Source organism: Spirilliplanes yamanashiensis (genome assembly GCF_016863475.1).
Classification (GTDB): domain Bacteria; phylum Actinomycetota; class Actinomycetes; order Mycobacteriales; family Micromonosporaceae; genus Spirilliplanes; species Spirilliplanes yamanashiensis.
The window spans coordinates 1-55,963 of record NZ_BOOY01000011.1 but is presented as its reverse complement, the minus strand read 5'-3'; the positions used below and the strand labels follow the sequence as shown (position 1 = coordinate 55,963).

The 55,963-nt window shown below is 74.1% G+C and carries 56 protein-coding genes and 1 pseudogene (1 of these 57 cut by a window edge); 17 read left to right on the top strand and 40 right to left on the bottom strand.

Translation table 11 applies throughout. From position 1 onward, the window contains the following. Positions 1-1,603, bottom strand: the 5' portion of a protein-coding gene (locus tag Sya03_RS09570) for a putative bifunctional diguanylate cyclase/phosphodiesterase (RefSeq protein ID WP_370872133.1). It extends 764 nt beyond the left edge of the window; the window shows 1,603 of its 2,367 coding nt (coding positions 1-1,603); the start codon lies at positions 1,601-1,603; the stop codon falls past the left edge of the window. A gap of 626 nt (positions 1,604-2,229) precedes the next feature. Between Sya03_RS09570 and moaC the strand changes: the two genes are divergently transcribed. From moaC to Sya03_RS09550, 4 genes are read left to right on the top strand one after another with little or no spacing between them, the layout of a single operon-like run. Beyond that, a complete protein-coding gene (gene moaC / locus Sya03_RS09565) occupies positions 2,230-2,721 on the top strand; it encodes a cyclic pyranopterin monophosphate synthase MoaC (RefSeq protein WP_203937861.1) in 492 nt (163 codons plus the stop codon). Next, positions 2,694-3,191, top strand: a complete 498-nt coding sequence (locus Sya03_RS09560; RefSeq protein ID WP_203937860.1) for a MogA/MoaB family molybdenum cofactor biosynthesis protein — start codon at positions 2,694-2,696, stop codon at positions 3,189-3,191. Before moaC ends, Sya03_RS09560 begins: the two co-directional genes overlap by 28 nt. Positions 3,192-3,200: 9 nt before the next feature. Beyond that, a complete protein-coding gene (locus Sya03_RS09555) occupies positions 3,201-4,400 on the top strand; it encodes a molybdopterin molybdotransferase MoeA (protein ID WP_203937859.1) in 1,200 nt (399 codons plus the stop codon). Next, the gene (locus Sya03_RS09550) at positions 4,397-4,810 is read left to right on the top strand and encodes a molybdenum cofactor biosynthesis protein MoaE (protein ID WP_203937858.1); all 414 of its coding nucleotides are present in this window, start codon (positions 4,397-4,399) and stop codon (positions 4,808-4,810) included. Before Sya03_RS09555 ends, Sya03_RS09550 begins: the two co-directional genes overlap by 4 nt. A 4-nt stretch (positions 4,811-4,814) precedes the next feature. Here the strand turns inward: Sya03_RS09550 and Sya03_RS09545 are convergent, their stop codons facing one another. From Sya03_RS09545 to Sya03_RS09535, 3 genes are all read right to left on the bottom strand, one after another. Continuing rightward, entirely contained in the window at positions 4,815-6,278 is a 1,464-nt protein-coding gene (locus Sya03_RS09545) for a glycosyltransferase 87 family protein (RefSeq protein WP_239107262.1), read from the bottom strand. A gap of 122 nt (positions 6,279-6,400) precedes the next feature. After that, positions 6,401-6,943 carry a DoxX family protein gene (locus Sya03_RS09540; RefSeq protein ID WP_203937856.1) on the bottom strand — a complete coding sequence of 181 codons (543 nt, stop codon included), beginning with the start codon at positions 6,941-6,943 and terminating at the stop codon, positions 6,401-6,403. An 8-nt stretch (positions 6,944-6,951) separates the two neighbouring features. Beyond that, the gene (locus Sya03_RS09535; protein WP_203937855.1) at positions 6,952-8,235 is read right to left on the bottom strand and encodes an RNA-guided endonuclease InsQ/TnpB family protein; all 1,284 of its coding nucleotides are present in this window, start codon (positions 8,233-8,235) and stop codon (positions 6,952-6,954) included. Positions 8,236-8,269: 34 nt separating this feature from the next. Here Sya03_RS09535 and Sya03_RS09530 point away from each other — a divergent pair, with 34 nt between their 5' ends. Further along, the gene (locus tag Sya03_RS09530) at positions 8,270-8,803 is read left to right on the top strand and encodes a GNAT family N-acetyltransferase (protein ID WP_203937854.1); all 534 of its coding nucleotides are present in this window, start codon (positions 8,270-8,272) and stop codon (positions 8,801-8,803) included. Here Sya03_RS09530 and Sya03_RS09525 read toward each other — a convergent pair. Next, entirely contained in the window at positions 8,800-9,999 is a 1,200-nt protein-coding gene (locus Sya03_RS09525) for an ATP-binding protein (RefSeq protein ID WP_203937853.1), read from the bottom strand. The genes Sya03_RS09530 and Sya03_RS09525 overlap by 4 nt on opposite strands. 103 nt (positions 10,000-10,102) lie before the next feature. Beyond that, a complete protein-coding gene (locus tag Sya03_RS09520; protein WP_203937852.1) occupies positions 10,103-10,732 on the bottom strand; it encodes an LppU/SCO3897 family protein in 630 nt (209 codons plus the stop codon). Between the two features lie 165 nt (positions 10,733-10,897). On the opposite strand from Sya03_RS09520, the gene Sya03_RS09515 reads away from it, so the two are divergent. Then, on the top strand, positions 10,898-11,494 hold the full coding sequence (locus tag Sya03_RS09515; RefSeq protein ID WP_203937851.1) for a prepilin peptidase: 597 nt from the start codon (positions 10,898-10,900) through the stop codon (positions 11,492-11,494). Here Sya03_RS09515 and Sya03_RS09510 read toward each other — a convergent pair. The 5 genes from Sya03_RS09510 to Sya03_RS09490 form a co-directional block, all read right to left on the bottom strand. Then, complete coding sequence (locus tag Sya03_RS09510; RefSeq protein ID WP_203937850.1) at positions 11,491-14,715, bottom strand: UvrD-helicase domain-containing protein; 3,225 nt, start codon at positions 14,713-14,715, stop codon at positions 11,491-11,493. The two genes, Sya03_RS09515 and Sya03_RS09510, sit on opposite strands and share 4 nt — an antisense overlap. 120 nt (positions 14,716-14,835) lie before the next feature. Beyond that, on the bottom strand, positions 14,836-16,176 hold the full coding sequence (locus Sya03_RS09505; RefSeq protein ID WP_370871921.1) for a metallophosphoesterase: 1,341 nt from the start codon (positions 16,174-16,176) through the stop codon (positions 14,836-14,838). 5 nt (positions 16,177-16,181) lie between these two features. Beyond that, a complete protein-coding gene (locus tag Sya03_RS09500; protein ID WP_203937873.1) occupies positions 16,182-16,430 on the bottom strand; it encodes a MoaD/ThiS family protein in 249 nt (82 codons plus the stop codon). Then, a complete protein-coding gene (gene moaA, locus Sya03_RS09495) occupies positions 16,427-17,443 on the bottom strand; it encodes a GTP 3',8-cyclase MoaA (RefSeq protein ID WP_203937849.1) in 1,017 nt (338 codons plus the stop codon). The genes Sya03_RS09500 and moaA overlap by 4 nt, the downstream gene beginning before the upstream one ends. Beyond that, positions 17,440-18,312, bottom strand: a complete 873-nt coding sequence (locus Sya03_RS09490) for a fructosamine kinase family protein (RefSeq protein WP_203937848.1) — start codon at positions 18,310-18,312, stop codon at positions 17,440-17,442. Before Sya03_RS09490 ends, moaA begins: the two co-directional genes overlap by 4 nt. Positions 18,313-18,367: 55 nt before the next feature. On the opposite strand from Sya03_RS09490, the gene Sya03_RS09485 reads away from it, so the two are divergent. Together Sya03_RS09485 and Sya03_RS30900 are read left to right on the top strand one after the other, a co-directional pair. Next, positions 18,368-18,871 carry a GNAT family N-acetyltransferase gene (locus Sya03_RS09485; protein WP_203937847.1) on the top strand — a complete coding sequence of 168 codons (504 nt, stop codon included), beginning with the start codon at positions 18,368-18,370 and terminating at the stop codon, positions 18,869-18,871. An 87-nt stretch (positions 18,872-18,958) separates the two neighbouring features. Continuing rightward, positions 18,959-20,329 (top strand): DUF4192 domain-containing protein, encoded by a 1,371-nt coding sequence (locus Sya03_RS30900; RefSeq protein WP_239107259.1) that lies wholly within the window; start codon positions 18,959-18,961, stop codon positions 20,327-20,329. Here the strand turns inward: Sya03_RS30900 and fdhD are convergent. Then, positions 20,316-21,146: a formate dehydrogenase accessory sulfurtransferase FdhD gene (gene fdhD, locus Sya03_RS09475; protein WP_203937846.1), complete on the bottom strand. Its 831-nt coding sequence runs from the start codon at positions 21,144-21,146 to the stop codon at positions 20,316-20,318. The two genes, Sya03_RS30900 and fdhD, sit on opposite strands and share 14 nt — an antisense overlap. A gap of 153 nt (positions 21,147-21,299) precedes the next feature. Here fdhD and mobA point away from each other — a divergent pair, with 153 nt between their 5' ends. The 3 genes from mobA (at position 21,300) to Sya03_RS09460 (ending at position 23,515) form a co-directional block, all read left to right on the top strand. Further along, entirely contained in the window at positions 21,300-21,899 is a 600-nt protein-coding gene (gene mobA, locus Sya03_RS09470; protein ID WP_203937845.1) for a molybdenum cofactor guanylyltransferase, read from the top strand. Positions 21,900-22,132: 233 nt separating this feature from the next. Further along, positions 22,133-22,366, top strand: a complete 234-nt coding sequence (locus tag Sya03_RS09465) for a DUF6457 domain-containing protein (RefSeq protein ID WP_203937871.1) — start codon at positions 22,133-22,135, stop codon at positions 22,364-22,366. 60 nt (positions 22,367-22,426) lie between these two features. Then, positions 22,427-23,515: a T3SS (YopN, CesT) and YbjN peptide-binding chaperone 1 gene (locus Sya03_RS09460; RefSeq protein WP_203937844.1), complete on the top strand. Its 1,089-nt coding sequence runs from the start codon at positions 22,427-22,429 to the stop codon at positions 23,513-23,515. Here Sya03_RS09460 and Sya03_RS09455 read toward each other — a convergent pair. Together Sya03_RS09455 and Sya03_RS09450 are read right to left on the bottom strand one after the other, a co-directional pair. Beyond that, a complete protein-coding gene (locus Sya03_RS09455; protein WP_239107257.1) occupies positions 23,512-25,344 on the bottom strand; it encodes a beta-propeller domain-containing protein in 1,833 nt (610 codons plus the stop codon). The genes Sya03_RS09460 and Sya03_RS09455 overlap by 4 nt on opposite strands. Before the next feature lie 78 nt (positions 25,345-25,422). Continuing rightward, complete coding sequence (locus Sya03_RS09450; protein ID WP_203937842.1) at positions 25,423-25,875, bottom strand: Lrp/AsnC family transcriptional regulator; 453 nt, start codon at positions 25,873-25,875, stop codon at positions 25,423-25,425. 68 nt (positions 25,876-25,943) lie between these two features. Here Sya03_RS09450 and ddaH point away from each other — a divergent pair, with 68 nt between their 5' ends. Beyond that, positions 25,944-26,771: a dimethylargininase gene (gene ddaH / locus Sya03_RS09445; protein WP_203937841.1), complete on the top strand. Its 828-nt coding sequence runs from the start codon at positions 25,944-25,946 to the stop codon at positions 26,769-26,771. A 3-nt stretch (positions 26,772-26,774) separates the two neighbouring features. On the opposite strand, the gene Sya03_RS09440 is transcribed toward ddaH, so the two are convergent. Next, positions 26,775-27,947 (bottom strand): ABC transporter substrate-binding protein, encoded by a 1,173-nt coding sequence (locus tag Sya03_RS09440; protein ID WP_203937840.1) that lies wholly within the window; start codon positions 27,945-27,947, stop codon positions 26,775-26,777. A gap of 168 nt (positions 27,948-28,115) precedes the next feature. Here Sya03_RS09440 and Sya03_RS09435 point away from each other — a divergent pair, with 168 nt between their 5' ends. Further along, positions 28,116-28,700 carry a bacterial proteasome activator family protein gene (locus Sya03_RS09435; RefSeq protein ID WP_239107254.1) on the top strand — a complete coding sequence of 195 codons (585 nt, stop codon included), beginning with the start codon at positions 28,116-28,118 and terminating at the stop codon, positions 28,698-28,700. On the opposite strand, the gene Sya03_RS09430 is transcribed toward Sya03_RS09435, so the two are convergent. The 4 genes from Sya03_RS09430 to Sya03_RS09415 form a co-directional block, all read right to left on the bottom strand. Further along, positions 28,697-29,509 (bottom strand): HAD family hydrolase, encoded by an 813-nt coding sequence (locus tag Sya03_RS09430; RefSeq protein WP_203937838.1) that lies wholly within the window; start codon positions 29,507-29,509, stop codon positions 28,697-28,699. The genes Sya03_RS09435 and Sya03_RS09430 overlap by 4 nt on opposite strands. Next, positions 29,509-30,336, bottom strand: a complete 828-nt coding sequence (locus tag Sya03_RS09425; RefSeq protein ID WP_203937837.1) for an HAD family hydrolase — start codon at positions 30,334-30,336, stop codon at positions 29,509-29,511. The genes Sya03_RS09430 and Sya03_RS09425 overlap by 1 nt, the downstream gene beginning before the upstream one ends. Positions 30,337-30,443: 107 nt before the next feature. After that, positions 30,444-31,703, bottom strand: a complete 1,260-nt coding sequence (gene serS / locus Sya03_RS09420; protein WP_203937836.1) for a serine--tRNA ligase — start codon at positions 31,701-31,703, stop codon at positions 30,444-30,446. Between the two features lie 34 nt (positions 31,704-31,737). Then, positions 31,738-32,547, bottom strand: a complete 810-nt coding sequence (locus Sya03_RS09415) for a hypothetical protein (protein ID WP_203937835.1) — start codon at positions 32,545-32,547, stop codon at positions 31,738-31,740. Positions 32,548-32,645: 98 nt separating this feature from the next. Here Sya03_RS09415 and Sya03_RS09410 point away from each other — a divergent pair, with 98 nt between their 5' ends. The 3 genes from Sya03_RS09410 to Sya03_RS09400 are packed head-to-tail and all read left to right on the top strand — an operon-like array spanning position 32,646 to position 34,259. Beyond that, positions 32,646-33,074: an OsmC family protein gene (locus Sya03_RS09410; protein ID WP_203937834.1), complete on the top strand. Its 429-nt coding sequence runs from the start codon at positions 32,646-32,648 to the stop codon at positions 33,072-33,074. Between the two features lie 47 nt (positions 33,075-33,121). Further along, on the top strand, positions 33,122-33,475 hold the full coding sequence (locus Sya03_RS09405; RefSeq protein ID WP_203937833.1) for a metallopeptidase family protein: 354 nt from the start codon (positions 33,122-33,124) through the stop codon (positions 33,473-33,475). A 49-nt stretch (positions 33,476-33,524) separates the two neighbouring features. Then, complete coding sequence (locus Sya03_RS09400; protein ID WP_203937832.1) at positions 33,525-34,259, top strand: AIM24 family protein; 735 nt, start codon at positions 33,525-33,527, stop codon at positions 34,257-34,259. Between the two features lie 26 nt (positions 34,260-34,285). Here the strand turns inward: Sya03_RS09400 and pheA are convergent, their stop codons facing one another. From pheA to Sya03_RS09370, 6 genes are all read right to left on the bottom strand, one after another. Continuing rightward, the gene (pheA, locus tag Sya03_RS09395) at positions 34,286-35,221 is read right to left on the bottom strand and encodes a prephenate dehydratase (protein WP_203937831.1); all 936 of its coding nucleotides are present in this window, start codon (positions 35,219-35,221) and stop codon (positions 34,286-34,288) included. A 10-nt stretch (positions 35,222-35,231) separates the two neighbouring features. Next, positions 35,232-36,440 carry a pyridoxal phosphate-dependent aminotransferase gene (locus tag Sya03_RS09390; RefSeq protein ID WP_203937830.1) on the bottom strand — a complete coding sequence of 403 codons (1,209 nt, stop codon included), beginning with the start codon at positions 36,438-36,440 and terminating at the stop codon, positions 35,232-35,234. 28 nt (positions 36,441-36,468) lie between these two features. Then, positions 36,469-37,011, bottom strand: a complete 543-nt coding sequence (locus tag Sya03_RS09385) for a hypothetical protein (protein WP_203937829.1) — start codon at positions 37,009-37,011, stop codon at positions 36,469-36,471. A 56-nt stretch (positions 37,012-37,067) separates the two neighbouring features. After that, a complete protein-coding gene (locus tag Sya03_RS09380) occupies positions 37,068-37,457 on the bottom strand; it encodes an ACT domain-containing protein (RefSeq protein ID WP_203937828.1) in 390 nt (129 codons plus the stop codon). Between the two features lie 119 nt (positions 37,458-37,576). Next, the gene (locus tag Sya03_RS09375; RefSeq protein WP_203937827.1) at positions 37,577-38,035 is read right to left on the bottom strand and encodes a hypothetical protein; all 459 of its coding nucleotides are present in this window, start codon (positions 38,033-38,035) and stop codon (positions 37,577-37,579) included. A gap of 116 nt (positions 38,036-38,151) precedes the next feature. After that, positions 38,152-38,934, bottom strand: coding sequence for a hypothetical protein (locus tag Sya03_RS09370; protein WP_203937826.1), 783 nt, complete (start codon positions 38,932-38,934; stop codon positions 38,152-38,154). A 172-nt stretch (positions 38,935-39,106) separates the two neighbouring features. Here Sya03_RS09370 and Sya03_RS09365 point away from each other — a divergent pair, with 172 nt between their 5' ends. Continuing rightward, complete coding sequence (locus Sya03_RS09365; protein ID WP_203937825.1) at positions 39,107-40,318, top strand: arginine deiminase; 1,212 nt, start codon at positions 39,107-39,109, stop codon at positions 40,316-40,318. Here the strand turns inward: Sya03_RS09365 and Sya03_RS09360 are convergent. The 15 genes and pseudogenes from Sya03_RS09360 to Sya03_RS09290 form a co-directional block, all read right to left on the bottom strand. Next, entirely contained in the window at positions 40,305-41,186 is an 882-nt protein-coding gene (locus tag Sya03_RS09360) for a DUF5926 family protein (RefSeq protein ID WP_203937824.1), read from the bottom strand. The two genes, Sya03_RS09365 and Sya03_RS09360, sit on opposite strands and share 14 nt — an antisense overlap. A gap of 64 nt (positions 41,187-41,250) precedes the next feature. Continuing rightward, positions 41,251-42,699, bottom strand: a complete 1,449-nt coding sequence (locus Sya03_RS09355) for a sensor histidine kinase (protein WP_203937823.1) — start codon at positions 42,697-42,699, stop codon at positions 41,251-41,253. A 77-nt stretch (positions 42,700-42,776) separates the two neighbouring features. Beyond that, entirely contained in the window at positions 42,777-43,580 is an 804-nt protein-coding gene (locus Sya03_RS09350; protein WP_203937822.1) for a glycerophosphodiester phosphodiesterase, read from the bottom strand. Beyond that, complete coding sequence (locus Sya03_RS09345) at positions 43,580-43,915, bottom strand: rhodanese-like domain-containing protein (RefSeq protein WP_203937821.1); 336 nt, start codon at positions 43,913-43,915, stop codon at positions 43,580-43,582. Before Sya03_RS09345 ends, Sya03_RS09350 begins: the two co-directional genes overlap by 1 nt. A gap of 10 nt (positions 43,916-43,925) precedes the next feature. Beyond that, positions 43,926-44,972, bottom strand: a complete 1,047-nt coding sequence (locus Sya03_RS09340; RefSeq protein ID WP_306889891.1) for an LCP family protein — start codon at positions 44,970-44,972, stop codon at positions 43,926-43,928. 202 nt (positions 44,973-45,174) lie between these two features. After that, the gene (locus Sya03_RS09335) at positions 45,175-46,443 is read right to left on the bottom strand and encodes an LCP family protein (RefSeq protein ID WP_203937819.1); all 1,269 of its coding nucleotides are present in this window, start codon (positions 46,441-46,443) and stop codon (positions 45,175-45,177) included. 112 nt (positions 46,444-46,555) lie between these two features. Next, positions 46,556-47,509: a UDP-glucuronic acid decarboxylase family protein gene (locus tag Sya03_RS09330; RefSeq protein WP_203937818.1), complete on the bottom strand. Its 954-nt coding sequence runs from the start codon at positions 47,507-47,509 to the stop codon at positions 46,556-46,558. Between the two features lie 51 nt (positions 47,510-47,560). Next, entirely contained in the window at positions 47,561-49,231 is a 1,671-nt protein-coding gene (locus Sya03_RS09325) for a monocarboxylic acid transporter (protein WP_203937817.1), read from the bottom strand. After that, entirely contained in the window at positions 49,228-49,611 is a 384-nt protein-coding gene (locus Sya03_RS09320; RefSeq protein WP_203937816.1) for a DUF485 domain-containing protein, read from the bottom strand. Before Sya03_RS09320 ends, Sya03_RS09325 begins: the two co-directional genes overlap by 4 nt. Positions 49,612-49,772: 161 nt before the next feature. Beyond that, a pseudogene (locus Sya03_RS09315) lies at positions 49,773-50,330 on the bottom strand (flavin reductase family protein); the annotation flags it as partial. Then, positions 50,323-51,966, bottom strand: a complete 1,644-nt coding sequence (locus Sya03_RS09310) for an ABC transporter permease (protein ID WP_203937814.1) — start codon at positions 51,964-51,966, stop codon at positions 50,323-50,325. The gene Sya03_RS09310 and the pseudogene Sya03_RS09315, both read right to left, overlap by 8 nt. Continuing rightward, positions 51,957-52,712, bottom strand: coding sequence for an ABC transporter ATP-binding protein (locus Sya03_RS09305; RefSeq protein ID WP_203937813.1), 756 nt, complete (start codon positions 52,710-52,712; stop codon positions 51,957-51,959). Before Sya03_RS09305 ends, Sya03_RS09310 begins: the two co-directional genes overlap by 10 nt. Positions 52,713-52,806: 94 nt before the next feature. Continuing rightward, entirely contained in the window at positions 52,807-53,712 is a 906-nt protein-coding gene (locus Sya03_RS30895; RefSeq protein ID WP_239107252.1) for an RlpA-like double-psi beta-barrel domain-containing protein, read from the bottom strand. Between the two features lie 96 nt (positions 53,713-53,808). Continuing rightward, a complete protein-coding gene (locus Sya03_RS09295; RefSeq protein WP_203937812.1) occupies positions 53,809-55,476 on the bottom strand; it encodes a sodium/solute symporter in 1,668 nt (555 codons plus the stop codon). Then, positions 55,473-55,811, bottom strand: a complete 339-nt coding sequence (locus tag Sya03_RS09290; protein ID WP_203937811.1) for a hypothetical protein — start codon at positions 55,809-55,811, stop codon at positions 55,473-55,475. Before Sya03_RS09290 ends, Sya03_RS09295 begins: the two co-directional genes overlap by 4 nt. Between the last annotated feature and the right edge of the window lie 152 nt (positions 55,812-55,963).

Here is a 55,963-nt window from a genome sequence, read left to right as displayed (position 1 = left end):
CCGCGACCGCCTCGCCGGTGTTGAGGTCGACGATCGGCTGGAAGTCGACCGCGAAGTCGGAGTCGGCGACGGCCCGGCTGACCTCGCCGCCGAACACCAGCCGGCCCAGGTCCGCGGTGTCGTGGGCGTGCACGTACACGCTGGTCCGCACCCCGGTCCGCTTCGCCTGATACATGGCGATGTCGGCCCGCCGCAACAGCTCGTCCTGCCCGCCGGTGCCGGGCGCCAGCGCGATGCCGCCGCTGGCCTCCACGGTCAGCCGCATGCCGTCCACCTCGATGATCGGATCGAGCGCGGCGAGCAGCGCGTCCGCCCGGTGCGACGCCATCGCGGGCGCCGACAACCGGGTGAGCAGCACGGCGAACTCGTCCCCGCCCAGCCGCGCCACCATCTCGTGCTCCCGCGCCGCCCCGGCCAGCCGCCGCGCGACATGCCGCAGCACCGTGTCACCGGTGGCGTGCCCGAGCGTGTCGTTGACCTCCTTGAAGTGGTTGAGGTCGATGAGCAGCAGGGCGGTGATGCCCTCGCCGGCGCGGGCGGCGAGGACCTGCTCGACGCGGTCGAGGAGGGCGCGGCGGTTGGCGAGGCCGGTGAGGGGGTCGTGGGTGGCGGCGTGCGCGTTCTCCTCGGCGATCTGCTCGAGCCGGGCGTACGCGGTGGCGTTGCGGATGGCGGTGGACAGCGCGGACGCGAAGGTCTGCAACTTGTACTGCTCGAACTCGGTGAGCGCGACCGAGCCGCGGATGCGCAGCCGCAGCGTGCCGATGCGGTGGCTGCCGTCGTGGTCCTTCAGGTCGGCGTCGACGGTGGTGCCGTCGCGGACCGCCCCGCCGGTCGTCACACCGTCGGCCGAGCCTCGCACGACCCGGCCCGTGGCCAGCTCGATCTCCGTCTCGTCCGCGGAGAACAGGCGCGCCGCCCGGGTGACGGCGGAGGCGAGGACGGCCTCGAGGTCGACGACGTTCAGCTCGTCGGTGGCCTGCGCCAGCTCCCGCCAGGCGTCACGTTCCTGCTGGGTGCGGATCCGGTGGGTGTGCCACAGGTGGACGCAGAACACCACGGGGGGCACGAGCAGCAGGATGCTCGGGTTTCGGCCCAGCGCGATCGCCCACACGATGGCGAGCACGACGGCGAGGCGGATCGCCCGGCCCAGCATCCGCAGCCCGAGGTTGTGCAGGAACATGGCGCGGACGGACGTGCGGGACGCGAACCCGACCACCGGGAAGAACACCAGGTCGTCGACGATGCTCATCGCGAGGAAGGCGGCCGCGAGCGTGACGAGGTCGAAGGCCGGCGCGTTCAGGTCGGGGCGCAGGCCCAGGGCCAGCACGACGGCGCCGGCGGTGGTGGCCGCCAGCGAGTCCTTGGCCACGCCGAACACGGCCTTGTGCGCGGTGGTCCGCGCGGTGGCGAACCCGATGCTCACTCCGGCGACCACGCAGAGCACCACCCAGGGCGGTGGCACCAGGACCAGTCCGACCAGGACCGGCACCTCGCTCCACGACATGCCGTGCTTGTTGCCGCCGATCCGGACGTCGACCCGGACCCGGTTGGTCACGACCATCGCCAGCGCGAGGGCCAGCAGGATGAACAGCTCCGGCATGGGCCACAGGTCGGACGTGACGGCGGTCAGGACGGCGGCGGCACCGCCGGCCGACACGACGACGAGACCGATGAGCAGCCGGAGCCGCCGATCGGTCGCGTCGTCGTTGGAGCTTCTGGTTACGGTCACCCCGTCCTCTCGCCACCGAGCACGTTCAGCGTAGTGCCGGCGCTCAGGCGGTTGAAGTGCGTGGGGCGTCGGAGCTGTGGTCAGTTCCACTCGTTTCCGCGCATGGCCTTCTCCTCACGTCTCGGGTGAACCCGCTTGGGGTTTCCGCTTACGGGGGTATGTCGCGACACGAGGAACGTACGTCAAGGGCGTTCCCGTTGGTACCGTTTGCTGTCCATATGCGCAGTATGCGGCAATCCCGCGAAGGTCCATTACAAAGCGTTTTTGATTGGCAGCAGAGTGCAATCAAATGGCGCCTGCTACGTCAGGAAGTTCCGATTGGCCGAGCCTGCGGTATTCATTCCCTGACCGGTTCCCGTCGCGGGAGCCCATTCTGCCTGGTGGCGGCCGATTCTTTACCTTCGACCAAGAGATATGCCGGCACATGGCATTGCGCATTGCGGACCGCTATCCGCTTTACGCGGGCTGTGACGGGACGAGGCCCTAGACTCTCCGTCGTGCCCGACGATGCCGCCCTCACCCACGTCGACAGCGGCGGTGCCGCCCGCATGGTCGACGTCACCGCCAAGGACGTCACCGCCCGCCGGGCCGTCGCCGGCGGCCGGGTCACCACCACCGCCGAGGTCGTCGGCCTGCTGCGCCGCGACGGGCTGCCCAAGGGTGACGCGCTCGCCGTCGCGCGGCTCGCCGGGATCATGGGCGCCAAGCGGACCCCCGACATCGTCCCGCTGTGCCACCCCATCGCCCTGCACGGGGTGACGGTCGAGCTGGAGCTGGGCGAGTCCACGGTGGACATTGTCGTCACCACCCGGACCGCCGACCGCACCGGCGTCGAGATGGAGGCCCTGACCGCGGTCGCGGCCGCGGGCCTGGCGCTCATCGACATGGTCAAGGCCGTCGACCCGGCCGCGGCGATCGAGGCCGTGCGGGTGCTGCGGAAAGAGGGCGGCAAGACCGGCGAGTGGGTACGCCCCGAGGACCGGCCGTGAGGGCCCGCGTCATCGTGGCCTCGAACCGGGCCGCCGCCGGGGTGTACACCGACACCAGCGGGCCGCTGCTCGTGGCCGGGCTGCGAGAGCTGGGGTGCGAGGTGGGTGAGCCGGTCGTGGTGCCCGACGGCGAGCCGGTGGGGGCGGCGCTGCGCGCGGCCGTCGCCGACGGGATCGACGTGGTGCTGACCAGCGGCGGCACCGGCATCAGCCCGACGGACCGGACGCCCGACGAGACGCGGGCGGTGCTGTCGTACGAGGTGCCGGGCATCGCGGAGGCGATCCGGGCGCACAGCCGGGGCGCCGTGCCGGCCGCCGCGCTGAGCCGGGGGCTGGCCGGGGTGGCCGGGCGCACGCTGGTGGTCAACCTGCCCGGGTCGACGGGCGGGGCGCGCGACGGGCTGGCGGTGCTCGGGCCGCTGCTCGCGCACGCCGTGGACCAGCTCTCCGGCGGCGACCACCCCCGATAGGCTGGGGACGTGCCGCTCGACTGGGAGAAAGCCCGCAGCCTCGTCCACGAGGCGGGTCGCGCCGCCGCGCCGCCGCCCGCCCGGGTGCCGCTGGCCGGCGCCGACGGCCGCACGCTGGCCGAGCCGCTGGTCACGCTGACCGACCTGCCCGCGTTCCCGACGTCCAGCATCGACGGCTGGGCGGTGCGCGGGCCCGGGCCGTGGCGGCCGGTGGGGCGGGTGCTGGCCGGTTCGGTGGCGTCCCCACTGACCGGCGACGGCACCTGCGTGGAGATCGCCACCGGGGCCATGGTGCCCGACGGGGCGGACGCCCTGGTCCGGGTCGAGAACTCCGTCGTCGACGACGGCGGGCTGGTCAGCGGCGAGCCGAAGCCGGGTCCCGAGTGGCGGCGCACCGGCGAGGAGGCCGCCCGCGGCGAGGAGCTGCTGCCCGCCGGCACGCCCGTCGACCCGGCGGTGCTCGGGCTCGCCGCGTCCTGCGGCTACGACGAGCTGGCCGTGCGCCCGGCGGTGCGGGCCGCGCTGCTGGTGTTCGGCGACGAGCTGCTCACCAGCGGCCCGCCCGGCGGCGGCCGGGTCCGCGACGCGCTCGGCCCGCTCGTGCCCGCCTGGCTGCGGCGGTGCGGGGCCGAGGTCGGCACGGTCGTCGGGCCGGTCGAGGACACCCTCGACGCGCACGTCTCCGCCCTGCGCGCCGGGCTCGCCGCCGCCGACGTCGTCTGCACCACCGGCGGCACCATGCACGGCCCGGTCGACCACCTGCACCCCGCGCTCGCCGCGATCGGCGCCGAGTACGTGGTCAACACCGTCGCCGTCCGGCCGGGCTTCCCGATGCTGGTGGCACGGGTGCCGGGCGCGGACGGGCGCACCCGCTTCGTCGCCGGGCTGCCCGGCAACCCGCAGTCGGCGGTGATCGCGCTGGCCTCGCTGGTCGCGCCGCTGCTCGCCGGGCTGGCCGGGCGCGAGCTGCCCGCACTGTCCTCGGTGGAGCTGGCGGCCCCGATCCCCGGGCGCGGGACGTACACGCACCTGGCGCTCGCCGCGACCGACCACCGTGGACACGCGCGGCCGGTCCCGCACGTCGGGTCGGCGATGCTGCGCGGGCTGGCGCTGGCGTCCGGGTTCGCCGTCATCCGTCCCGGCACGTCCGGCGAACCGGGCGACCGGGTGCCGTTCCTGCCGCTGCCGCTCCTCCCGGGGGAACGATGATCCACGTCGCCGTCACCGACCAGCCGCTCGACCTGGCCGCCCACGAGCAGGCCGTCGCAGACGCCGCGGCGGGCGCCGTCGTGTCGTTCCAGGGCGTCGTGCGCGACCACGACCACGGCCGCGGCGTCACGCTGCTCGAGTACGAGGGCCACCCGACCGCCGAGGCGGTGCTGCGCGAGGTGGCGCAGGAGATCGCCGCCGACCCGGCCGTGCGGTCGGTCGCCGTGTCGCACCGGGTGGGCCGGCTCGCCGTCGGCGACGTCGCGCTCGTGGCGGCCGTCAGCACCGCGCACCGGGCGGAGGCGTTCGCCGCGTGCGGGCGGCTCGTCGACGAGGCCAAGGCGCGCCTGCCGATCTGGAAGCACCAGATCTTCGCCGACGGCACCGACGAGTGGGTCAACTGCCCCTGAGGGGTCAGCGGCGCGGGCGGCGCTTCTGCCGGGGCGCGATCCACGGCTTCGGGCGGAACGCCGGCTCGGCGCCCGGGCGCCACGGCAGCGCGGTGACCAGCACGATCAGCAGCAGGGCCAGCGAATTCTCCATCAGCACGCCCCACGCCCCGTCGGCGTAGTGCGACGTCTGCGGCAGGGTGTGCTGGTACGGCCACAGCGGCGAGACCACGATCAGCGCGTACACGGCGACGGCGGCGGCCGCGTGCCGGGCGCCGGTGAACCGGGGGAACCAGATCGGCGCGCGCATGCCGCCGAGCCCGGCCTGGCCGGCGGCGCCCAGGCGGCGCAGCGGCAGCCGGGCGGCGTCGCGGCGGCGCAGGGCCGCGTCGCCGAGGATGAGCACCGCGGGCAGCAGGAACACCAGGTGGTGCGTCCAGGAGACGGGACTGACCAGGTTCGCGGTGAGCCCGACCAGGGTGAACGCGGCCAGCTCGTCGCCCTCGCCGTGCGCCGCCTTGGCCCGGGTGAGCCCGACGGTGAGCAGCACCAGCGAGAACGTCAGCCAGATGAGCGTGGGCGCCTCGGTCGAGTCGAACAGGCGGGCCAGCAGGCCCGCGAGCGACTGGTTGGGCGTGGTGTCGGCGTTGCCGACGCGTTCGGTGTTCCACAGCACGTCGCCGAAGTAGGCCAGCGACGTGCCGGGCGCGAGCAGGAACGCCAGCGACGTGACCGCCGCGGCGGTGGCGATGGCGGTGCGGGCGGCCCGCCACTGCCGCGTGACCAGCAGGTAGACGATGAACAGCGCGGGCGTGAGCTTGATCGCCGCGGCGAGGCCGATGCCGACGCCCGCCCAGCCGCCGCCGCGCCAGAAGTCGCCCCACGCCCCGAAGCCGCCTCGCCACAGGAACCGGAAGCCGGGGCTGTCACGCCAGGCGGCGCCCCCGCGGGCCGCGGCGCGGGCCCGCCGCCGCAGGGCCACCAGGTCGGCGACGACCAGGCCGGTGAGCAGCAGGTTGACCTGGCCGTAGCCGAGGCTCTCGCGGACCGGCTCGGTGCACAGGGCCAGCGGCAGCGCGAACGCCACCGCCCACCGCCGCGACCAGCCGTACCGCCCGGCGATCGGGGCGAGCAGCGCCGACAGCACCAGCCACAGCGCGGCCACGCTGGCGAGCAGGTTGATCCACCCGGCGACGGTGGCGGTCAGGAACGCGATCGGCAGCATCACGATCGCCGCGAACGGCGGGTAGGTGAAGCCGAGCCCGGAGACGGGCGCCGCGTACCGGTAGAGGTCCTCGCCGTCCACCCAGTGGCGCAGGGCGCCCAGGTAGATCTTCATGTCGAAGAAGTGGTAGCCGCGGCCGAAGGCGCGCACCGCCAGCCAGCCGGCCACGAACAGCACCAGCAGCAGCCCCGCGCGCCGCACGGCGCGACGGTCGACGGCAGCCCGCACACGGTCGACGACTCCGGTGCGTGTGCGTGCCGTCATCGTCCGCATTCCTCCCCGTCAGCCTGGCCGGGTGCCACCTTAGAAGACGCGCGCACCTGCCACGACCTCAACGCCGGTGACCCTGCCAGGGACACCGGCGCCGGGGAACCGATCAACGACCGTCAGCCGGGCAGCCGGCGGGCCATCGCCGCCGACGCGGCGGCGATCTTCGCCTCGCGGCGGGCCGTCCTCACGGCCCGCTTCACGCCGCGCTGGCGGCGGTCGACGAAGTGCTCCGCCCGGTACCGCAGCCCCGGCCGGCCCTCGGTGTCGGCCGCGGCGAGCAGCAGCCCGCCGAGCAGGCCGAGATTCTTGACGAACTGGTTCTGGTGCACGGTGCGCTCCGGGCCGCTGAACTCCCAGAAGCGGTGCCCGGCGAGCGTGGTCGGCACCAGCGAGGCGGCCAGCGCCAGCGCGGCGGGCCGGGTCGCGCGGCCGGTGGCCAGCAGCAGCCCGGCGCCGAGCTGGACCGCGCCGTTGAGGCGCACCAGCGTGGCGGTGTCGGTCGGGATGCGGGGGTCGGTGCGCTCCAGCAGCGGCGTGACCCGGTCGGTGACGGGCTTGGCCCGGTCGACCATGGGGGCCGGGTTGGCGAGGGCGCGGGCGCCGCTCGCGACGAACACGGCGCTGAGGAGGGCTCGGGCTGCACTGCGGACCGGCTTCATGGTTCCGGTTATACCCGCCAAACCGTTTCCGCACCCTCCACACTGGCGTAGGTTCCGCCTCTTGACATCCTCCCCGCCCTGACGGACGAGGATCCCTCGGTCGCCCCAGGGCCTTCCTGCTTCACCGCCGGTCGCCGCCTCCGGGATGACTCCCGATGGGGTCTTGCACCGGCTCCACAGGCCGTCACCGCCAGTCCGGCGGCCAGGATGTCGCGGGCCGCATTGACGTCGCGATCGTGGGTGGCGCCGCACCGGCACGCCCACGACCGCACGGTCAGCGGCATCGTGTCGGCGACCGCCCCGCACCCGGAGCACACCTTGCTGGACGGATACCAGCGGTCGATCACGACGAGGTCCCGGCCGTACCAGCCGGCTTTGTACTCCAGCATGGTGCGCAGGTCACGCCAGGCCGCGTCACTGATGGCCCGGGCCAGGCGGTGGTTGGTGACCATCGTTCGCACGTTGAGATCCTCGATGACGAGCGTTTGGTTCTCACGCACGAGTCGAGTGGTCAGCTGGTGCAGGGCGTCGCGCCGCCGGTCGGCGATCCGGCCATGGATGCGGGCGACCCTCAGTGCGGCCTTCGCCCGGTTCCTGCTGTCGCCGCCCTTCTGCTTGCGGGCCAGTTGCCGCTGCGCCCTGGCCAGCTTCGCCCGGTCGGCCCGCTCGTGCCGGGGGTTGGCGACCTTCTCTCCGGTCGACAGGGTGGCCAGATGCTCGAGACCGACATCAATGCCGACCACACCCCCGGTGGCCGGCAGGGCGGCGATGGTGTCGTCGCAGAGCAGTGACATGAACCAGCGACCCGCGCTGTCGCGCGACACCGTCACCGTGGACGGCGTCGCACCGTCCGGCAGCGGCCTGGACCAGACGATGTCCAGCGGGCCGGCCAGCTTGGCGAGCGTCAGGGTTCCGTCGCGGTAGCGGAACGCCGACGGCGTGAACTCGGCCGACGCGCGCGACTTCTTCCTGCTCTTGAACCGCGGGTAGCGGGCCCGGCGGCTCCAGAACGCCGTGAACGCGTCCTGCAGGTGCCGCAGCGTCTGCTGCAACGGCACGCTGGAGACCTCATTGAGGAACGCCAGCGCGTCCGTCTTCTTCCACGCCGTCAGCAACGCCGACGTCGCGTTGTAGGTGACCCGCTCCTGCCGCCGATACCACGCCTCGCTCCGCGCGGCCAGGGCCAGGTTGTAAACCTTGCGCACACACCCGAACGTGCGGTTCAGCAGGTCCGCCTGCTCCGGGGTCGGATAGAAACGGAACTTGAACGCCCGTTTCACCGTCCCGGCCACCCTCACACCCTAGCGACCACGGGGAAGGATCTCGATGAAGACGTTGACCGTACGGGCCGAGCGGCCCGGCGACGCGCCGGGTGTGCGCCGCCTCCTGGCGCACGCCTTCGCGGACTCCGGCGGGGCCGAGGTCCGCCTCGTCGACGCGCTGCGGGTGCATCCCGCCTGGCTGCCGGACCTGTCCGTGGTGGCCGAGGACGACCAGGTCGTCGCGGACGGCGGCGGGCTCGTCGTCGGTCATGCCCTGCTCAGCCGCATCCTCGCGGGCGGGACGCCGGCGCTCGCGCTGGGGCCGGTGGCGGTGCTGCCGGACCGCCAGCGCCAGGGCATCGGGACGGCCGTCGTCCGGCACGCGCTGGAGCGGGCCGCGGCCGCCGACGAGTCGCTCGTGCTGGTGCTCGGCGACCCGGCGTACTACGGGCGGTTCGGGTTCCGGCCGGCGCTGCCGATGGGGCTGACCGGCGCGTGGGACGCCTTCGGCGACGCCTGGCAGGCGCTCGTGCTGCCGGGCGCCCAGGAGCCGGCCCCGGGCGAGGTGGTGCACCCCGAGCCCTGGCACGACCTCTAGGGCTGGGTGCGCAGGTACCGGCCGAAGTGCGGCACGGTGAACGCCACCGTGCCGCGTTCGCCCGAGTAGATCAGCCCCTTCTTGATGAGGGCGTCGCGGGCGGGGGAGAGGCTGGCCGGCTTGCGGGCCAGCGCGCGGGCGATGTCGGCGGTCGGCACCGCCGCGTCCATGTCGCCCGCGTCGCCGGTGTGCAGGCTCGCCATCGTGCGCATGTACTCGCGCTCGGCGGGGGTGGCGCGCTCGTAGCGGGAGCCGAAGAAGCCGACCGCCAGCTCCGCCTCCGCCTCGGGGGCGGCGACCCGCACGTCGGCGGGGGTGACGGGCGACTGCGGGGCGTGGTCCCAGGTCGCCTTGCCGTACGCCTGGACGAAGTACGGGTAGCCGCCGGACTTCTCGTACAGCAGGTCGAGGGCCTTGGGTTCGTACTCCACGTCCTCGCGGGCGGCGGGCGCGCACAGGGCGAGGTCGGCGGCGATCCGGTCGAGGCGGTCGATGCGCTGGTAGCGGAACAGCCGCTCGGAGTACGACTTGGCGGCCGACAGCACGGCGGGCAGGTGCGGCAGCCCGGCCCCGACGACGATGAGCGGGGCGCCGAGCTGCGACAGCTCGTGGCAGGCGGCGCACAGCGCGGACACGTCGGCGGGCCCGAGGTCCTGCATCTCGTCGATGAACAGGGCGATGCCGGTGCCGACGTCGGTGGCGAGCGAGGCGGCGTCGGTGAACAGCTCGACGAGGTCGATCTCGATGTCGCCGGTGTCGGCCCGCCCGGCCGCGGCGGGCACGTCGATGCCGGGCTGCCAGCGGTCGCGCAGCTTGGCCGTCTCGGTGCCGCGCAGCGCGAACGCCTTGAGCACGCCGAGCACCTCGTCGATGCGGTCGGGGTTGCGGTGCCGGGGCGCGAGCTCGCGGATGGCCATGTGCAGGGCGGCGGACAGGGGCCGGCGCAGTGACTGGTCGGGTCGCGCCTCGATCTTGCCGGTGCCCCACAGCTTGCCGATGGCCTGCGAGCGCAGCGTGTTGAGCAGGACGGTCTTGCCGACGCCGCGCAGGCCGGTGAGGACGAGGCTGCGCTCGGGGCGGCCCCGGGCGACGCGTTCGAGCACGACGTCGAAGGCGTCCAGCTCGCGGCTGCGCCCGGCCAGCTCCGGGGGCCGCTGGCCGGCGCCGGGTGCGTACGGGTTCCGTACCGGATCCACGGATAGCACCGTATCGGCGTGTCTAGCGCGATCGCTAGAACGCGGCCGCCGGTATGTTGCTCTACGACTCTCTAGCGATTTCGTAAGACAGCCCGAGAGGGCGCTACTTGCCGCGCAGGCACAGCACGAAGTCGAGCGCGTCCAGCTCGCTGTCGTAGAAGTACCAGTTCGTGTAGCCGGTCACCGCGGCGCACTTCTTCTGCGCGTCCGGCTCGCCCGTCGTCGCCCCGTCCACCCGCTTGAGCACCTCGAACGTGCCCTCGCCGCACGGCGCGATCGTCATCTGCGGCACGTCCTCGGAGCCCTCGTTGCGCACGCACTGGCCCGCCGTGACGAACCGGGCGTCCGTCTCGTCGCTGGGCGCCGCCGACGGCACCGCGCTCGACGGGGCCGGCTGCGGCTTCGCCACCGGCTCGTCCCCGCCGCCGGCGAGGAGCCACCACGCGACCCCGCCGCCGATCACCACGAGGACGCCCAGCACGACCACCAGCACCACGATCGCGGTGCCGGGGCCCCGGCGGCGCGGCGGGGCGGGCGGCGGCGTCCAGCCGGTCCCCGACTGCGAGCGGTCGAAGCCGTAGCTCGGCTCGAAGCCCGTGGCCGGCGAGCCCGGTGCGGGCGTGGCCGGCCAGGTGGGGTGCCCGCTCCACGGGTCGGCGGGCTCGGTGTACGGCTCGTCCGGATCGCGGCCCGGCTGCGGCGACGGGCCGGGATACGGTCCGCTCTGCGACATGTCCAGACCTCTCCCTGGTCGGTGCTGAGAGCCACCGTAGCGTGACGCACCGGCCGTCCCGCTCCCGGAACCGCGTCCGCCACCCGCTGTACCGCATTCGGGGGCCTCTGAAGTGTCGGTTCTCCGACCCGGCGCGGGCGGTGCACGCCGCTAGCGTCCCGGTCCGTGGTCATCATCCTGTGCTGCGCGGCGCTCGGCGCCGCCGTGGGGTCCGTCCGGTCCGGGCCGCCGCGCGTCCGGGTAGGCCCCTGGGCCGCCGTGGGCGCGGCGGCCGGCGCCGCCGCCGGGGCGGTCGCCGGGCCCGGCCCCGAGCTGCTCGCGTTCCTGGCCGTGGCGCTGCTCGGGGTGCCCCTGGCCCGCACCGACCTGGCGACGCTGCGCCTGCCCGACCCGCTGGTCGGCGCGCTGCTCGCCGCGGTCGCCGCCGCGCTGTGGGCCGCCGCCGTCCTCACCGGCGACCCGGGGCGGCTCGGCCGGGCCGCGCTCGCCGGGGCCCTCTGCCTGGCGCTGCACCTGGCCGCCGCGCTGCTGCCGGGCGCGCCGCTCGGCATGGGCGACGTGAAGCTGGCCGGGGTGCTGGGCCTGCTGCTCGGCTGGCTGGGCTGGCCCGCCGTGTGGCTCGGGCTGGCGCTGCCGCACCTGCTCAACGGCCCGGTCGCGGCCGGCCTGCTGCTCACCCGGCGCGCCGGGCGGCGCACCGCCCTGCCGTTCGGGCCGGCGCTGCTCGGCGGGTTCTTCGTGGCGGCGCTGTGGGCGCGCTAGAGCAGCCGCAGCTGCCGGTCGCGCGGCCGCGACGGCACCGTGTCGCCCATCCGCTCGAACAGCCCCGCGTCGATCGCGTCCAGGAACGGCGTCGGGCTCTGCTCCCGCTCGGAGCCGTGCCGGAAGCGGCGGGCCGCGTGGCTGACGTACAGCCGGTCCTGCGCCCGGGTCAGGCCCACGAAGAACAGCCGGCGCTCCTCGGCGACCGCCTCCTCCGCCGGGGTGGTGCCCGGCCAGCGCAGCGGCAGCAGCCCGTCCTCGCAGCCCACCAGGAACACCACGGGGAACTCGAGGCCCTTCGCGGCGTGCAGGGTCAGCAGCGTCACCGCCTCGGCGCGCGGGTCCAGCGCGTCCACCTCGGCGCCCGTGGCGATCTGCAGCAGGAAGGCGGGCAGGTCGTCGCCGCAGCGCTGGGCCAGCGGCATCAGCAGGTCCGACGCCGCCCAGACGTCCTCCGGGGTCAGGGCCGGGCCGTCGAGCGTCGGAGCCGCGTACCGCTGCGCCAGCACCTGCGCGGTCAGCCGCACCCGCGCGGCCAGCGAGCCACCCAGGCCGTCGGCGTGCCGCAGCTCGCGGGCGATCGCGCCCACGCCGGGGCGGTCGCGCAGCCGGTCGTGCGAGCGCTTCTGCACGGGCACGCCCGCCCGGAACAGCGCGTCGACGATCGCGGCGGCCTGCGCGTCCGTGCGGTACAGCACCGCCACGTCGGAGAACGACACCTGGCCGGTGACGTGCCGGCCGTCGACCCGGCCGCTGTCCAGCGAGCGGTGCGACAGGCCGCCGACCAGCTCGTCGATCGTGCGCACCACGAAGTCGGCCTCGTCGGCGGACGACGCCGCGTGGTAGCGGCCGACCAGCGGCGCCTCCGGGTCGAGCCGGGCCGGGTCGAGGCGGCGGCCGCGCACCAGCGACGACGGCGCGATCGCCTGCACCGCGGCGGCCAGGATCGGCGCCGACGAGCGGTAGTTGCGGGTCAGCCGCACCAGGCGGGCGTCCGTGAAGTCCTGCGAGAAGCGCAGGAAGTAGCCGACGTCGGCGCCGCGGAACGAGTAGATCGCCTGGTCCGGGTCGCCGATCGCGCACAGGTTGCCGTTCGGCGGGCTCAGCAGGCGCAGCAGCCGGTACTGCGCGTCGTCCACGTCCTGGTACTCGTCGACGAAGATCCACCGCCACCGGTCGCGGTAGCGCGCGACCAGCTCGGCGTCGTCCTCCAGCAGCGCCAGCGGCAGCGTGACCAGCTCGTCCAGGTCCACCAGGTCCTGCTGGCGCAGCAGCTTCGCGTACGCGGCGTCGTCGGTGCCGGCCGCCTCCCGGGCGGCGGCGCGCTCGGCGTCGTCGGCGATCCGGAACCCGGGCGCCAGCCCGGCCGCCTTCGCGTTGTCGCGCAGGATCGACAGGCCCAGCGAGTGGAACGTCGACACCGTGATGTCCTCGGCGTCCTTCGCCCCGAGCAGCCCGTCGAGGCGGTGCCGCAGCTCCTCGGCGGCGCGGCGGGTGAACGTGATCGCCAGGCAGTGCGCGGGCGGCACGAACAGCTCGGCGCACAGGTAGGCGATCCGGTGGGTCAGCGTGCGGGTCTTGCCGGTGCCCGGGCCCGCCACGATGAGCAGCGGCCCGCCCGGCGCGGACGCGGCCACCCGCTGCATCGCGTCGAGCCGGTCGAGCAGGCCGGTGCCGACCTCCTCCATGCCGGACAGCATCGGCTCGAACGGCTCGTGCGGCGACACCGGCTGCGCCAGCGGCGGGGGAGCGGACACCCGCGGCACGGTGGCGCGGCCGATCGCGGGCGGGCCCACGGCCGACGGCCCCGACGGGGCGACCCGGCGCGGCGGCGCCGCCTTGACCGGGGCCGCCTTGACCGGCTCGGACGCCGGGCGCTGCTGCGGCACCGGCAGGTCGAACAGCGCCTCCTCCTGCGGGGCGTTGCCCTTGCGGCGCAGCTCGCCCGGCTCGAAGACGGTGATGACCCCGTACTCGCCGTCGTAGCCGGGCACCCGGCGCACCTCGCCCGCCCGCAGCCGGCGCACCGCCTCGCCGAGCAGCTCGCCGCCGGCCTGCTTCACCGCGTCCAGCGGGATCGTGCGCAGGATGTCCAGCTCGGGGCCGAGCGCGGCGACGAGGTGGTTGAGCTGCCCCTCGACGGTCTTCGACTTCGGGCCGACGCCGTTGACCTCGCCGAGCAGCTCGGCCAGCTGGATGAGGTGGGTGACCCCCGGCCCCGGCCGCACGTGGCCCGCGGGCCGGTCGGCCAGGTCCTCGACCCGGCTCAGCACGCCCACGGTCAGCGGCTTGCCGCACTCCGGGCACCGGCCGCCGGCCGCCCGGGTCCGCGCGGGCTCCCAGTTCACGCCGCACGCCCGGTGGCCGTCGGCGTGGTACTTGCCCTCCTCGGGGAAGAACTCGATCGTGCCCGCCAGGCCGTCGCCGGTGCGCAGCGCGTCGCGGACGCCCGCGTAGCTCAGCTCGGCGTCGAACAGCGTCGCCTCGCGCGCCAGCGCAGCCGGGGAGTGGGCGTCCGAGTTGGACACCAGGCGATAACCGTCCAGACCGGACACCCGCCAGTTCATCTCCGGGTCCGACGACAGGCCCGTCTCCACCGCGAAGATGTGGTCGGCCAGGTCGGCGTAGCACTCCGAGATCGCGTCGAAGCCCGACTTCGAGCCCAGCGCCGAGAACCACGGCGTCCAGATGTGCGCCGGCACCAGGTAGCCGTCCGGGCTCGCCTCGAGCGTGATCTCCAGCAGGTCGCGCGAGTCCAGGCCCAGGATCGGGCGGCCGTCCGCGGTGAGGTTGCCGATCCGGCCCAGCGCCGTGGTGAACCGGGCCGCCGCCGCCAGGTCCGGCAGGTAGATCAGGTGGTGCACCTTGCGGGTGCGGTCGTCGCGCTTGTAGATCGTCGAGATCTCCACGCTGAGCATGAACCGCGCCGCCGGGGTGTCGGCCAGCCGGGCCGGCAGCCGCTCCTGCACCGCGCGCTCGGCGTCCGCGCTCAGCCGGTACAGGCCCGGCTCCGCCTCGTGCAGGTTCTCCCGCAGGTGGTCGAACCACGCGGGGTGGGTGAAGTCGCCCGTGCCCAGCAGCGCGATGCCCTTCCGGCGCGCCCACCAGGCCAGGTTCGGCAGCGTCAGGTCGCGGCTGCACGCGCGCGAATACCGGGAGTGGATGTGCAGGTCCGCCACGTACGCGTCCGAGGGCCGGGACGATGCGGAGAACGGGGGCACGCCGCATCCTGTCACGGCGACGCCCGACGATGCGCGCCGCCACGCGCACGGGTGGCCTTGCGCTCTCCCTCACACCACATGTGGGTGACGTCCGGGCGCCACCCCACAACAGCTACGGGTTCAGGGGGCGCGCAGCTCCAGCAGCGACACCTGCGGCGGGGCGCCGACGCGCACCGGCGGACCCCAGAAACCCGCGCCGTTCGTCACGTACACCGGCACGCCGTCGACCGTGCCGTACCCCGACACGACCGGCTGCTCCAGCTTGACCAGCAGGTTGAACGGCACCATCTGCCCGCCGTGGGTGTGGCCGGACACCTGCAGGTCGACGCCGTACTCCGCGGCCGACCGGGCCTGCACCGGCTGGTGCGCCATCAGCACCACCGGCCGCGACGGGTCCCGGCCGGCGAACGTCGTCGGGAAGTCCGGCCCGTCGCCGAACTCCTCGCCGCCGATGTCGTTGACGCCGGCCAGGTCGAGGGCGCCGCCGCGGACGAGCAGCTCCTCGCGCTCGTTGCGCAGCACCCGGATGCCGAGCCGCTGCACCTCCTCGATCCACGGCAGGTGCCCCGAGTAGTACTCGTGGTTGCCGGTGACGAAGAACGTGCCGTGCCGGGCCTGGATGCGCCCCAGCGGCGCGGCCGACGCGCCCAGCTCCTCCACGGTGCCGTCGACGAGGTCGCCGACGATCGCCACCACGTCCGCGTCCACCGAGTTGATCAGGTCGGTGATCCGCTGGGCGTGGTTCGCGGGCACCAGCGGCCCGAGGTGGATGTCGGACACGACGGCGATGCGGGTGCCGTCCATCGCGCGCGGCAGCTTCGCCATCGGCACCTGGAACCGGTCGAGCTGCGGCGGGCCGAGCGCGGTGCGCACCCCGTAGCCGACGGCTCCGGCGGCGGTGAGGCCGGCGAAGATCGCCGCCCCCCGCGCGAGCAGCAGCCGCCGCGAGGCGTCGTGCGCGGGGTCGGTCCCCGTCCCGGCGCCGTCGCCGGGCGGGTCGCCGGCCTTGGTGGCCACGTCGCCCTTGGTGGCCACGCCGCCGGCCGGGCCCGGCGGTTCCGCCTGCGCCGCGACCGCCTGCTGCGCCGCCGGTTCCGCCTGCACCGCGCCGTCGGCCTGCGCCGGGGTGGCGGTCACCCCCGCGGGGGTACGCCGGCGGCGGGCGCGCCACCACAGCAGGAGCGCCGCGCGCGGAACCTCCAGCACCGCCAGCACGACGAGCAGGTAGAACATCAGCGCGAGCCACAGGAAGCCCGGCCAGGCCAGCCACTGCACCGAGCCCTCGCGCACCAGGACGAGCGTGGTCGGCGCCAGCAGCGCGAGCAGCACCGCGGCGACCGCCCCGGCCCGGCGCGGCCAGCCCTCCGGCAGGGTGTCGCGGACCAGGCGCTTGTACAGGTACCAGTGGATGAGCCCGACGACGATCGCCAGCGTGGCGGCGAACCCCATGACCAACAACACCCTTCTCAGCCTCCCGCGAACGGCGGCAGCACGTCCACGGTGACGCCCGGTGCCAGCACCGCCCGGCGATCATGGCAGGCGACGCCGTCGACGAGGAAACTGGCGGCGGCCAGCACCTTGGCCAGCCCCGGGCCGTGCCGGTCGGCGAGGGCGGCGGCCAGGTCGTCGAGGCACACCCCGGCCGGCACGGTCTCGTCGGCGACGCCGGCCGCGGCGCGGGCCCCGGCGAAGTAGCGGACGGTCAGCACGGTCAGCCGCCGATGGCGGACATCGGCCGCGCGGGCTGCAGGAACGTGGGGTCGTCGATGCCGTGCCCGGCGCGCTTGCCGAGCGTGGCCGCCCGCCACCGGTCCGCCACCTCGTCGTCGGTGGCGCCGCCGCGCAGGGCCGCGCGCAGGTCGGACTCCTCCGTGGCGAACAGGCAGTTGCGCACCTGGCCGTCCGCGGTGAGCCGGGTGCGGTCGCAGCCGCCGCAGAACGGGCGGGTCACGCTGCCGATCACGCCGACCCGGGCGGGCTCGCCGGCCGCGTCGGCGTACCCGGGCACCACCCACGTCTCGGCGGGCGCCGCGCCCCGCTCCACCGGGTCCGGCCGCAGGTCGAACGGGGCCAGGGCGGCGAGGATCTCGTCCGCGGTGACCATCGACGCGCGGTCCCACCCGTGCTGGGCGTCCAGCGGCATCTGCTCGATGAAGCGCAGCTGGTAGCCGTGCTCCAGCGCGAACCGCAGCAGCGCGGGCGCCTCGTCGTCGTTCACCCCGCGCATCAGCACCGCGTTGATCTTCACCGGGGTCAGTCCGGCCGCCACCGCCCCGCGCAGCCCGGCCAGCACGTCCGCGTGCCGGTCCCGGCGGGTGAGCTGCGCGAACCGCTCCGGCGACAGGGTGTCCAGCGAGACGTTGACCCGGTCGAGGCCGGCGTCGCGCAGGGCGGGTGCCAGCCGTTCCAGGCCCAGGCCGTTCGTGGTGAGCGACAGCCGGGGCCGCGGGCGCAGCGCCGCCGCGGCCGCCACGATCGCGGTCAGGCCCGGCCGCACCAGCGGCTCACCCCCGGTGAACCGGACCTCCGTCACGCCGAGCAGCTCCACCGCCACCCGGATCAGCCGGGAGATCTCCGCGTCGGTGAGCACGTCCTGCCGCGGCAGCCACGCCAGCCCCTCGGCGGGCATGCAGTAGGTGCAGCGCAGATTGCACCGGTCGGTCAGCGACACCCGCAGGTCGGTGGCCGTGCGTCCGTACCGGTCGACGAGGCCTGCGTTGATGCTCACCCTCCCAGGCTAGCCGCGGCGGAGCGCACCGCGGCGGCCCACGACCCGCCGAACGCCGCGGCGTGCACCAGCAGCAGGTGCAGCTGGTGCAGCGGCACCCGGTCGCGCCACCCGTCGCCGAGCGGCCACACCTCGTCGTACGCGGCGACGATCCGGTCCAGGTGCGGCGCCCCGCCGAACAGGGCCAGCTGCGCCAGGTCGGTCTCCCGGTGCCCGCCGTGCGCGGCCGGGTCCACCAGCCACGCCCGGCCGTCGGCGCCCCACAGCACGTTGCCCGGCCACAGGTCGCCGTGCAGGCGCGCGGGCGGCTCGTCGTACCCCTCGATCGTCGCGACGACGCGCTCGACGGCCGCGACGTCGGCTGCGGACAGCGCCCCGGAGTCGGCGGCCGACCGCAGGTACGGCAGCAGGCGGCGCTCCGCGAACCAGGGCGCCCACGGGCCCGTGACCTGCGAGTTGTCCTGCGGCAGCGGCCCGATGAACCCCGGCCACGGCGCCCCGAACGCCGCCGCGCCGGCCCGGTGGGTGGCCGCCAGCTCGCGCCCGAACCGCTCCGCGGCCGCCGCGGTCGGCTCGCCCGCGTCGAGCCACTCCAGCGCCAGCAGCGCGGGCAGCTCGGCCACCACCTCGGGTACGGGCGCCCCGCCGGCCTCGCCCAGCCACCGCAGCCCCGCGGCCTCCGCCGCGAAGAACCCCGGCGGCGCCTCCCCGCCGCGGAACGTCTTCGCGAACAGGGAAGCGCCGTCGTCCAGGGTCAGCCGGGACGCGGCGCACACGTCGCCGCCCGGCACCGGCGTCTCCCGGATGCGCTGATGGGTCAGAAATGTCGGGAGGTGCTGCGGGTGCGCGCGAAGGTACCCGAGGTCCACGGACCTATCTTCCACTTCCGCTCACACGGGGCGCATTTGCCGTCACCATGAAGCCATGAGTCCCGTCACCGTGCGTTCGTACCGCCCGAGCGACCACAGCGCGGGGCGCCGCCTGTGGGCCGAACTCACCCGCAGCCACGCGACCATGTACGAGGCCCCCGAGTCCGCCGACGACGGCGCCGGCTTCGAGGAGTACCTCACCCGGCTCGACCTGGCCGGCATGTGGGTCGCCGAACACCCCGACGACGGCGTCATCGGCCTCGTCGGCCTCATCATGCGCGACCGCGCCGGCGAGGTGGAACCCGTCGTCGTCGACCCCGCCCACCGCGGCCGCGGCGTCGGCCGGGCCCTGCTGCAGCACGTCGCCCACCAGGCCTCCAAGCGCAGCTTCGTGTCCCTGACCATCTCGCCCGAGTCCCGCAACGTCGAAGCCATCCGCTGCCTGCACGCCGCCGGCTACGACGTCGTCTCCTCCATCCAGCTCACCCTCGACCTGGAACGCCACGCCCACCAGTGGCGCGACAGCATGCAACTGCACGAACTGCAGTTCCGCGCCTGACCTGCGGTTACGCTCACGGCCCTGTGGACGACGGCGTGTCGTCCACAGGGCCGTTTCGGTGGTGTGCGGGGGACCAGGCTCGTGGGCATGAGCGTGCTGACCCTTCGCGGCCCGGCCGACATCGTCGCCGCCGTGCCGTACCTGATCGGCTTCCACCCCCGCGACAGCATCGTCGTGGTCGCCGTCCACGCCGGCCAGGTCGTCTTCGCCTGCCGGCTCGACGTCCCACCCCGGGATGCGCTGGCCGCCGACACCGCCCACATCGCCGCCGTCGTGGCCCACCACCGCCCGTCGGAGGCGGCCGTCCTGGGGTACGGGACTCCCGCCACCGTCGGCCCGGCGCTGGGGGCGGTATCTGCCGCGCTCGCGGCCCACGGCATCGACGTGCGGCCGGTGCTGCGGGTGCTCGACGGGCGGTGGTGGTTCCACGGCGACTCCTCGGCCGGCCGCTTGTGCGAGGCGGCGGGGGCGGTGGCCGCGGCGGCGACCTTTGCGGGGCATGTGGCGCTGCCGGACCGGGAGGCTTTGGTGGCCCAGGTCGCGGCGGTGACCGGGGAGGCGCGGGCGGCGATGGGGCGGTGCACGGAGGCGGCTCGGCGGCGGCTGGAGGCGCTGGCGGGGGCGGCGATAGTGGCTTCGGCTGCTCCCGGCGCGGTCGCGTCGTCGTCCGCGGGCTCCGCGCCGCCTGCCACCCCCTTCCCGCCGTCTCCCGCCAGCTCTACGCCGTCTCCCGTCAGCTCTACGCCGTCTCCCGCGGGCACTACCTCGTCTTCCGCCGGCTCCGCGCCGCCTCCCGATGGCGCCACTTCGTCTTCCGCCGGCTCCGCGCCGCCTTCCAGCGGCGGCTCGACTTCGTCCCCCGCCGGCTGCCAACCACCTCCCGCCGGCGGCACGGTGCGGTCTCCCGCCGGTGCCGGCGCGTCCTCTTCCGTGGGTGGCCCCGCGTCGTCTGCCGGTGCCGGCTCGGCGTCGTCTCCCGGCGGCGCCCTGCCTTCTCCTCCCACCCACCGGCAAGGGGCCGATGCCGGTGGCGGGCGGATCGGGGTGGCGCGGGCGGCGGTGCTGCGGGCCGGGCGGGCGGCGGTCACCGCCGCGCTGCGGCGGGCCGAGGCCGGTGGGCGGCTCACCGACGACGAGGCCGCGTGGCTCGGCGTCCTGCTGGCCCACGTGCCGGTGCGCGACCTCGCCTGGCAGGCCGTCGGCCAGGAACCATGGCAGGTGCCGCTCTGGACCGACCTGACCCGCCGCGTCGAGCCGCGCTGGGTGCCCGCCCCCGCGTGTCTGCTGGCGTTCGCCGCCTGGCGCACCGGCCAGGGCGCGCTCGCCGCCGTCGCGGTGGAGCGGGCGCTCGCCGAGGACCCCGGCTACAGCATGGCGGTCCTGCTCGACGACATCCTGCGCTTCGGGCTGCCGCCGTCGGCCGTCGACGGCTGGCCCGCGCCGGTCAGTCCCGGGTGATCCGGTCGGGACGGGTGTACACGTTCATCGTGCGCCCGCGGAGGAAGCCGACCAGCGTCATCCCGGCCTCGTCGGCCAGCTCGGCGGCGAGGGTGCTCGGCGCCGACACGGCCGCCAGGACGGGCAGCCCGGCCATCCACGCCTTCTGCGTCAGCTCGAAACTGGCCCGCCCCGACACCAGCAGCACGTGCCCGGTCAGCGGCAGCCGCCGTTCCCGCAACGCCCACCCGACCACCTTGTCGACGGCGTTGTGCCGGCCGACGTCCTCCCGCAGCACGACCAGCCGCCCACCGCCGTCGAACAGCCCGGCCGCGTGCAGCCCGCCCGTCTTGTCGAAGGTGCGCTGCGCGCGGCGCAGGGCTTCCGGCATGCCCGCCAGCGTCGCGGCGGGCACGGTGAGCGGGTCGCTCCCGGGGTCGTACGCCGAGCGGGTGCGCACCGCGTCGATGCTGGCCTTGCCGCACACCCCGCACGAACTGGTCGTGTAGAAGTTGCGGCTCGGATCCGTCTCGGGCGGCGGCACACCGTCGGCGAGCGTCACGTCCACGACGTTGTACGTGTTCGGCGTCTCCGCGCCCGCGCACAGCATGGCGGTGCGCACGTCGTCGGGGCCGCGGATCACGCCCTCGGTGCACAGGAACCCGAGCGCCAGGTCGACGTCGTGACCGGGGGTGCGCATCGTGACGGCCAGCGGCTCCTTGCCGACCCGCACCTCGAGCGGCTCCTCGGCGGCCAGCTCGTCGGGCCGCCGCCGCCCGCCGTCGGGGGCGTCGAGATCGATCCGCAGCACACCGCGCCGCCCGGTCACCCGTCCCATGCACCAAACGTAGTGACCGCCCGGCTTCTCCGCCGGTCGAGCGACCGTCAAGCCGTCGAGCAGCGTCCCGGCCCGGGACGCGTGGCCGACCTGTTCGGGGTGTGGGGTTGCCGTGCGGAGTCGGCTGCTTGCGGCGCGGGATACGGTACGTGCGTGGCGGGATTCGCAGCGGTGGTGCTTGCCGGCGGCGCGGCACGGCGCATGGGGGGCGCGGACAAGCCTGCCCTCCCGGTCGCCGGGCAGTCGATGCTCAGCCGTGTGCTCGCGGCCGTCGGTGACGCGGAGCCCCGTGTCGTCGTGGGGCCGGTGCCGCCTGACCTGCCCGTACCCGTGCAGAGCACCCGCGAGAAGCCGGCCGGCGGCGGCCCGGTGGCCGCGACCGCCGCGGGCCTGGCGCTGGTGCCGGAGGACGTGGCGCTGATCGCGTTGCTGGCGGCGGACCTGCCGCTGCTGACCGGCGAGGCCGTCGACGTGCTGCGCCTGACGGTGGAGGGTGCCCCGATGGACGGCGCCGTGTACCGCGACACCGACGGCCGGCGGCAGATGCTGTGCGGGGTGTGGCGGGCGCCGGCGCTGCGGCGGGCGGTCGAGCACGTCAAGGCGGCCCGGGGAACGCTGGACGGGGCGTCGGCGCGCGAGTTGTTCGAGGCGCTGCACGTGGCGGAGGTGTCGTGGCGCCGGCCCGGCCCGCCGCCGTGGTTCGACTGCGACACCGACGACGACCTGCGCACCGCCGAGGAATGGGCCCGATGACGACCCCCGCCGCCGCGGCCGCGGAAGGCGGCGAGCGGGAGGACCGGATTGCCGGCACCGACCCGACCGCCGGCACCGAGGCAGGACCGGGCAGCGACGCGGCGGCCGGCACCGACCCGGCAGGCGGCACCAACGCGGGACCCGGCACCAACACGGAACCGGGCAGCGACCCGGCCGCCGGCACCGAACCTGCCGCGCCCAGCGGCGGCGCCGCCCGGGGCTGGCCCGACGGGATGCCCGAGTGGGTCGCCGCCGCCTGTGCCGAACTAGGCCTCGACCCCGCTGACGTGCCCGTTCCCCTCGTGCTCGACCTGGCCCGCGACGTGGCCCGCGGGGTGTTGCGCCCGGGTGCGCCCGTCACGGCGTACCTGCTCGGGGTCGCCGTCGGGCGGGGCGCTGACCCGCAGGCGGCCGGCGGCCGGCTGACGGAGCTGGCGTTGGCCTGGGATCCGCCCGCGGCGGGTTAGGCGCTGCCTGCCGCACAGCCCAGCCGGTGGATAGGGTGTGGCTGACGGACGGAGGCGATCATGACGGCAGACGAGTCCGCGGCGGCGGCGCCGGGTGGTGGCGCGCAGGACGCGGTGCTGCTCGACGAGCCCACGACCGCGGATCTGCGCGCGAAGGTGACCGATGCGTGGCGGGAGTTCGCGGCGGCGCTCGCCGCGTTGCTGCCCACGTTGCCGGAGGGGGCGCACGTCGATCTGACGCTCGACCCGACGGCGTCGGGGACCGGGGACGCGGTGTACTCGGTGTCGTTGAAGATTGGCGAGGGGCGTTCGGTGGACGCGCTGGCCGTCGGCAACGCGGCGCTGCCCGAGGGGTTCCGGATGGACCGGGCGGCGGTGGCGGACCTGGTGGCGCTGGGCTGGTCGCCGCCGGGGGTGGTGCCGGGGTCGGGTGACTCGTTCGGGCTGCGGACGACCGTCGACAACGCGCAGCGGACGGCGGCGCTGGTGGCGCGCACGCTGCGCGACGTGTACGGGGCGCCGCACCCCGCGTTCCTCGTGTACCTGGTGCACGACGAGGAGGACGAGCCGATCGACACGGCCCCGCTGGGGACGGCGCGGCACGAGCCGATGCTCGAGGTCGACCTGGATTCGCTGGGTGTCGACGGGACGCTGTCGGCGGCGCTGGCGAACGCCGCGGAGGAGATCCCGCTGGACGAGCGGGTGCGCGCGGTGGTGGCGACGATGTCGAAGACGACAGTCGACCAGTTGCAGGTGGACGGCGACGGCGACGTGGGCATCCGGGCCGGGTCGGCGATGGTGTTCGTGCGGGTGCGCGACAACCCGCCGCTGGTGGACGTGTTCTCGCCGATCCTGACCGAGGTGGAGCCGACGGAGCAGCTGTACGTGAAGCTGTCGGAGCTGACGAACCGGATGCCGATCGGCCGGTTGTACTGCACGGGCGACACGGTGTGGGCGTCGATCCCGGTGTTCGGGCGCAACTTCCAGGCGACGCACCTGATGCTCGCCGTGCAGGTCATGACGGGGCTCGCGGACGAGCTGGACGACCGCCTGCACGGCGAGTTCGGCGGGAAGCGGTTCTTCGGCGAGGGTGACAAGCCGCCCGCGCCGCAGAAGGACGACGCGCACCGCACCGGCATGTACCTCTAGTACGCCAGCCAGGCCAGCCGGTCGAGGCCGGCCAGGTCGTTGGCCTGGATGCCGTGGTCGGACACGGTCCACAGCACGTCGCCGACGACGAGGGTGCGGCGGATCGCCGGGTCGGAGTCGCCGAGGGTGCCGGGGTGGGTGATCTCCCCGGCCTTGGTGAGGCCGTCGGGGCCGACGCGCAGGGCCAGCGCGGTGCTGCGGCTGGCGGTCTCGGTGTACTGGTGGACGGGCACGACGAGCAGGCTGGTGGCGGGCCACCACAGCACGGCGTGCGGGTTCCACTCGGCCTCGGAGGAGGCGTCGCGGACGCGGTGCTGGGCGAGCCGGGCCGGGCGGGCCGGGTCGGCGACGTCGAACAGGGACACCTGGGCGCCGAGCTGGCCGCCGCGTTCGTCGGCGTCCTGGCCGATGCCGACGAGGCGGTCGTCGCCGATGGGTTGCAGGTGGGCGGAGTAGCCGGGGATCTTCAGTTCGCCGGTGACCCGGGGCCGGGCGGGGTCGCGCAGGTCGAGGGCGTACAGCGGGTCGGTCTGGCGGAACGTGACGACGTAGCCGCGGTCGCCGAGGAACCGGACGGCGTGGATCTGTTCGGTCTTGCCGAGGCCGCCGACGCTGCCGACCTTGCGCAACGATCCGCCGTCGAGGCGCAGCACGGTCACCCGTGACTCGCTGTCGTCGCCCCAGCCGGTGGTGGTGGCGGCGCGCAGGTGGCCGTCGTGCTCGCTGAGCGCGTACTGGTTGATGAGCCGGCCGGGGACGCGGCCGGCGGAGCGGTACTCGGCGCGGGGGCCGGTGATGTCGAAGCGGAACAGGTCGGTGTCGGTGGACCAGCCGCCCGACCGCCGCCAGCCGCGCCAGCTCTCGTCGTGGGCGACGTACAGGCTGGTGGTGGTGCCGTAGACGGTGTCGCCGTCGGCGGCGAGGGTGACGGGGGCGCCGTCGCCGAGGTCGGCGGCGAGGTCGAACGTGAGCACGGTGACGAGCGAGCCGCCGGAGAACACGGGCGGGGTGCGCACGGCGTCGCAGGGCACGCGCCCGGTACGGTCGCCGGCGCGGTAGCGCGGCAGCCAGGCGTCGATCGGCGCGGTGCCGATGGCCTTGCGGTGGGCGGCGATGCGCTCGCGGTCGCCGGCGGAGTCGGGCACGTCGCGGGTGGGGATGCGGGGCACGCTGCGCACGACGACGCGGGCGGTGGTGCCGGTCATCCGGCCGTCGACCAGGGACGCGTCGATCGAGTAGCTGCCGGTGACGCGCGGCTGCCCGGTGAGGTCGATCTGGAGCACCTTGGTCGTGCCGCGGCCGGCGATGCGGCTGCTGACGGCCGGCCCGTCGAACGCGGCGCCGCCGCCGTAGGTGGTGGCGAGCACGAGTGCCCGGTCGCCGGCGAGCAGCAGGTCGGCCTGGGCGTCGCCGATGCCGAGGTCGAGCTCGGCGGTCTGGCGGCGGCTCGCGGTGTCGACGACGCGCAGCACGCCGCGGTCGGTGACGAGGATGCGGCGGCCGTCGGTCTTCACCATGTCGGGCTCGTCGGCGCCGGCCTCGTGGTTGTTGGTGCGGGAGTAGCCGGACGGCGCCGGCCCGGCCCGCATGGCGCGCCCGCCGACGGCGTCGGCCGAGGCGGCCTCGGGGATGCCGATGTCGTAGCCCCCGCCGTCGAAGCCCCACGGGCCGACGCTCTCCTGGGCGGCCTTGCGCAGCTCCTCGGTCAGCCGGCGGCAGTCCGGCTCGTAGCTGACCAGGCGGATCGCGGGCGCGTCCCGCCCGGCGGGCTCCGGCGCGGTGGGGTCGGGAGTGGGTGCGGCGGTGCAGCCGGTGGCGAGCACCAGCACGGCGAGAGGCGCTACGAGCGGGCGGCTAGGCATGGTGCGTGAGACGGCGCCACCCGGCCGGTGGTTCCACGTGGAACGTCAGCCCGGCACGGACGTCGGGTTCTCGATGAGCCGGGACAGCACGACCATGCTGCGCGTGGACGTGACGAACGGCTCGGCGCGCAGCCGCTCCAGGGCCTGCTCCAGGTGGGCGATGTCGGCCGCGCGCAGGTGCACCAGCGCGTCGGCCTGCCCGGAGACCGTGTACGCGCCGACGACCTCGGGGTGCCGCTTGGTCGCCACGGTGATCTGCGCGGGCGTGGTGCGGCCGGTGCAGTACAGCTCGACGAACGCCTCTGTGGTCCAGCCGACGGCGGCCGGGTCGATCACCGCCGTGAACCCGCGGATGACGCCCGCGGCGCGCAACCGATCGACGCGTCGCTTCACGGCCGGTGCGGACAGTGACACCTTGGCGCCGATGTCCGCGTAAGAGGCGCGCGCGTCGGCCACGAGCAACGCAACGATCCGCTGGTCGACGGGGTCCATCCGCAACGATTCGCCTCCGATGGGCAAGACTTCGAGCTGTTTCGGCAGCCGAAGCGTACCTAGCCTTGGTGACCATGACGCACCAGGAGCGTATGCCGCGTACCCGGACATACCTGATGTGCCCGCCGCGGCACTTCACGGTCGAGTACGCCATCAACCCGTGGATGGACCCGTCCGTGGCCGTCGACGGCGGCCTGGCGCTCAAGCAGTGGGAGCAGCTGCGCGACGCGCTCACCGACCTGGGCCACACCGTGCACACGCTCGACCCGGAACCCGGCCTGCCGGACATGGTGTTCGCGGCGAACGGGGCGTTCAGCGTCGACGGCGTCGTCTACGGGGCCCGCTTCCGGCACCCGCAGCGCGCCCCGGAGGCCGCGTTCCACCGCGCGTTCTACGCCGGCGGCGCCTGGGACTTCCGCGAGCCGCACCACGTCAACGAGGGCGAGGGCGACTTCGCGTACCTGCCGGGCGCGTACGGCGGCCTGATCCTCGCCGGCTACGGCTTCCGCACCGAGCCGGCGGCGCACGCCGAGGCCCAGGACGTGCTCGGCCGCCCGGTCGTTTCCCTGCACCTGGTGGACGCCAGCTACTACCACCTGGACACGGCGCTGGCCGCGCTCGACGACGCCAACGTCGTCTACTACCCGGAGGCATTCTCGCCGGCGTCGCAGCGGGTGCTGCGCCAGCTGTTCCCGGACGCGGTGCTCGCCGACCGCGCGGACGCCGAGGCGTTCGGGCTCAACCTGGTCGGCGACGGCCGGCACGTCGTGCTGAACACCGAGGCCACCGGCATGGCGGGCAAGCTGCGCGCGGCGGGCTACGAGCCGGTGCCGGTCGAGCTGGGCGAGCTCAAGCGCGGCGGCGGCAGCGTCAAGTGCGCGGTGGCCGAGCTGCGGGCCTGAGCGTCAGCCGAGCGTCGTCAGCTCGTTCACGGTGACGTTCGACAGCAGCGTCCCGTCGCGCCGGACCTCGCGCAGGTACCAGCGCTGCAGCGGCGTCCGGACCAGGTTGAACTGCCACACCCCGCGCGGGCTCTCCACCTGCCCGACCGCGTCGAGCCCGAAGTAGATGCGCTCGGCGGGCGCCGCCGCCCCGCCGAGCCGCAGCGCCCGGTCGATGACGTGCGCGGCGTCGTACGCGCCGACGGCGGCGGCGGACGGCGCGTGGCCGTGGGCGCGCCGGTACGCGGCGGTGAAGCGCTTGTTCACCTCGTTCGTCAGGTCGGCCGAGTAGTTCTGGGCGGTGCGGATGCCCAGCGAGCGCTCGCCGACCTCGGCGAGCACGGCGTCGTCGGTGAGCCCGCCCGGCCCGAAGACGGCCGCCCGCGACCCGGCCGCCCGCAGCGCCCGGACGAACCCGGTGGCCGCGTCGCCGGCGTACGTGCAGTACACGGCGGCGGCGTCCATCCGCAGGATGCGCCCGACCGGCCCGGTGAAGTCGCGGGTGCCGGCGGGGGTGCGGATCGTGGTGCCGCGGATGCGCCGGTCGGCCGGGCCGAAGGCGAACTTGAAGCCGTTGACCGCGTCGTCGCCGGAGGCTGTGGACGGGGCGACGACGGCGACCGCGCGGCCCGGCGCGACCTGCCGCGCGACGAGCGGGCCGAGGGCGACGCCGGGCTCGTGTTCCGCGTACGACGTGGCCCACAGGTAGGTGGCGCCCTGGAGCGTCTCGGGGACGCCGTTGGCGGCGAGCACGGGCACGCGAGCCCTGTCGATGTCAGCGGCGGCGCCGGCGAGCAGCGCAGAGTTCGCCACGCCGGCGACCGCCGCGACGCCGTCGCCGAGCAGCTTCCTCAGCGCGGCGACGCCGTCGGCGATGGTGTCGCCCTCGTCGGCGGGCACGAGGTCGATCGCGCTGCCGCCGAGCCGGCCGCCGTTCTGCTCCAGATAGAGCCGGAAGCCGTTGGCCAGCTCCTCGCCGACAGCCTTCAGCGGCCCGCCGAGCGGGGCGAGCAGGCCGATTCTCAGCCGGTCGGGCGGCGGGGCGCCGGTGGTCCCGGGCCCGGACGAGCAGGAGGCGGTGGCGGCCGCCAGGCCGCCCGCGAGGAGCAGGGCCTGCCGCCGGTTGTACTGCGCCACGTCGTTCACACCTTGGATCAAGACCAGCACACATCGGAGTCGCCGCGCGACCCGGAGCGATCTTGACCGGCCCGCCAGAGCCCGTCAATGAGTAATAAAATTCGCTAATCGGAATGTGAAGCAGGGCACTCGGACGGCGGTGCGAATGGTTGGCCCGGGTGCGGGAAGATGGGTCGCATGACCGAGGCACCCCGCACTCCGAACGAGCAGGACGAGTCCGGCACCGTCATCGTCGTGGGCCCGGACGGGCGCCCGATGGGCACGGTCGAGGCGGACGGCAACGTCGCCCCCGAGGACCCGGGCAGCCTCATCGAGCAGCCCGCCAAGGTCATGCGGATCGGCAGCATGATCAAGCAGCTCCTCGAGGAGGTCAAGGCCGCCCCGCTCGACGAGAAGAGCCGCCACCGCCTGCGCGAGATCCACCAGCGCTCCATCGTCGAGCTGGAGGACGGCCTCGCCCCCGAGCTGCGCGAGGAGCTGGAGCGGCTGTCCCTGCCGTTCGACGCCGAGGCGCCCAGCGAGGCGGAGCTGCGCATCGCCCAAGCCCAGCTCGTCGGCTGGCTGGAGGGGCTGTTCCACGGCATCCAGGCCGCGCTCGTCGCCCAGCAGATGGCGGCCCGGCTCCAGCTGGAGCAGATGCGCGGCGGCCGGCCCGCCCTGCCGGTGGGTCCCGGCGGCATGGTCCCCGGCATGCCGGGGCGGCCCCAGCCCGGCGGCGACGGCGACGGCCACGCCACCGGCCAGTACCTCTAGACCCCGAACAGCCTTTCGAGGTACGCGGCCACGCCGTCCTCGTCGTTCGTCGCCGTCACCTCGTCGGCGACCGCGCGGGCGGCGGGGTGGGCGTTGCCCATCGCGACGCCCCGGCCCGCCCAGCTCAGCATCGGCACGTCGTTGGGCATGTCGCCGAACGCCAGCACCTCGGCGGCGTCGATGCCCTCGCGCTCGCACAGCCACGCCAGCCCGGCCGCCTTCGTCACGCCGGCCGCGGAGATCTCGACCAGGCCCGAGAACGACGAGTGCGTCGTCTCCGCGATGCCGCCGAGCGACGCGCTGACCACCTCGACGAACGCGTCCGGGTCGTCGTGCTGGGCGGCGCGGGCCAGCAGCTTCACCGCCGGCACGCTGGTCAGCTCCTCCGGCGACGAGATGGCCCGCACGCCGTGACGCTCGTCGTCGGGGTGCAGCGGCCACGCCGACTCGTGCGCGAAGCCGCGCCCGTCCTCCACCTCGACGGCCAGCACCACGTCCGGCACGGCGTCCCGCAGCCGCCGCGCCACGTCGACGAGCAGCTCCGAGTCCAGCGGCGCCGCCCGCAGCACGGAGTCGGTGTCCGGGTCGTAGACGACGGCCCCGTTCGCGCACACCGCGGGCAGCGGCTCGTGCATCTGGTCGTACAGCTGGGCCAGCCAGCGCACCGGGCGGCCCGTCACGATCACGACGGGGGTGCCCCCGGCGGTGATCTTGTCCAGGACGTCGGCCGTGCGGCGGCTCAGGGTCCGGTCGGAGCGGATGAGGGTGCCATCGATGTCGGTGGCGACCAGGCGCGGCAAGTCAGGCATCACCTCGACAGTAGCCGGTCGAGATAGACCGCCACCCCGTCCTCGTCGTTGGTCAGGGTCAGCTCGTCGGCCGCGGCGCGCACCTCGGTGTGGGCGTTCGCCACCGCCACCCGGCCCCAGCCCGCCCAGGCGAACATCGGCAGGTCGTTGGGCATGTCGCCGAAGACCAGCACGTCCGCCGGGTCCACCCCGAGCGACTGCGTGACGACCGCCAGTCCGGTGCCCTTGTCCACCCCGGGCGGCGTGATCTCCAGGAAGTCGAGGCCCGCCTGCGTGACCGACGCCACCTCCACCGGCACGACCTCGCGGGCGATGGCCAGCAGCTCGTCCACGGAGTGCCGCGGCGACCGGGCGAACGCCTTGATGACGTCGCACGACAGGCAGTCGGCGCGCGCCCGCGCCCGCACGGCCTCCGGGTAGCGCCACGTCGGGTCCAGGTCGCCCCACAGCGGCTCGTCGTGGCCGTCGAGCGCCTCCACCATCACGGTCATCGGGCCGACCACGGCCTCCAGGTCCGCGACCAGCCGGCTGAGCACGGCGGCGGGCAGCCGCTCGTCGCGCAGCACCATCGGCGCCGCCGCCGGGTCGGACTGGTCGACCACGCGCCCACCCCCGGCCATCACCAGGTAGTCGGCGGCGCGGATGTCGTTGCGGGTGAGCTCGGTGAGCCGCGGGCCGCGCCCGGTGGCGCCGACGACGCGGATCCCGGCGGACCGCACCCGGTCCAGCACGGCATGGGTGTACGCGGACACGGTGTCGTCACTGCGGACGAGGGTGCCGTCGAGGTCGGTCGCGACGAGCTTCGGCAGACCGGGCTGGAGAGCCATGCGTACCTCCGAGGGTGGTGAACCCCCGCGGAGGGCGGAAGGAAAACGTTACACCGGCCCGGCTACCTGCGACCATGACTTCAGGTAGCCGTCCGGTGGCCTTCTCGTTAGCGGCGGGGTTCGAGGACGTCGCGGCCGCCCAGGTACGGCTGGAGGGCCTTCGGCACCCGCACCGAGCCGTCCGGCTGCTGGTGGTTCTCCAGGATCGGGATCAGCCAGCGGGTCGTCGCCAGGGTGCCGTTCAGCGTGGCCGCCGTCTGCGGCCTGCCGTCGGCGTCGCGGTAGCGGATGTTGAGCCGCCGCGCCTGGAACGTGGTGCAGTTCGATGTCGACGTGACCTCGCGGTAGCGCTGCTGCGACGGCACCCACGCCTCGCAGTCGTACTTGCGGGCCGCGCTGGAGCCGAGGTCGCCGGCCGCCACGTCGATCACCCGGTACGGGATCTCGACCTTGGCCAGCATCTCCTCCTCCATCGCCAGCAGCTTCCGGTGCTCGGCGAGGGCCTCCTCCGGCCGGCAGAACGAGAACATCTCGACCTTGTCGAACTGGTGCACGCGCAGGATGCCGCGCACGTCGCGCCCGTGCGAGCCGGCCTCGCGGCGGAAGCACGACGACCAGCCGGCGAACCGCGCCGGCTGCTCCAGGTCGATGATCTCGTTCGAGTGGTACGCCGCCAGCGCCACCTCCGACGTGCCGACCAGGTACAGGTCGTCGGCCTCCAGCCGGTAGATCTCGCTCGCGTGGGCGCCCAGGAAGCCGGTGCCCTCCATCGACTCCGGCTTCACCAGCACCGGCGTGATCGACGGCGTGAACCCGTGCTCGACGGCCTGGGCGATCGCCATCTGCAGCAGGCCGAGCTGGAGCAGCGCGCCGACCCCGGTCAGGTAGTAGAACCGCGAGCCCGACACCTTCGCGCCGCGCTCGGTGTCGATGGCGCCGAGCGCCTCGCCGATCTCCAGATGGTCGCGGGGCTTCTCGATGTCCGGGATCGTGCCGACCTCGCGCAGCACGACGAAGTCGTCCTCGCCGCCCTCGGGCACCCCGTCCTCGACCAGGTTCGGCACCGCGAACTGCGCCCGGCGCAGGACCGCCTCGGCCTCGGTCACGGCCGCCTCGGCCGCCTTGACCTCGCCCGACAGCTCCTTGGTACGGGTGAGCAGCGCCGCCCGCTCGTCGCCCTTGGCTTGCGCGACCTGCTTGCCCAGCGACTTCTGCTCCGCGCGCACGGCCTCGAAGGACTGCACCGCGGCCCGCCGGCGCTCGTCGGCGCTCAGCAGGTCGTCCACCACGGAGGTCGACTCGCCGCGCTTGCGCTGGCTGTCGCGGATGCGGTCGGGCTCGTCTCGGAGCAGGCGCAGGTCAATCACGGTTGTCGAGCCTACCGGCGGCGCGTGCGGCCGTTCATCCGATATGCCGTCCCGGTCCCCGCCAGGCGCCGTCGTCCGTGGTGTCCCGGTCACCGGGCAGCGGCGTGAACGGCGTGGCGGGCCCGACGGTCAGGTCGGCCGGCTCCTCGGGGCGCTCGCCGTCCGCGGCCGGCGCACCGCCCGGGCGGCGCCACGGCCAGTCCTCGGCGGCGTCGTCGGCGGGCTCCTCCGCGGCGGCCGCGGCGGTGGCGGGCGCGGCCGGCGTCCGGCTCAGCCAGGCGGCGAACGCCAGGATCAGCACCCCGGCCAGCGCGCACCACACGCCCCGGCCGCGGGCGATCTCGTAGCGGCCCTCCGGCACGTCGTACGTCAGGAACACCGGCAGCGCGAAGCTCGTGTCGGCCAGCGGGCCGCTCAGCGCCAGCAGCACCACCGCCAGCACGCCCGCGGTGCTCAGGGTCACCAGCCGCGCGTACGCCCGCCCCGCCCGCGGCCCGAACAGCAGCACCGTCACCGCGGCCACCAGCACGACGAGCCCCGCGACGTATCCGGCGGTCCAGCCGCCCAGGTCGCCGATGCCCGTCGTCAGCGGCCGGGCGTCCACCGGCTCGTCCTCGCCGCCGCCGAACAGCCCGCCGGTGACCGACGTGACCTGCCACTCCGACAGCACCGACAGCACCAGCGCCACCCCGCCCAGCCCGGCGGCCACCGGCGCCAGGCGCGGGTCGTCGCGCAGGCCGGCCACCCAGCGCCGGCCCGGCCCGCCCCGCGGCTCGTCACCGAACTCGAGGGTGGCGGGCGGCGGCACGGACTCCTGAGCTGCCGGCGCAGCGTCGGACGACATGCCCCCCATCATGGCCGCGCCGCACGACTCCCGGCCACCCGGTCACATGAACCCGGCTCCGGTGTCCCCGCCGGGCGGCATGGACTAGCGTCGGTGACATGCCAATTCGTTCTGCTTCCGCCCGGTGGGAAGGCAATCTCACCGAGGGCACGGGCACGGTCCGCACCGGCAAGGGCGGCCTGTCCGGCAACTACTCGTTCAAGTCCCGGTTCGAGGAGGGCGAGGGGACCAACCCCGAGGAGCTGATCGCCGCCGCGCACGCCGGCTGCTTCAGCATGGCCTTCTCGAAGGGCCTCGCCGACGCGGGCTTCACGCCCACCTCGGTCGAGACCACCGCCCAGGTCCACCTGGACAAGACCGACGCCGGGATGACCGTCACCCGGATCGCCCTGGAGAGCGTCGGCGACGTCCCCGGCATCGACGCCGCGGACTTCCAGAAGATCGCCGACGGCGCCAAGGAGAACTGCCCGATCTCGCGCCTGCTGTCGCCCGGCGCCGAGATCAGCCTCAACGCCCGGCTGGTCTGACACACGCGTCACGCCACCCGTTCCGCCCGCGCGGCAGAATGGGTGGCGTGCCCGTCGAGATGACCCGCGAACGATTCGAAGAGCTCGTCGGCGAAGCCCTCGACGAGGTGCCCACCGAGCTGATGAGCCTGCTCAACAACGTCGTCATCCTCGTCGAGGACGAATCGCCGCCCGGCGAGAGCGACCTGCTCGGCCTCTACGAGGGCTACGCCCTCACCGAGCGCGGCTGGGACTACGCCGGCGTGCTGCCCGACCGCATCACCATCTACCGCGGCCCCACCCTGCGCCTCTGCGACAGCGAGGACGACGTGGTCGACGAGGTGGCCGTGACCGTTGTCCACGAGATCGCCCACCACTTCGGCATCGACGACACCCGCCTGCACGAACTCGGCTGGGGCTAGCGCCGGGTCCCTACGCTGGGATCACACGACAGTCACTGGAGGGGTCCCTTTGCGCAGCGAGCTCTTTTCCGCCGAGAACCTGGAGAAGGAGTCGCACCAGCCGGGCATGCGGCTGCAGAACTCCAAGATGCTGAAGATCGAACTGAACGGCGAGGCCATGGCCCGCACCGGCTCGATGGTCGCCTACCAGGGCCAGGTGCAGTTCCAGGCGCTCGGCTCCGGCGGCCTCGGCAAGTTCCTCAAGCAGAAGCTCACCGGCGAGGGCGTCCCGCTGATGAAGCTCTCCGGCCGCGGCGACGTCTTCCTCGCCGAGAACGCCGCCGACGTGCACCTCATCGACCTCGAGCCGGGCGACGCGCTGTCCATCAACGGCTCCAACGTGCTGGCCTTCGACTCCACCCTCAACTACGACATCAAGATGGTCCAGGGCGCCGGCATGATGTCCAACGCCGGCCTGTTCAACTGCGTGTTCAGCGGCCACGGCCGGATCGCCGTCACCACCAAGGGCACCCCCGTGGTGCTCAACGTGGACGCGCCGACCTACGTGGACCCGCAGGCCGCCATCTGCTGGTCGGCGAACCTGCAGACCGGCTACCACCGGGCCGAGCAGCTGGGCATCGGCACGCTGCTCGGGCGGCGCACCGGCGAGGCGTTCACGATGACGTTCGCCGGGCAGGGGTTCGTCGTCGTGCAGCCGTCGGAGGAGCCGCCGGCGGGGTTCGCGGCGGGCGCCCAGCAGCAGTCCAGCGGCAGCAGCGGCTTGCTGAACCAGATTTTTGATTGAGGTGAAGGCCGACGCCGGGCCGCCGGTCAGCTCAGGTCGCCTGCTCTGATCTTCGTCAGCCAGGTGGCGGCGTCGGCGAAGTCGGCGTCCGACTGGCCCGGTGGGGGCGGAACCGGCGAGCCGCCGGAGAAGCGGTGCCGGGGGTACGAGCCGAGGAACGTGACGCGGTCGGCGAGGCGGCGGATGCCCTGCAGCGCCTCGCCCATCCGCGGCTCGGCGACGTGGCCGGTGCAGTCGAACAGGAAGATGTAGACGCCCAGCTGCTCGCCGGTGGGGCGGGACTCGATGCGGGTCAGGTTGACGCCGCGCACGGCGAACTCGGTGAGCACGGCGAGCAGGGCGCCGACCCGGTCGTGGGCGATGAACACGGCCAGCGAGGTCACGTCGTCGCCGGTGGGCTCCGGCGGCGGCGCGGGCCGGGTGACCATGAGGAAGCGGGTCACCGCGTCGGGGTTGTCGGCGATCTTCTCGGCCAGCACGGTCAGCCCGTAGCGGGCGGCGCCGATGGGGGCGCAGATGGCCGCGTCGAACGAGCCGTCGGCGGCGCTGATGGCGGCGGCCGAGTTCGACAGCACGTCGGTGACGGCGGCGTCCGGCAGGGCGGTGCGCAGCCACGAGCGGCACTGGGCGGACGCCTGCGGGTGCGCGGCCACGGTGCGCACGCCGGCGAGGGCGACGCCGGGGCGGGCGCCGAGCACGAAGTCGACCGGCAGCACGACCTCGCGGGTGATGACCAGCGGCGAGCCGGCGGCCAGCTCGTCGAGGGTGACCGCCACCGCGCCGCCGACCGAGTTCTCCACGGGCACGACAGCCGCAGTGGCCTCGCCGGAGCGGACGGCGTCGAGCGCCTCCGGCACGCTGCGCACGGGCACCCGCTCCGCGTCGGCGGCCTCGGGGATCAGGCGGAGCGCCTGCTCGGTGAACGTGCCCTCGGGGCCGAGGTAGACGAAGCGGGTGGACATGCCCCGCAGCCTACTGGCGGTACGAGGCCAGGAAGCGGCGCAGCCGCCCGACGGCGTCGTCGAGCACCTCGACCGGCGCGAGGAACACCATGCGCAGGTGGTCGGACGTGGGCAGGTTGAAGCCCGTGCCGTGCGACAGCAGCATGTGCTGCTGGTCGAGCAGGTCGATGATCATCTTCTGGTCGTCGTGGATCTTGTGCACGTCCGGGTCGAGCCGCGCGAACAGGTACAGGGCGCCGGCCGGCTTGAAGCAGTCGACGCCGGGGATCGCGGTGAGCTGCTCCCAGGCGTGGTTGCGCTGCTCGTACAGGCGGCCGCCGGGGCGGATCAGCTCGTTGATGCTCTGGTAGCCGCCGAGCGCCTGCTGCACCGCGTGCTGCGCGGGCACGTTCGGGCACAGCCGCATGTTGGCCAGCAGCTGCAGGCCCTCCAGGTACTCGTCCGCGGCGGACTTCGGGCCGCTGACGACCAGCCAGCCGGACCGGAACCCCGCCGCCCGGTACGTCTTCGACAGCCCGCTCATCGTCAGCACGACCAGGTCGGGGGCGAGCGCGGCCGCGCAGTGGTGCACCGCGCCGTCGTACAGGATCTTGTCGTAGATCTCGTCGGTGACGACGAGCAGGTCGTGCCGGCGGGCCAGCTCCAGCAGCCCGAGCAGGGTCTCGCGCGAGTAGACGGCGCCGGTCGGGTTGTTCGGGTTGATGATGACGATGGCCCGGGTGTTCTCGGTGATCTGGGCGGCGGCGTGCTCGACGTCGGGCGCCCACCCCTCGGACTCGTCGCAGCGGTAGTGGACCGCCCTGCCGCCGCACAGTGACACCGCGCCCGTCCAGAGCGGGTAGTCGGGGCTGGGCACGAGCACCTCGTCGCCCGCGTTGAGCAGCGCCTGCATCGACATGACGATGAGCTCGCTGACGCCGTTGCCGAGGAACACGTCGTCGGGCGAGCAGTCCTTGATGCCGAGGGTCTGGTAGTACTGCGCGACGGCGACGCGGGCCGGGTAGATGCCGCGGGCGTCGCTGTAGCCCTGCGCCTGGGTCAGGTTGTGCACCACGTCCTGGAGCATCGACTCGGGCGCGTTCAGCCCCCACGGCTCCGGGTTGCCCAGGTTCAGCTTCAGGATGCGGTGACCGGCGGCCTCCAGGTCCTGGGCGCGGCGCAGCACCGGCCCGCGGATGTCGTACCGGACGTTCTTCAGCCTGCTCGCCTGCGCCACCATGACCTCGACCCTAACCGGCGGGCGCCGATCAGTCGCAGGCCAAAGCGCGGATCGCGGCTGGTGCGTTGGCCTCCACCACGGGGCTGCACACGTCGGTGCCGATCTCGATGAGCCGCAGCTCGCTGGGCCGCCCGCGGGTCACCACCAGCAGCGGCTCGGGGGCGGGCGTGGCCGCGTACCCGATGCGGGCGTACTGCCAGCCGTCGGTGCAGTACGGCCCGGAGGTGACCCGCAGCCCCGGGTTCGACGGCACGCCGGGTGCGGTGCGGACGACCTCCAGCACCTGCGTGGCGGTGGGCCCGCCGGTGCAGCGGGTGGCGCTGGGCGACGGCGACGCCGGGCGGGTGCCGAGCCGGGTGGGCACGACCGGCGGCGGCACGGGGAACTGCGTGAACCCGGGCGGCGGCAGCGCCGGGTCGGGGAAGAAGGCGGGCGCGGACGGGCCGGCGGACGGCACCGCGGAGGCGCTGGGGCGCGGCGGGCTGTCGGCGCCGCGCAGCTCGGGCGGCACCCCGCAGCCGCCGGCGGCGGACAGCAGCACCAGGCAGCAGGCGACGGTACGGGCTCTCACGCGCGCCATGCTAGAGCGGTCCGATGTGGAAGCGCTGTGCGGTGCCGACCCGGTGGTCAGGCATTCACGCGGTGGCCGGCGGCGACGAGCGCGTCGACGGCCTCCGTGACGCGCACCGCGGGTACCAGCAGATAGTCCGTGTCGTACGTGGAGAACGCGAAGACGTTCACCCGGGCGGCGGCGAGCGGCGCGGTCAGCGACGCCAGGATGCCGGTGAGGGCCAGGTCGAGCGGGCCGGCGACGCGCAGGCAGCGCCACGGGGTCTCGACGGTGGCGCCCTCGGGGGCCCGGTCGGCGGGGCAGATCACCGAGATCTCGTCGGGCGTCCACGTCACCGACAGCAGGGCCTTGTCGTCCGGACCCGCGGCGAGGAGGCGCGCCACGTCGGTGCCGGCCGGGAACCGGCACACCGCGTAGTCCTCCTGGAGCAGGTCGAGATCGAGCATGCCGAGAACATTACGAGCATCGTTCACGTGGCCCAACCGTTGCACGGTGCGTTGATCACCACATCCGGCCGGGTTGCGCCGCCGGGCGGTGGATCATCCGACCGGACGATGCCGGGCGATCAGACCTGCGAGAAGAACGTGAGCGACGCCGCGACCTGCTCGTTGATCCAGAGCGGGGTGGCGATGGCGTCGACCGTGATGTCCGCGTCGTCATGGCCGGGCTGGACCCGCATGAGGCCGCGGGCCAGCCGCTGGGTGGTGAGCGCCATGAGCGGCGGGATCTTCTCGGTCTCGGGGTCGGCCAGCTCGCCGCGCCCCGCGGTGAAGTCGATGAGGCGCAGGGAGCCGCCGAGCAGCGGCTCGCCGACCAGGTCCTGCGCGTCGCCCAGGCCGAGCAGGCGGCTGCACGAGCCCGAGATGGCCAGGATCGTGGTCGTGAAGTCGATGACCAGGCACGGCTCGGCGGCGGCGGCGACGGTGGCGGTCCAGCGGTCGATGCCGGTGGTGAATTCGGCCTCGGCGGGCGTGCGCGCCTGCGGCACGAACGCGCCCGAGAGCGAGAGCTCGACGTGCGCCACCAACACCTCCCTGGAGTACCGCGCCGGCAAGTCGTGACGCCCGCGGGGGCCGGTGTGCCCCCGGTTGGCGTGACGGCTGGTGCGCCGCCGGCGGAAACGGTGCACCGGGGAAGACGTTACCGGCGGGGCGGACGCTTGTCAGCGGCCGTTCGGCCCGGCTCCTGCCACCGGTAGTCGCCGCCGGCCCGGTAGGACGTGTTCATCCAGGTCGCGGGCTGGCTGGCGACGGCCGTGAGCTTGCTCGCGGTGACCGGGCTGATCCGGGCGCCGCCGGCCACCAGGAGGCGGTCGAGCTCGCGGTCGGTGGCGACGAGGCAGTCGCGGGGCAGGCCGTGGACGCTGATCACGCCGTTGCCGACGAACGTCAGCACCGGGGTCACCGGCACGGTCAGGCCGACGGCGGCGGACATGGCCCGGCCGGCGCGCTTGGCGTCGCGGCGCGCCTCGGACACGTACGGCGGGCGCTTGCCGTTGATCTGCACGACGTCGCCGGCGATGAGCACCCGGGAGCGGCCGTGGTCGGCGACGGTGACGGCGAAGACGCCGCCCGGCCCGATGGCCAGGAAGCCGGCCCGCTCGTCCGCGTCGGCGTCGGACCAGTGCAGCTGGGCCGGGTCGGTGCGCGGCCAGTCGACGATGTGCCAGGCGGGGCCGAGCCGGTCGAGGCGGGTCAGCGCCCGCGCCCCGGCGGCCTCCAGGCGGCGCGCGCCACGCTCGGCGCGGCGGCGGCGGGCCCAGTCCATCGGCCCCGGCCGGAACGGCTCGACCGCCCCGCCGACCGTCGCCGGCGGCTGCGCGGTCGGCTTCGCGCGCTGCGGGACGGGTGCGGGAGCGGGGGCGGGAGTGGGTAGGACTCGGGACGTCGGGGGTACGACACGGCGAACGGGGAAGACAGTCACTGCGACCTCCGGCAAAAGGTCAGACGGGCTCTCTGTGCCTACCGTAAGTGTTCGACCCCCTACGGAAGCAAGACGTGGGGCCGGAATGACGGGCGAATGACCCGGGATGAATGCCGCATTCACGCAGCGAACTTTTCCCGCATCGTGCATCCCGTCGGCTTACGCTCCGATGGTGACCCCATACGTCGACAGTGAAGTTAGCCGGTTGGGCACCGTCCTGCTGCATCGTCCGGGCCCGGAGTTGATGCGTCTCACACCCCGCAACAACGATTCGCTCCTGTTCGACGGGATTCCGTGGGTCGGCCGCGCCCAGGAGGAGCACGACGCGTTCGCCGAGGCGCTGCGCTCCCACGGCGTCGAGGTCCTCCACCTTGGACGGCTGCTCGCCGAGACGCTCGCCGTGCCGCGGGCCCGCGAGGAGCTGACCGCGGCCGCGCTCGCCGACCCGCGCCTCGGCGACGCCCTGCGCCGCCGCATCACCGACCACATCGTGGGGCTGGACGCCGAGGGCCTCGCCACCGTGCTCATGTCGGGCCTGGCCCACCGCGAGATCCAGCAGGGCGGCGGCGGCCCCCGCGGCCTCGTCTACGCCATGATGGACCCGCACGACTTCGTCATCGACCCGCTGCCCAACCTGCTGTTCACCCGCGACAGCAGCGTCTGGATCCGCGACCGGGTGGCCGTGACCAGCCTGGCGATGCCCGCCCGCCGGCGCGAGACCACCCTCACCGACGCGATCTACCGGCACCACCCGCGGTTCGCGGGCATCCAGCCGCTGTACGCCCCGGCGATGGAGCACGTCGAGGGCGGCGACGTGCTGCTGCTCGCCCCGGGCGTGCTCGCCGTCGGCGTCGGCGAGCGCACCACCCCGGCCGGCGCCGAGCGGCTCGCCCGGCAGGTGTTCGCCGCGGGCGCCGCCCACACCATCCTCGCCGTGCCGATCGCGCAGGAACGCGCCACCATGCACCTCGACACCGTCTGCACGATGGTCGACGTCGACGCCGTGGTCATGTACCCGGCCATCGCCGACTCCCTCACGGCCTGGACGGTGACGGCCGGCGACGACGGCGAGATCGACGTGGCGGGCCCGAAGCCGTTTCTGGCCGCCGCCGCCGAGGCGATGGGCATCGAGCGGCTGCGCCTCATCGACACCGGGCTCGACCCGGTCACCGCGGAACGCGAGCAGTGGGACGACGGCAACAACACCCTGGCCATCGCCCCGCGGCTCTGCGTCGCCTACGAGCGCAACATCGAGACCAACGCCCAGCTCGAACGCGCCGGCATCGAGGTCATCCGGATCGCGGGCTCCGAGCTGGGCTCCGGACGGGGCGGCCCGCGGTGCATGAGCTGCCCCGTCGCCCGCGCCCCGCTCAGCGCAGGGTGAGCTGGCGGCCGAGCAGGCCCTGCTTGGCGCGGCGGGCGGCCGCGTCGAGCGGGGCGGTGTCGGCCAGCGCGGCGGCGTACCGCTTCGCGAAGTCCGCCAGCGGGGCCTCCCAGTCGGCGGCCTCCGGCTCGTGCGGGATGTCCCAGACGGGCACGAGCAGGCCGTGCGCCCGGAACATGCCCGCGAACTTGGTGTTCTCGCCCAGCAGCAGCTCGCCCGCGCCGGACACCCGCGCCAGGGCGTTCAGGGCGGCGTCCTCCTCGTCCGGCAGCACCCAGCGCACGTGGCCCTTGTCGGGCACCCGGCACCAGTACGCGGCGTTCGCGGCCGACAGGCGCACCGTCGGGTAGATCGACGCGTTGGCGCGCTCCAGCGACGCCTTCACGTTCGGGTCGTCGGCCTGGGACTCGTCCAGCCAGTACTCGAAGCCCTCGTGCACCGTGATGTCCAGCGGGCCGTCGTCGAGGATGTCCTGCAGGCGCTCGCCCTCGCCGGGCAGCGCCGGCACCGCGACCGTGCCGCCGGGCTCGGTCTGCAGCGCGCTGAGGATCGCCACCGCCAGGTCGCGCGACACGTCGCCCGACTGCACGTGCCGCTGCAGGCCGACGAACACCCGGCCGTCCGAGCGGGTCATCGCCGGCCAGGCCATCGGCAGCACCGTCGACAGCGTCACCGGGCGGTCGCCGTACTTCTCCGCGTACTCGGGCTTCAGGCGCAGCGGGGCCGAGGCGGCCGGGACCAGCTCGCGCAGCGCGATCCACTCCGGCTCGTCGGCCAGTCCCTCGAAGGGCCTGGGTACGAAGATGTCGCGCACCTTCGGCTTCTTGTTCGGATCCGCAACCCGGGGGGTCTTCCGTCGCTTGCTCACGGCGAACCACACTAGGCCCCCCGCGGGGGAGAACCACCCACCCGGGGTGCCGTGTCCGAATCGATCAACCTCGGGGCAGCCGCACCTCGGCGACCGTGCCGCCGCCGTCGCGGGGGCGCAGCGACACCCACCCGCCCTGCCGCTCGGCCACCCGGCGCACCAGGTAGAGGCCGAGCCCGGCGCCCGGGTAGCGGCGGCGGTCGCCCGACTCGCCCTGCCAGAACCGGTCGAACGCGCGCTCCACGTGATCGGGCCGGATGCCGACGCCGCGGTCGCTGACCCGGAACAGCACGCTGCGCTCGTCCGCGCCCGCGCTGACCTCGATCGCCGCGTCGGGCTGCGAGTACTTCTCCGCGTTCGTCGCCAGCTCGGTCAGCAGGGTCGGAATGGAGCCCCGGTCGCCCATCGCCTTCGGCAGGCCGGCCGGGAGGTCCAGGACGAGCCGGTGGCGCAGGTTGGACGACAGGTCGGCGGCCGCGTGGCGCAGCGCGTCGACCAGGTCGAACCGGGCCGGGGGCGAGCCGCCCACCGGGCCGGCGTCGCTGGTGGCCGACAGCAGCCGGTCGACCAGCCGGGCGAGGTCGCCGGCGCGCTGGCCGATGACCCGCACCGCGTCGCGGCGGCCCGCCTCGTCCAGCTCGGCCCAGTGGTGGGTGAGGGTGTCGGCGTAGCCCTTGATGACCGTGACGGGCGTGCGCAGCTCGTGGCTGGTGACGGCGACGAACAGGTCCCGGTCGTCGTGCCGGCGGTCGGAGTCGGTGCTGTCGCGGAACGTCACCACCCGCAGCGACGGGGTGCCGCCCAGCTCGCCGGACGTCACCTTCAGCCAGCGGCCGTCCGGCAGCCGGTGCGACAGCACCTGACCGGGCGGCGGCACGCCGAACGGCAGCCGCTGGTGCAGCATCTGCGCGGCGGAGTGCCCGGTGACCCGCTCGGCGGCCGGGTTCCACAGCTGCACCGTGCCGCCGCGGTCGACGATCGCCAGCCCGTCCGCCAGCGCCGCGACCACCGGGCCGTCGCCGTGCACGGGCAGCCCGGCCTGCTCGCCGTACATGTGCGCCGCCGCGGTGGCCAGCATCGCCACCACCGCGCAGTGCTCGTCGTCGGGTGGCGGGTCGTCGGCGTGGTAGTAGACGTGGAACGTGCCCACCATCAGCCCGCCGATGTCGGCGCGGGCGGCGACCATCCGCACCAGCCCCCGGCCGCGCAGCTGCTGGGCCAGCTCCTCGGCCAGCTCGTCGATCGGCACGACCTGCGCGCCGGGGCCCGCCAGCCGGGCCTTCGCCGGGTCCACCGGCCGGCCCAGCGCCCACGCCGAGGAGCCCGTCGCGGCGATGATGCGGCCGTGCTCCGGCCCGTACTCGGCGAAGCTCGCCCCGCGGGCGCCCAGCACCCGCTCGGCCAGCCCCAGCAGCTGGGTCAGCGCCTCCAGGCCCGCCACGCCGGTGTTCGTGCCCGCCAGCGCGCGCGTCGCCCCCCGGACGAGCGCGGCGTAATCGGGTCGATCCGGCATGGCAGAGAGTCTGCCTCGCCGCGCGCCCGTTGTGCAGTGTGCGATGAGGCACTCCGCGCGATCATGCGCCGGGCGGTTCAGCCCAGCCGGCCGAGGACGAACCCCGGCCGGTCCGTGATCAGCCCGTCGACGTCCTGGGCGGCGAGCAGGTCCACGTCCTCGGCCTCGTTGACGGTCCACACGTACACCTGGTGGCCCGCGGCGTGCATCGCCGGGATCAGCCCCGGCCGGGAGCGGGCCAGGCCCACGCCGGGCCCGGCGATCTGCGCGCCGAACGGCAGCCGCCCCCGCCCGACACCCGGCGGCGCGATCTCCATCAGGTAGACGGTGGGCAGCCGGGGCGCCAGGTGCCGCACGCGGCGCAGCGCCAGCGCCGAGAACGACATGACGGTGACGCGCACCGGGTCGCCCGCGACCGGGTCGGCCAGCCCGTACCGGGCGAGCTGCTTGACCAGGCGGCGCTCCACCTCCGGGCCGTACCGGGACGGGTGCTTCGTCTCGACCAGCAGCCGCACCGGGCGGTCGGCGGCGCGCACGGCGTCGAGCAGCCGGGCGAACGTCAGCAGCCGGGTGCGGTCGCCGTCCTCCGGGCTCTCGTCCAGCGCCGTCGCGGCGGCGGCCGCCATCTCGGCGTGCCACGAGCCGAAGTCGAGCGCGTCCAGCTCGGCCAGCGTGTACCGGCTGACCCGGCCGCGGCCGTTGCTGGTGCGGTCGAGCCGGCGGTCGTGCACGCAGACGAGGTGGCCGTCGCGGGTGAGCCGGACGTCGCACTCCAGCCCGTCGGAGCCCTCGTCGAGGGCCCGCAGGTAGGCGGCCAGCGTGTGCTCCGGCAGCGCCTCGGAGGAGCCGCGGTGCGCGAAGACCAGCGGCCGGCCGGCCACTACAGCACCCGGGCCGGCTGTCCGTCCTCGCTGACGAGCTCGCGCCCGGCGTCCTGCCAGGCGCCCATGCCACCCGCGAGGTTGCGCACGTTGTCCCAGCCGTGCTGCATCAGGTACGCCGTGACCTGGGCGGAGCGCCCGCCGGACCGGCACACGACGACGACGTCGCCGTCCTCGGGAATCTCGGCGATGCGGGCCGGCACCTCCATCATCGGCAGATGGTGGGCGCCGGGCGCGTGGCCGGCGGCCCACTCGTCCGGCTCGCGGACGTCGAGCAGGTAGGCGCTCGCGCCGACCTCGGGCGTGGTGACGGTGGGAACCTGTGGTCCGAACACGGACGAAACCCTACTTCTCCCGGGCCACGACCGACGGGTTCTGGATGACGAATTCGGCGAGCCGGTCGTTCTTGATCGCCTCGAACATGGCCTGGCTCTCCGGGTTGAAGACCTCCCGGCCGGCGCTGTTGCCCGAGAACGTGCCGCTGTTGGTGCGCAGCAGCACCAGGTCGTTCGCGGCGACGCCGCGCAGCGTGAAGATGAAGTCGGCCAGGTCGACGCCGCCCGTGTCGAGCGTGAACGCCTTGCCGGCCGCCTGCATCAGGCCCTTGAGCTTGAGCGGGTTCGACATCACGCCGCCGTCGGTGGCCTTCTTCGCCATGGCCTTGAGCAGCTGCTGCTGGTGGCGCTGGCGGTCGTAGTCGCCGTTCTTCAGGCCGTAGCGCTGGCGGGCGAAGTCGAGCGCCTCCCAGGCCTTCATGGTGCGGCAGCCCTTCTTGTGCACCACCGGCTCCTGGAGGCGGCCCAGCTTGCGGGCGTCGGCCTTGTAGAGCGGCTTGCCGTCGACCCAGTACATGTGGGCAGACTTGACCTCCTGGTCGACGCACATCCGCACGCCGCCCAGCTCCTCGATGACGCCCTTGAAGCCGCCGAAGTCGATGATCGCCGCGCCGTCGAAGCTGATGCCGGTGTTCTGCTTGACCGTCTTGGCCATCAGCTGGGCGCCGCCGTCCCAGCCGGCGCCGTGCTGGGCGCCGTGGAAAAACACCTCGGTGGCCTTGGTGGTGCCGCCGGGCCACTGCGAGCTCGGGAACGCCGGCGACGTCAGCTCGGTGTCGCGCGGGATCGACACCAGGTACGCCTGGTCGTGGCTGGCCGGGATGTGCAGGACGATGATCGTGTCCGCGCGGGTGTCGTTGATGTCCCAGTCGGGGCGCACGTCGACGCCGAGCAGCAGCATGTTGATCGGGCCGTCGAGGCTCTTGCCGGTGACCTGGTCGGCGTCCTCGTCGGCGATCAGCTTGCCCTGGGTGATCGCGTCGGTGGCGCTGGCGATGAGCATCTTGCTGCCGACGATGCCGGCGCCGCTCGCCATCATGAGCACGGCGCCGAACACGACCGTCAGCCGCGCCCAGAGCGGATCTTTCCGTTTCTTACGCTTCGTGACATTCGTGGGCGCGACCGCGCGGCTCGGCGGCGCCGCGGGGCGCCGGGGTGCTTGCACGGCCATGGGCTGAACTCCAGGTGAACGGGGATCGGCCAGCCCACTGTACGGAGTTCGTCAATGCCCGTGCGAGACCTTGATTGTTTCCGGACAACTACGTTCCGGCACTGGGCTTGGCCTTCGGGTCGTTCGCCGCGACCCATTCCTTCATCTTGTCCTCGGTCATCGCCTTGTACATGGCGATCGCCTTCTCGCGGTCGGACACGACCACGGACTCGCCGCCGATCGTCTCGCTGCCCACGTTGGGGTTGGTGAGGAAGTGCAGGTTCTCGCCGCGCAGGTTGCGGAACTGCAGGGCCATGTCGACGATCGAGAAGCCCTCGTCGACGGTGACCGCCGCGGTGGTCGCCTTGAGGAACGCGTTGAGCTTGCCCGGGTTCGCCAGGGTGCCGCTGCTGACCGCCTTGTCCATGAGCGCCCGCAGGAACTCCTGCTGGTGGCGCATCCGGGCGAAGTCGCCGTCCGGGAACTGCTTGCGCTGGCGGATCCAGTCGAGCGCCTCTGCGCCGTTCATGTGGTTGACGCCCTTCTTGAACGTCCGGAACGGCCGGTGGATGCTCTTGGTGGTGCGCTCGACCTTGAGGTCGACGCCGCCGAGCGCGTCGGTGACCTCCTTGAAGCCGCCGAAGTCGATCGCCATGACGTGGTCGAGGCGCACGTCGGTCATGCACTCGACGGTGCGCACCGCGCGGGGCAGGCCGCCGAACGCGAACGCCGCGTTGATCTTGTGCCGGGAGCCGGTGCCGCACGCCGCGTCGGAGCTCTCCGGGATCGTCACGTGCAGGTCCCGCGGGATCGAGACCAGGTAGGCCTCGCTGTGGTCCGACGGGATGTGCATGACGATGATCGTGTCGGCGCGCCACTGGCTGGCGTCGTTGATCGGGGCGTCCGGGTCCCGCGAGTCGGTGCCGACCAGCAGGATGTTCAGCGAGCCGTCGACGGTCTTCGGCGGCCGGCCGCCGGTGATCTCCGAGAACGGGTCGGTCCGGGCCAGGTCGTCGTCGAGGTTCGAGGCGTAGATGTACGCGCTGCCCGCGCCGATCAGGCCCAGCACGATCGCGACCACGCCGGCCACCAGGGCGATCCGGCCCCACTTCGGCTTCGGCCGGCCCCGGTACGGCTTCCCGCCGCCCGCGCCGCGCCCCGGCCCGCCCGGCCCACGGCCGCCGCCCCCGCCGCCCGTCGACCGGCGCGGCGGCTCGAGCTCGTCGTAGTCGTCGTACCCGGAGACGGGAGGGCGGGCGCTGCCGTATGCGGCGCCCTGCCGGTAGGCGGCGGTTCCGCCCCCGGCGGCCGGGCGTGCCGCGCCCGACACGGAAGCGCGGCCTGACGAGCGACCCTGGGGCGAAGCCGTGGTTGACATGCCCTCCAGATTACGAGCCCGGAACCAGGCAAACACGGCATCCACACCGCTGCGGCACGAACCCGGGAGAGAAAAACTCCCGGTAGCAGGGCGGTGACTCAGGTGTGCGGAATCAGGCCCGGAAATACTCGATCGTGCGCGCCAGGCCGTCCTCCGGGCCCACCTCGGGCTCGTAGCCGAGCAGCGTGCGGGCCAGCGTCAGGTCGGGGCGGCGCTTCTCCGGGTCGTCCGCGGTGCGCGGCACGAAGATCACCTCGGAGTCGCTGCCGGCCAGCCGGACGATCAGTTCGGCCAGCTCACGCATGGTCAGCTCGTGTTCGGTGCCGCAGTTGACCGGACCGGTCTCGCCCGAGTCGAGCAGCAGCAGGATGCCGCGCACCAGGTCGTCGACGTAGCAGATCGAGCGGGTCTGGTCGCCTGTGCCGTGCACGGTGATCGGCTCGCCGCGCAGCGCCTGGCTGATGAAGGTGGGGATGGCCCGGCCGTCGTCGGGGCGCATCCGCGGGCCGTACGTGTTGAAGATCCGCACGATGGCCGTGTCGAGGGAGTGGAACCGGTGGTAGGCCATCGTGGCGGCCTCGCTGAAGCGCTTCGCCTCGTCGTAGACCGCGCGCACCCCGATCGGGTTCACGTTGCCCCAGTACGACTCGGGCTGCGGGTGCACCACCGGGTCGCCGTACGCCTCGGAGGTCGACGCCATCAGGAACCGGGCCCGGTCGGCGTGGGCCCGCTCCAGCATCGCCAGGGTGCCCGCCGAGCCGACCTTCAGGATCTCCAGCGGCAGCTTCGCGAAGTCGGTGGGGCTGGCCGGCGACGCCATGTGCAGCACGGCGTCGAAGCGCCCCGGCAGCGGCGGCAGGCCCTCGCTGACGTCCGCCTCGACGAGCGTGAACCGCGGCTCGGCGGACAGGTGGGCGACGTTGTCCTTGCTGCCGGTGACGAAGTTGTCGACCGCGGTCACCTCGCAGCCGCGCGCCAGCAGCGCGTCGACGACGTGGGACGGCACGAACCCGGCGCCGCCGCTGACGAGGACCCGGCTACCGGCGCCGTACCGCTGCTCGACCATGCCGACACCCTACCGAGCGGGGCCCGCGCGGGCCCCGCTCGGTGCGGGCGGTCAGTGCGCGCCGTGTCCGGTGAGCGCCCGGACCTCGAGCTCGGCGAACTTCTCCCGGTCGTTCTCCTTGCTCAGGATCGTCCCGAGCCAGCCGGCCAGGAAGCCGATCGGGATCGAGATGAGGCCGGGGTTGGACAGCGGGAACCAGCTGAAGTCGACCGTCTTGAACATCGAGGTGGCCGAGCCGGACACCACCGGCGAGAAGAACACCAGCACGACGGCCGAGACGATGCCGCTGTACGTGGCCCACAGCGCCCCGGAGGTGTTGAACCGCCGCCAGAACAGGCTGTAGAGGATCGTCGGCAGGTTGCCGGACGCCGCCACCGCGAACGCCAGCGCCACCAGGAACGCCACGTTCAGGCTCTGCGCGAAGATCGACAGGGTGATCGCGACCGCGCCGATCGCGAACGCCGCGATGCGGGCGACCCGGACCTCCTGCCGCTCCGACGCCTCGCCACGCTTGATCACGTTGGCGTAGAAGTCGTGCGCCAGGCTCGACGAGGACGCCAGGGTCAGGCCCGCGACCACCGCGAGGATCGTGGCGAACGCGACCGCCGCGATGATCGCCAGCAGGGTGGCCCCGCCGATGTCGCCGCCGAAGAACTCGACGCCGAGCGCCTCGGCGAGCTGCGGCGCCGCCGTGTTGCCGGCCGCGTCCTGCTCGCGGATCGCCGCGCCGCCGACCAGCGCCGCCGCGCCGAAGCCCAGCGCCAGGGTCAGCAGGTAGAACGTGCCGATGATGCCGATGGCCCAGAGCACGCTCTTGCGGGCGGTCTTCGCGGTGGGGACGGTGTAGAACCGGATGAGGATGTGCGGCAGGCCGGCCGTGCCGAGCACCAGCGCGATGCCCAGCGACAGCAGGTCCATCTTGGAGTAGAACGTCGCCGAGGCGCTGGCGCTCTCGACGCCGTACCGCAGGCCGGGTTCGAGGAACGCCGCCCCCTTGCCGGACTGCTGCGCCGCGTCGCCGAGCAGCGACGACAGGTTGAACTTGTACTGCGCCAGCACCAGGATCGTCATCAGCAGCGCGCCGCCCATGAGCAGGAACGCCTTGACGATCTGCACGTAGGTGGTGCCCTTCATGCCGCCGACGGTCACGTAGATGATCATCAGCGCGCCGACCAGGATGATCGTGGCCACCTTGGCGGTGTCCGCGTCCATGCCGAGGAACGTCGTGCCCGGGCGGATGCCCAGCAGCAGCGCCACCAGGGCGCCCGCGCCGACCATCTGGGCCAGCAGGTAGAAGATCGACACGGTGATCGTGGAGACCGCCGCCGCCGTGCGCACCGGCCGCTGCCGCATCCGGAACGCCAGCACGTCCGCCATCGTGTAGCGGCCCGAGTTGCGCAGCAGCTCCGCCACCAGCAGCAGCGCCACCAGCCAGGCGACCAGGAAGCCGATCGAGTACAGGAAGCCGTCGTAGCCGTACAGGGCGATCAGGCCGGCGATGCCGAGGAACGACGCCGCCGACATGTAGTCGCCGCCGATCGCCATGCCGTTCTGGAAGCCGGAGAACGACCGGCCGCCCGCGTAGAAGTCCGTGGCCGTCTTGGTCTGCCGGCTCGCCCAGACCGTGATGCCGAGGGTGATCGCCACGAACACCAGGAACAGCGTGATGGTGAGGGTGCGGGCCGTCGAGTTCGACGCCTCCGCCGCCAGGAAGTCGCTCACTTCGCCTCCCCGGCGTCCAGGTCGGCCTTGATCTTCTCGGCCGTGGGGTCGATGTTGCGGTCGGCGTAGCGCGAGTACGCCCACGCGATGGCGAACGTGGACACGAACTGGAGCAGGCCGAAGACCAGGGCGACGTTGATGTTGCCGATGATCTTGAGGCCCATGAAACCGCGCGCGTACGCGGAGAGCAGCACGTACAGGGCGTACCAGAGGAAGAAGGCCACGGTCATCGGGAAGATGAACCGGCGGAGCGCTCGGCGGAGCCCCGCGAACTCGGCGGAGTCCTGAACGGCGATGTAGCTGCGGGCCGGGGTCGCCGGCGCGGGCTGCCGATCGGGATCCGCCGCCTGCGCGGCACTGTCGGGGACGTCGGTCGTCATGCGGAAGCTCACCACCTTCGTGGGAGTGGACTTTCGCGCACGGTAGGAGCGGTGCGGCCGGATGTGGAAGGCGCCCGCGGACGGCCGGTCGTCGGCTGCGCCGAGCGGCCGGTACGGTGCGCCCAGTGACCCGCGTCACCACCGCTCGGCGCGCGGCCCGCTCAGCCGGCCAGCGTCCGGTACCTCCCGCGGTGGTGCAGCAGCGGCCCGGTGTCCGGTCCGACCTCCACCGCCTCGATCGTGCCCCGCACCAGCAGGCCCCAGCCGAACGGCTCCGCGCCGTCGAGCCGGCAGCCCGCCCACGTTCCGCCCGGCACCGGACCGTACGGCGTCTCGTGCCACCGCTCCTGCGCGAACAGCCCGCCCGGCGCGGGCATCAGCCCGGCGAACCGGTCGGCGAGCTGCCGGTCGGCCGCCGTCAGCGGGGCCACCGCGAACCGGCCGGCGTGCTCCGCCTCCGCCCAGAACTCGCTCTCGGCGTCCACCACGCCCAGCACGCGGGCCGGGTCGCCGTCGGCCACCACCGTCGACGACACCGTCAGCCCGGCCGGCCCCGGCGTCGTCCACAGCGTGACCGGCGACGCCAGCCGCCCGCGCAGCCGGCGGGTCGGCGAGCGGTCCGCCTCCGGGGTGGCGAAGGGGTCGCTGTGGTGGATCCGGCCGCCCGGCCCGTCGGGGTTCACGCCGACCATTCTGCCGTCGCCCGCCCGGTCAGTGCCGGGGGTTGACCGCCTGGAGCAGCTCGGGCATGCGCCGGTCGAGCAGCTTGCCCGACAGGTGCGCGCCCAGGGCGTAGAACGCGCCGCCGTACACCAGCCCGACCGGCAGCGCCGCCCACAGCCAGGCGTCGCCGAGCAGCAGGCCCGCGATGACGTACGGGGCGCACAGCACCGCCGCCACCAGCATCGCCGCGAAGCTGTACAGGCTCTTGGCCATGCCGCCGCCGGACGAGATGGCGAACGGGTTCGAGGTGTCGGGCATCGCGTACGCGCCGAGGATCGACACCGGCAGCACCGCGGCGAGGCCCGTGCCGTACGCCGCGAGCAGGATGCCCGCCAGGGCCGGGATCCACTCCGGGCGCCCCGCGAGCGAGCTGATCACCACGGCGACGACTCCCATGATCGGGGCGACGTACACGGTCAGGCCGAGCACGCGGCTGTGCAGCTCGGCCCGGCCGGGAACGGCCGCGACCACGTTCGCCGCGTACGCGGTGCCCTCGTAGCCGAACTGGTTGGCCAGGTTCACGGCCGCCAGCGCCCCGACGAAGATCATCGAGATGGAGGCGGCGGTCAGGCCCGCGTCGTCGTTCGACATCGAGATCGAGATGGGCAGCACGATGCCGACCACCGCGAACGTGATGACGCCGGCCCGCCGCCGGGCCTCCCGCCACCAGTAGCGGACCTCCCGGCCGACCAGCGCGCCGAACCGGTTGCGGGGCAGCCCGCCCGCCAGCAGCCGCTGCGTCGGGGTCAGGGCGCGGCCGCGCCGGCCCACGGCCGCCGGGCCGCCGCCCGCCGCCGTGCCGATCATGGCGCTCTCCAGCGAGCGCGACCACCACGCCAGCAGGCCCGCGATGGTCACCCCGACGATCACGAGCTTCAGGGGTACGGCCCACCAGCGGCCCTCCGCCACGTCCGCGCCGAGGGTGTACGGGGCGCCCAGCGGCGTCCAGCCGACCACGGTGACCGCACCGGCGAAGCGCGCCCAGTCGGTGGCCGCGGCGCCGTTCATGACGACGAGCTGCAGCGGGGCGATCAGGGTGGCCAGCACGGCCAGCAGCACGGCGGCCAGGTCGCGGGACCGGCGCGAGCGCAGCGCCGAGGCGAACGCGCTGGTCACCGCCCGGCTCAGCGCCACACACAGCAGCAGCCCGGACACCACGCCGACGAACGCGGCCAGCCCGGCGGCGACCCCGTCGAGCAGGATCGCGCCCAGCACCAGCCCGCCCGTGGCGATCAGCGTCGCCACGGCCGGGATGCCCGTCAGCGCCGCCGCGAACAGGCCCTTGACCAGGGTGCGGCGCGGCAACGGCAGCAGCGCGAAGCGGGCCGGGTCGAGCGACTCGTCCACGCCGAAGAACACCAGCGGCAGCAGCAGCCAGCCCAGCACCAGCAGCGCCCCGCCCAGCGCCGCCGCGATGCCGTAGCCGCGCACCGAGTCCAGCGCCCCCGGCAGCATGAACAGCACGAAGCCGCCGGCCGCGAACAGCAGCGCGTAGAACACGCCCAGGACGAACAGGATGATCTTCCAGGTGGCGCCGCGCAGGCCGTTGGCCGTCACCCGCAGCTTGAGCCTGACGAAGTGCCCGGTGGAGACCGGCCGGGTGGCGGCCACCGGCAGCGCGGTCACAGCCATGCCAGCTCCGACCCGGTCGAGGTGCGGCCGCCGACGACCTCGACGAACACGTCCTCCAGGCTGCGAGCGCCGCGCACCTCGTCGATCGTGCCGACCCGCTTGATCGTGCCCGCCGCGAGGATCGCCACGTGGTCGCAGAGCCGCTCCACGACCTCCATCACGTGGCTGGAGAACACCACCGTGCCGCCGCCGGACACGTACCGCTGCAGGATGTCGCGGATCAGCGCCGCGGACACCGGGTCGACCGCCTCGAACGGCTCGTCCAGCACCAGCACCCGGGGGCCGTGCAGCAGCGCGCACGCCAGGCCGATCTTCTTCTTCATGCCGGCCGAGTAGTCGACCACGAGGGTGCGGTTGTCCGCGCCCAGCGCCAGCACGTCCAGCAGCTCCGTCGCGCGCTGGTCGACGACGCCGGGCTCCATGCCGCGCAGCAGGCCGTGGTACGCCAGCAGCTCCGCCCCGGTGAGCCGGTCGAACAGGCGCACCCCGTCGGGCAGGACGCCGAGCAGGCGTTTCGCCTCCACCGGGTCGGCCCACACGTCGTGACCGAGCACCTGCGCCTGGCCGGCGTCGGGGCGCAGCAGCCCCACCGCCATCGACAGGGTGGTGGTCTTGCCGGCGCCGTTCGGGCCCAGCAGGCCGAAGAACGAGCCGACCGGGACGTTCAGGTCCACACCCGACACTGCGAGGGTGGTGTCGAACCTCTTCACCAGGCCGTGCAGGGCCAGCGCCACGTCGTTGATCACCTCACCAACGGTATCCGCAGCTCACCGGCCCCGCGTCGGCCCGAAGTACGATCCGGGCCCGTGCCGCAGCACGAGCCCGGATTGATAGGGATTGTCAGCCGACGCGCTCGATGACGGCCCGCCGGATGAGGAACTTGCCCGGCTCGCGGACCTGCTCGAAGGCCGCGTTGTTCAGCAGCGCGCAGCTGCCGGACACGCTGGTCACCTCGACCGTCGTGGACTTGTTGTTGTCCAGGTTCGTCACCTTCAGCACCGTGCCGACGGGGTGCGTGCCGCTCGACGCGGCCGGCGCGCCGCCCTCGCCCGACAGCGTCACGGTCGAACCCTGGCAGACGACGTCACCGGACGCGGCCGGGGGAGCCGCCGCGGGCGGAGCGGCGGCCGGGGGAGCCGCCGCGTCGTCGCCGGCGTCGGCGCCACCGTCGGCGCCACCGTTCGCGCCGCCGTTGCCATTGCCGTTGCCCTGGTTGCCCCGGCCGTTGCCGTTGCCCTGGTTGCCGTTGGCGTTGCCGTTGTTGCCGTTCTCGTTCCGCCCGCCGTTGCCACCGGCATTGCCGTTGCCGTTCCCGCCGGCGTTCCCGTTGCCGCCCGCGTTCCCGTTGCCGTTGCCACCGGCATTGCCGTTCCCGCCCGCGTTGCCGTTGCCGTTGCCGCCCGCGTTCCCGTTGCCGTTCCCGCCCGCGTTCCCGTTGCCGCCGGCGTTGCCGTTGCCCGCGTCGGCCTGGACGTCAGCGGTGCACCCTGCTGTGGCGCGCCGTTGCTGAATCAGGTCGACGACCGCCTGCCGGTTGGCGATCCGGGCCTCGGCCAGCGCGTCGGGGTTCGCCCGCTGGCCGGCGATGAAGTTCAGGTTGTTGCGCAGCGCCTGGTCGAGCCCGACGCAGGACTCCGCGGCCTGACCCATCCCGGTGCTGACCGCCAGCGCCCCGCCGAGCAGCGCCGCCGCGGCCCCACCGATCACCATCTTGCGCGTCCGGCCGCTCATTCCGCGTCGATACATGCACCGCTCCTTCTCACCTCAGGGACCGCCCCGTTGCGGTACCGGGAAGTACGGGACGGCTCCGGGCGCGGGTTCACGACGCAGCGCGACGGTTCCTTAAAGCTTCTTTAGCGCGATCTCCGGGGCGTGCAGGCGCAGCATCGTGGCGCCGACGTCCGCCGGGACGCGGGCGCGGGTCAACAGCGAACCCACCACCATCACCGTGAACGCGAGCGGCACCGTCCACGCCGCGGGCTGCCCCAGCAGCGCCGCCGGCCAGCCCGACAGGGGCGGCCCCGCCACCGTCATCAGCACCGCCAGCATCGCCGCGCCGCCGCCGGCCAGCACGCCCGCCGCCGCGCCGGCGTCGGTCAGGCCGCGCCACCAGATGCCGAGGACCAGCAGCGGGCAGAAGCTCGACGCCGCCACCGCGAACGCCAGCCCGACCACCTGCGACACGTCCAGGCCGGAGACGCCCAGCGACAGCGCCATCGGCACCGACGCCGCCAGCAGCGTCGCCGCCCGGAAGTCGCGCACCGAGCCGCGCCGGGCCGTGCCGTTGGTGTCGCCGTGCAGCACGTCGGTGAACAGCACCCCGGCCACGCTGGTCAGCAGGCCCGAGCTGGTGGACAGGAACGCGGCCAGCGCGCCCGCCGCCACCAGCGCGCCGAGCAACCGGCCCGTCGTCCCGCCGCCCAGGGCCGCCTCCGGCAGCAGCAGCACCACCGCGTCGGTCTGCCCCGTCATCAGCAGCTGCGGGGTGTAGATGCGGCCCAGCACCCCGTACAGCGTGGGCAGCAGGTAGAACAGGCCGACCAGGGCCAGCACGACCAGCGTGGTGCGGCGGGCGCTGGCGCCGTCCGGGTTCGTGTAGAACCGCACCAGGACGTGCGGCAACCCCATCGTGCCGAGGAACGTGGCGAGGATCAGCGAGTACGTGGCGAACAGGCCGCGGTCGCCCGCCCCGGGATCCCCGGGCAGCAGCCAGTCCAGGCCGTGCCGTGCGTCGACGCCCGACACCTGGGGCGCCGGGTCGCCCGGCTCATAGGTCAGGACGGTGCCGGCGCGTACCTCCTCGGTCGTGCCGTCGGGCAGGGTGAGGGTGGCGTCGTTCTCGACCACGACGGTGGTCGCCACCGCGAACGTCGGCTCCGGCGGCGTCACCGCGGGCCGCCCGTCGGCCTGCCACTGCATCAGCAGGAACACCACAGGGACGGCCAGCGCGGTCAGCTTCAGCCAGTACTGGAACGCCTGCACGAACGTGATGGCGCGCATGCCGCCCAGCGCCACGTTCGCGGTGACGACGACCCCGACGACGACGGCGCCCAGCGCGTACGGGCTGCCCGTCACCGTGGCCAGCGTCAGCCCGGCGCCCTGCAGCTGCGGCACCAGGTACAGGCAGCCGATACACACCACGAACACCGTCGCCAGCCGCCGCAGCCCCGGCGAGTGCAGCCGCACCGTGCAGAAGTCGGGCAGCGTGAACGCCCCCGACCGGCGCAGCGGCGCCGCCACGAACAGCAGCAGCGCCAGGTACCCGGCCGCGAACCCCACCGGGTACCAGAGCACGTCGACGCCGTACTTGAGCACCAGCCCGGCGACGCCGAGGAAACTGGCCGCCGACAGGTACTCGCCGCTGATCGCCGCCGCGTTCCACGCCGGGCTCACCGACCGCGACGCCACCAGGAAGTCGGACGTGGTGCGGGCGAACCGCAGCCCGTACAGCCCGATGCCGACCGTCACCAGCGTGACCACCACCAGGGTGGGCACGACGTACGGGTTCACCGGTCCCGCTCCCGCGCCACCACGGCGGCGAAGTCCTGCTCGTTGCGCTCGGCCAGGCGCACGTACGCCAGGCCCACCACCACCAGGAACGGGAACGCCGCCGCCCCGAGCAGCAACCACGGCAGCGTGACGCCGACGACCTTCGCCTGCCCCACGTCCGGTGCCACCACGAACAGCAGCGGCAACCCGCCCAGCCCGACCACCACGACGAGCGCCATCCGCAGGGCGAGCGCGAGCTGCGCCCGGACCAGCCCGCGCACCAGGGCGGCCGTCACCGGGGTCTGGCCGCCGGCGGGCTCCGCGGGCGGCTCCCGGTTCGCGGCCTGGGCCAGCACGACCCGGGTACGCCGCCCGCCCGCGCCCGGGTCGTCACCGCCTGGCCCGCTCGCGCCGGGCCCGCTCGCGCCTGGCCTGCTCGCGCCGGGCCCGCTTGCGCCGGGCCCGCTCGTGCCGGGCCCGCTCGCGCCGGGCCTGCTCGTGCCGGGCC

Bases quoted from the DNA above. Each gene is read 5' to 3' on its own strand.
- Sya03_RS09310 (WP_203937814.1), bottom strand. From the start codon at position 51,966: ATGGCTGTGACCGCGCTGCCGGTGGCCGCCACCCGGCCGGTCTCCACC.
- Sya03_RS09380 (WP_203937828.1), bottom strand. From the start codon at position 37,457: ATGCTCGATCTCGACCTGCTCCAGGAGGACTACGCGGTGTGCCGGTTC.
- Sya03_RS09550 (WP_203937858.1), top strand. From the start codon at position 4,397: ATGATCCACGTCGCCGTCACCGACCAGCCGCTCGACCTGGCCGCCCAC.
- Sya03_RS09430 (WP_203937838.1), bottom strand. From the start codon at position 29,509: ATGCCTGACTTGCCGCGCCTGGTCGCCACCGACATCGATGGCACCCTC.
- Sya03_RS09355 (WP_203937823.1), bottom strand. From the start codon at position 42,699: ATGCCGGATCGACCCGATTACGCCGCGCTCGTCCGGGGGGCGACGCGC.
- Sya03_RS09410 (WP_203937834.1), top strand. From the start codon at position 32,646: ATGCCAATTCGTTCTGCTTCCGCCCGGTGGGAAGGCAATCTCACCGAG.
- Sya03_RS09540 (WP_203937856.1), bottom strand. From the start codon at position 6,943: ATGAAGCCGGTCCGCAGTGCAGCCCGAGCCCTCCTCAGCGCCGTGTTC.
- Sya03_RS09435 (WP_239107254.1), top strand. From the start codon at position 28,116: ATGGGTCGCATGACCGAGGCACCCCGCACTCCGAACGAGCAGGACGAG.
- Sya03_RS09330 (WP_203937818.1), bottom strand. From the start codon at position 47,509: ATGGTCGAGCAGCGGTACGGCGCCGGTAGCCGGGTCCTCGTCAGCGGC.
- Sya03_RS09320 (WP_203937816.1), bottom strand. From the start codon at position 49,611: ATGACGACCGACGTCCCCGACAGTGCCGCGCAGGCGGCGGATCCCGAT.
- Sya03_RS30895 (WP_239107252.1), bottom strand. From the start codon at position 53,712: ATGTATCGACGCGGAATGAGCGGCCGGACGCGCAAGATGGTGATCGGT.
- Sya03_RS30900 (WP_239107259.1), top strand. From the start codon at position 18,959: ATGAGCGTGCTGACCCTTCGCGGCCCGGCCGACATCGTCGCCGCCGTG.
- Sya03_RS09465 (WP_203937871.1), top strand. From the start codon at position 22,133: ATGCCCGAGTGGGTCGCCGCCGCCTGTGCCGAACTAGGCCTCGACCCC.
- ddaH (WP_203937841.1), top strand. From the start codon at position 25,944: ATGACGCACCAGGAGCGTATGCCGCGTACCCGGACATACCTGATGTGC.
- Sya03_RS09460 (WP_203937844.1), top strand. From the start codon at position 22,427: ATGACGGCAGACGAGTCCGCGGCGGCGGCGCCGGGTGGTGGCGCGCAG.
- Sya03_RS09485 (WP_203937847.1), top strand. From the start codon at position 18,368: ATGAGTCCCGTCACCGTGCGTTCGTACCGCCCGAGCGACCACAGCGCG.
- Sya03_RS09415 (WP_203937835.1), bottom strand. From the start codon at position 32,547: ATGTCGTCCGACGCTGCGCCGGCAGCTCAGGAGTCCGTGCCGCCGCCC.
- Sya03_RS09530 (WP_203937854.1), top strand. From the start codon at position 8,270: ATGAAGACGTTGACCGTACGGGCCGAGCGGCCCGGCGACGCGCCGGGT.
- Sya03_RS09425 (WP_203937837.1), bottom strand. From the start codon at position 30,336: ATGGCTCTCCAGCCCGGTCTGCCGAAGCTCGTCGCGACCGACCTCGAC.
- fdhD (WP_203937846.1), bottom strand. From the start codon at position 21,146: ATGGGACGGGTGACCGGGCGGCGCGGTGTGCTGCGGATCGATCTCGAC.
- Sya03_RS09545 (WP_239107262.1), bottom strand. From the start codon at position 6,278: ATGACGGCACGCACACGCACCGGAGTCGTCGACCGTGTGCGGGCTGCC.
- pheA (WP_203937831.1), bottom strand. From the start codon at position 35,221: ATGTCCACCCGCTTCGTCTACCTCGGCCCCGAGGGCACGTTCACCGAG.
- Sya03_RS09520 (WP_203937852.1), bottom strand. From the start codon at position 10,732: ATGTCGCAGAGCGGACCGTATCCCGGCCCGTCGCCGCAGCCGGGCCGC.
- Sya03_RS09335 (WP_203937819.1), bottom strand. From the start codon at position 46,443: ATGTCAACCACGGCTTCGCCCCAGGGTCGCTCGTCAGGCCGCGCTTCC.
- Sya03_RS09390 (WP_203937830.1), bottom strand. From the start codon at position 36,440: ATGGTGGCGCAGGCGAGCAGGCTGAAGAACGTCCGGTACGACATCCGC.